Here is a 57,125-nt window from a genome sequence, read left to right as displayed (position 1 = left end):
CTGCGATGGCTGCGGAGTCTCCGACCGGTCCGGCGGAGGACGCTCCGTGGGAGCAGAACGCCGCCCGCCTCCGGCACGACCAGACCGCCGCCCGTCGCGGTCGCAGCCTCGCCCGGGCCCTCCTCGCCCTGCTCGCCGCGGCCGTCTGCGCGGCGATCACGGCGCTGCTGGCCCAGGCCTCCGTGAACACCGCGAAGGGGCAGCGACTGGACCAGCTGATCTTCTCCGGCGCGCAGGCCGATGACGGCGCCCTGACCCGGTACGCCGAGGTCGCGGTGGGGACGGTGAGCGTCCCGGTCATGGCCGTGCTGCTCGGCATCGCCCTCGTGCTGGTGCTCGTGCGGCGGGAGTTCTCCCTGCTGCTCCCGCTCGCCCTCCTGGTGGCCGGCGCGAACCTCACCACCCAGGTGCTCAAGCACCTGGTGGTGGTGCGCGACGTGCTGGGGCCGGGGATCGACATCACCCCGAACTCCTTCCCCTCGGGGCACACCACCCTCGCCGCCGCCTCCATGGTCGCCGTCGTGCTCGCCTCCGGACGCGCCAAGGTGCTGCTCGCGCCGATCGGTGCGCTGTGGGCCGCGGCGGCCGGGATCGGCACCCTCGTGGTGGGCTGGCACCGACCCAGCGATGCGATCGGCGCAATCGTGATCGTCGCCGCCTGGACCTTCCTGGTCCTCGCCCTGGATGCGCTGGGCAGCCGCCGTCGGTTCGCCCGGGCACAGGCCCTGGCCGGCACCGGCCGCGCCGTCGGCGCCTGGGCTCCCGGCGTCCGACGGACCCGCTGTCCCACGCCTCCGCGTACCGGGGCGGCGACCACGGCCGTGCCGTGCTGCTCGGTGTGGTGGGCCTCGGGGCGCTCGCGCTGGGCGCCGCCGGGATCGTCGGCCTGCAGCTGCCGCTGGACCTCCAGGACCCGGCACAGCAGAGCACGTCGTTCCTCGCCACGGCCGCGCTGATCGCCGGAGGCACGGCCTCCTGGATGGCGCTGGTGCTGATCCTGCGCACGCCGACATCACACAGGAGCCGTGCGGCTGAACGTGTACCGTGAGCAATCGTCGAGCGCTCACGCAGCGTCCGGCGGAACCCGGACCACGGCACACGGCCACGGCGGACGTCCCGCGACGACTCGCGGCGAGGAAGGACATATCAACGTGACTGGCGGACGCCATCTGGTCATCGTCGAGTCCCCGGCGAAAGCCCGGACCATCGGCCGATACCTGGGGGACGAGTACATCGTCCAAGCATCGGTGGGACACATCCGTGACATCCCGGTGCCGCGCGACCTGCCCACGGAGATGAAGAAGGGCCCCTACGGCAAGTTCGGGGTGGACGTCGAGGGCGACTTCGACCCCTACTACATCGTCAGCCCGGACAAGAAGAAGACGGTCGCGGACCTCAAGAAGGCCCTCAAGGACGCCGACACCCTCTACCTCGCCACGGATGAGGACCGGGAGGGCGAGGCGATCGCCTGGCACCTCCTGGAGACCCTCAAGCCCAAGAAATCCCTCCCTGTCAAGCGCATGGTGTTCCACGAGATCACCAAGGACGCGATCCTCGGCGCCCTGGAGAACACTCGCGAGATCGACACCGATCTGGTCGATGCGCAGGAGACCCGCCGCATCCTGGATCGTCTGGTCGGCTTCGAGCTGTCCCCCGTGCTGTGGCGCAAGATCAAGCCGTCCCTGTCGGCCGGCCGTGTGCAGTCCGTCGCCACCCGCCTGGTGGTCGAGCGCGAGCGGGAGCGCATGGCGTTCGTCGCCGCCGACTACTGGGACGTGACCGGCACCTTCGGCGCGGAGACCGAGCAGTTCACCGCGAAGATCGCCACGGTCGACGGCTCCCGGGTCGCCACCGGCAGCGACTTCGCCGACGACGGCACCCTGAAGCCCAAGGCGTCCTCCGCGACGGTCCTCACCGCGGAGACCACGACGGCACTGGTCGAGGCGCTCACCGATGCCCCGGCGACGGTCGCGAACCTCGAGTCCAAGCCGTACACCCGTCGGCCGGCGGCCCCCTTCACCACCTCCTCCCTGCAGCAGGAGGCCTCGCGCAAGCTGCGTCTCGGCGCACGCCAGTCCATGCGGGTGGCCCAGTCGCTGTACGAGAACGGCTACATCACCTACATGCGTACCGATTCGGTCACGCTCTCCGGTGAGGCCATCAAGGCGTCGCGCGGACAGGCGGCCGAGCTCTACGGCGCCCAGTACGTGCCGGACAAGCCGCGCTACTACCAGAACAAGTCCCAGGCCGCGCAGGAGGCGCACGAGGCGATCCGTCCCGCCGGCGACCGCTTCCGCACTCCGGCGGACGTGGCCGGTTCCCTCTCGGGCGACGAGTTCCGCCTGTACGAGCTGATCTGGAAGCGCACCGTCGCCTCGCAGATGGCCGACGCGAAGGGCACCACCTCCACGGTGGAACTCGCCCTGGAGCAGTCCGGCCGCACCGCGACCTTCCGCGCCGCCGGCACCGTGATCACCTTCCGCGGCTTCCTCGCCGCCTACGAGGAGGGCCGCGACGCCAGCCGGTACGGCAGCGACGAGGCCGCCGGCAGCGGCGACAAGCGCCTGCCGCAGATGGAGGAGGGCCAGACGCTCGACACCCGCGAGCTCACGCCCGACGGTCACTCCACGACTCCTCCCCCGCGTTACACCGAGGCGTCCCTGGTGCGGGCGCTCGAGGATCGCGGCATCGGCCGTCCCTCGACCTACGCGTCGACCGTCGCGACCGTGCAGGACCGCGGCTACGTGCTGCGCCGCGGCACCGCGCTGGTGCCCAGCTGGACCGCGTTCGCCGTGGTGCGCCTGCTCGAGGAGCACTTCGGACCCTTCATCGACTACGACTTCACCGCCCAGATGGAGCAGCAGCTGGACCGGATGGCCCAGGGCGAGCTGGGGCGTTCGGAGTACCTGAAGAACTTCTACCTCTCCGACGGGACCGACGGTCCGATCGGGCTGAAGCAGATGGTCGACCACCTGGGCGACATCGATGCCCGGGCGATCAACAGCATCGCCATCGGCGACGGGATCACGCTGCGCGTGGGCCGCTACGGCGCCTACGTCGAGCGTGCGGCGCGGGACGAGGACGGCGAGCTCATCGAGGGCGCCGATCCGCGGCGCGCCCCGGTCTCCGACGACATCGCGCCCGACGAGCTCACGGTCGAGAAGGCCGAGGAGATGCTCGAGCGGGCCAAGGACGACGGCCGAGTGCTGGGTACGGACCCGGAGTCCGGTCACGAGATCGTCGCCAAGGACGGCCGCTACGGGCCGTACGTCACCGAGGTGCTGCCGGCTCCGGAAGAGACCAGCGGCGGCAAGAAGGTCCCGAAGTCCAAGCAGCCCAAGCCCCGCACCGGCTCGCTGCTCAAGTCCATGGACCTCGCGACCGTCACCCTTGAGGACGCGCTGAAGCTGCTGAGCCTGCCGCGCGTGGTCGGCACCACCGAGGACGGCACCGAGATCACGGCCCAGAACGGTCGCTACGGGCCGTATATGAAGAAGGGCACCGACTCCCGCTCCCTGGAGACCGAGGAGCAGATCTTCTCGATCACCCTCGAGGAGGCGGAGAAGATCTACGCCCAGCCCAAGACCCGTGGTCGCGCCGCCGCCAAGCCCCCGCTGAAGGAGCTCGGCACGGACCCCACCAGCGAGAAGCCGATCGTGATCAAGGACGGCCGCTTCGGCCCGTACATCACCGACGGCGCCACCAACGTCTCGCTGCGCTCGACCGAGAAGGTCGAGGAGATCAGCGAGCAGATCGCGATCGAGAGGCTCGCGGAGAAGCGTGCCAAGGGTCCGGCGAAGAAGAAGCCGGCCGCCAAGCGCGCTCCCGCCAAGAAGAGCACCACCGCGAAGAAGTGACGACGGTCGGACCCTGACAGGGGGAACCGCCGCGAAAAGGGGCACGGACCATGAGGTCCGTGCCCCTCGTGCGTCGTGCCGACGGCGCCGGCGCACGCGGCGGGAGCGACGTCGACCCCGCCGCAACAGCCTCCCGTGGCGCAGCCACCAGCAGTTCCGGCTTACAGTGTGATCCAGAGCTCGTTGTTGACTCACGAAGGAGTGATCATGGATCGACGTCTCACTCGGCGTGCGGTCATGTCCGGTGCTGCGGCCACTGCCGCGATCGGGATGACAGGATGCCTGCAGAATCCCGACCCCGGTGGCGGCGCGGGTGGCGGCGGGGGCCAGAAGTATTCCGCCGGGGACTCCCCCGGCGACGGGTCGGTGAGCATCCTGGGTGCCTACGGCGGCCAGGAGCAGGAGGCCTTCATGGCCTCCCTCGAGGATTTCGAAGCCGATTCCGGGATCACCATCAACTACACCCCGGACAAGGACTTCGCCAACACCATCCAGCAGCGAGCGGGCGCCGGCGATCCGCCGGACATCGCACTGTTCCCCCAGCCCGGCGGGATGTTCGACCTCGCCGCGAAGGGGCTGATCACCCCGATCGACGTGTATCTGGACTACGACGAGCTGGCGTCGACGCTGATCCCCGGCTTCCTGGACTCGGCACGGTACGAGGGGCGCGTGTACGGCGCCCCGATGCGCATGGCCTGCAAATCCCTCATCTGGTATCCGAAGAAGGCGTACGAGAAGGGCGGTTACTCGACCGAGCCCGCCACGATGCAGGAGCTCACCGAGATCGCTGACCAGATCAAGGCCGACGGGATCACCCCGTGGAGCGATGGCTGGGACGACGGCCAGGCGACCGGCTGGGTGGGCACCGACTGGATCGAGGAGCTCATGCTGCGGGTCCACGGTCCGGTCGTCTACGACGACTGGACCAAGCACCGCATCCCCTTCAACGCGAAGGAGGTCGTGGAGGTCTTCGACATCGCCGGCGATCTGCTCAAGGGCGAGGGCAACGTGCTGGGAGGGACCGACTCGATCCTCAACACCCCGTTCTCCGAGGCTCCTCTGGCGCTGTTCGAGGATCCGCCCAAGGCGATGCTGGTGCGCCAGGGCAACTTCGTCACGGGCTTCTTCCCCGAGGATGTCCAGGCCAACATGGACGAGGAGGTCGGCGTCTACGCGATGCCGACCTGGGAGGGCGGCTTCGACGGCCAGCCGATCCTCGGCGGCGGCGATCTCGCCGCTCTGTTCACGCTGAACGACGACTCCGTGAAGGTCATGGAGTTCCTGACCTCGGACGCCTTCGGCGGGGAGTGGGCGGAGGCGGGCGGCTGGCTGAGCCCCCACCGCACCTTCGACCTGTCGCAGTATTCCGATTCGATCACCCGGCAGGTCGCCGAGATCGCCTCGAACGCCCAGGTGTTCCGGTACGACGGCTCGGACCTGATGCCGACGGCAGTCGGCGGCGGATCCTTCTGGACCGGGATGGTCCAGTGGTTGCAGGGCACGAAGACGGCGCAGGAGGTCTGCGACGACATCGAGGCCGGGTGGCCCAAGTGAGCACCGCGACCTCCACCCTGCAGGGGTCGAACGGTTCGGCGCCCCTGGAGCGGAACGAGCACAAGGGAGCTCCGGCCCGACCGGTGCGGGTGCTCATCGGTGCGATCGGCATGGCGCTGACGGCCTGGTTCGTGTGCAACGCGTTCCTCGCCTTCGCGTACTACCCGCAGTGGTTTCTGGGATCCGGAGCCCTCATCGGCGTGCTGGGCCTGGTCATCGGCATCGGCGGCTCGCTGCTGTTCTTCTACTTCCTGAACCTGTGCATCGAGGGCTTCCCCAGCCGGTTCGCCGAAGGGCTCATCCCCTATGCGTTCCTGCTGCCGGGGTTCAGCCTGATCGGCATCTTCCTGCTCTATCCCACCGTGCAGACGATCGTGTACTCCTTCGCGAACGACGATTCGACGGACTGGGTCGGGCTGGACAACTATCGGGCGATCTTCGGCAGCGGTGTCTTCTGGTCGTCGCTGTTGAACAACTTCCTGTGGATCCTCATCGTCCCGGTCATCTCCGTCGCGTTCGGCCTCGCCGTCGCGGTGCTCGCCGACAAGCTCTCCCCCACCGGGGAGAAGACGGCGAAGTCGTTCATCTTCCTGCCGATGGCGATCAGCTTCGTCGGCGCGGCGACCATCTGGGGCCTGGTGTACGCCTACAACTCGCCGGGCGAGGCGCAGACGGGACTGCTCAACGCGATCGTCACGGGCCTGGGCGGCGACCCGCAGCCCTGGTACCAGATCGACACGGCACGGTTGAACTCGATCCTGCTGATGGTGATCCTCATCTGGCTGCAGACGGGCTTCGCGATGGTGCTGCTGAGCTCCGCCATCAAGAGCGTCCCCGAGGACACCGTCGAGGCGGGCCGCGTGGACGGCGCCAGCGAGCTGCGCATCTTCTGGCAGATCATCTTCCCGCAGGTGAAGGTCACGCTCATCGCCGTGCTGATCACGGTGCTGATCCTGGTCCTGAAGGTCTTCGACATCATCTACGTGACGACCAACGGTCGCTACGACTCCGATGTCATCGCGAACCTCTTCTTCCGGAAGCTGTTCACGGACCAGCAGGCGGGGCAGGCCTCGGCGGTCGTCGTCGTGCTCCTCCTGCTGGTGGTGCCGATCCTCATCTACCAGGTCAAGAGCTTCAGGGACCAGGAGGCGAACCGATGAACGGGATCATGAAGGACGGGCGCAGGCGCTCGCTGCTCGCAACCATCACGATGCCTCTCCTGGCTCTGCTGTGGACGGTCCCCACGATCGGACTGCTGGTGACGAGCTTCCGCTCGCGGGAGGCCGCGGCCTCCACCGGGTGGTGGACGAGCCTCTGGGAGGGCGGCTGGACACTCGACAACTACGCCACGGTGCTCGGCGATCCGTCGATCTCCGGCTCGCTGGTCAACTCGATCGTGGTGGCGGTGCCGGCGACGGTGCTGCCGATCATGTTCGCGGCGTTCGCCGCCTACGCGTTCACGTTCATCGAGTTCCGGGGCAAGGACGTGCTGTTCATCGCGATCGTCGCGGTGATGGTGGTCCCGATCCAGGTGTCCTTCCAGCCGATGCTGGACCTGCTCGGCCCGCGCGGTCTCGGCATCAACGGCCAGTTCGTCGCGGTCTGGATGCTGCACACCGGTTTCGGCATGCCGCTGGCGGTCTACACGCTGCGCAACTACATGGCGACGCTCCCGAGCTCCGTCGTGGAGAGCGCGAAGATCGACGGCGCCTCGCACTTCCAGACGTTCTGGCGTCTGGTGGCGCCGATGGCCTCACCGGCGATCGCGGCGTTCGCCACCCTGCAGTTCCTATGGGTGTGGAACGACCTGCTCATCGCCAAGCTGTTCCTGGGCGGCGGGGGCAACAAGACGATCATCGTGAGCCTGCAGCAGATGCTGGGCACCCAGGGGCAGGGCGCCGAGCTCCTCACCGCAGGCGCCTTCATCTCGATGGTGATCCCGATGCTCGTGTTCTTCGGCCTCCAGAGGTTCCTGGTGCGCGGCATGACCGCGGGCTCCGTCAAGGGCTGAGGACATGGCCCGGACGGCTCCCCACGGATTCAGCCGAGGGCGGACCCTCCTCCACACCGGCCCCGACACCACCGCGGTGTCGGGGCCGCTCGGTAGATTGGACCCATGAACACGATCGAGGAGTCCCGGGCCGACGCCGCGCAGTCCCCCCTGGCACTGCCGACCACCACCGTCCCCGACCCGGCGGCAGCACCGGGCCTGCGCTGGGGCGTGGTCTCTCCGGGGCATATCGGCGACCAGTTCACGGCGACTGCGCATCGAGCGACGTCCTCGCGGGTGGTCTCCGTGGTCTCCCGGTCCCAGCAGCGCGCCGAGGAGTTCGCCGCGACGCACGGCATCGAGCAGGCCTTCGACTCCGTGGGCGCGATGCTCGCCGCGGGCGGGCTGGACGCCGTCTACATCGCCTCGCCGCACGCCCAGCACCACCAGCTGGCGCGCCCCGTGCTCGAGGCCGGCGTGCCCGTGCTGGTCGAGAAGGCCTTCACCCTCAACACCCCGCAGGCCCGTGATCTGCTGGACCTCGCCCGTGAGCGCGGAGTGTTCGCCATGGAGACGATGTGGGCCCGTTTCCTGCCGCAGTACGACGTGCTGCGCCAGGTGCTCGACTCCGGCATGCTCGGCGACATCATCGAGGTGGCCGCGGACCACGGCCAGTCCTTCCCCGCGGACCCGACCCATCGCATGTACGCTCCCGAGCTCGGCGGCGGCGCCCTGCTCGACCTCGGCGTCTACCCGATCTCCTTCGCCCAGATGGTGCTCGGGGACCTCTCCCACCTGGCGGTGCGCGGCTCGCTGACGGACACGGGGGTCGATGCGTACTTCGGTCTGCTCGCCACAGGGGCCGACGGCGGCCGGGCACGGCTGTCCTCGACGCTGCTGGCCCGCACCCCCACGGAGGCCGTGGTCAGCGGCACCCAGGGCTCGGCGCGGCTGTCCGGCGCGTTCTTCGCGCCCAGCACCCTGACCGTCACGCTGCTCGACGGCCGCACGGCGAGCGTCGAGCATCCCGGCGCCCCGGGGGACGGCATGGCCTACGAGATCGCCGAGGCGGCCCGCCGGATCACGGCCGGAGAGCTCGAATCACCGCTGATGAGCTGGGAGGATACGCTCAGTGTGATGGGGACGATGGATGCCGTGCGGTCCGAGCTCGGCGTGGTCTACCCCGGGGAGGAGGGGGCATGAGCATCCTGGACATGACCCGCGGCCTGCGCATCCCGCTGCCGCGCCGACCCAAGCGGGGAGTCTTCATCTCCTTCGAGGGAGGCGAGGCCGCCGGCAAGACCACGCAGATGCAGATGCTGCGCGATCATCTGGTCACCGAGCGCTCCGTCGCCGAGGACCTCATCCTCACCACGCGCGAACCGGGCGGCACCCCGCTCGGCCGGAGCATCCGTGGGCTCCTCCTGCACGGCGAGCACGTCGATCCCCGCGCCGAGGCGCTGCTCTACGCCGCGGACCGCGCCCATCACATCGAGACGCTCGTGCGCCCCCACCTGGCGCGCGGGGGCCTCGTGCTCGGCGACCGCTACTTCGACTCCTCGATCGCCTACCAGGGCGCCGGGCGGGAGCTCGAGGCCTCGGAGATCGAGTCGCTGTCGCTGTGGGCGACCAACGGTCTGATGCCCCATCGCACCATCCTGCTCGATGTACCGCCGGAGGCCCTGGGCCAGCGCCGTGCGGACGAGACCCACGACCGTCTCGAGCAGGCCGGAGGCGATTTCCACGCCACGGTGCGCCAGGAGTTCCTCGACCTCGCCGCTGCGGATCCGGAACGCTTCTCCGTCATCGACGGGACGCTCCCCCGCGAGGAGGTCCATGCTCAGGTGCTCGAGGCGGTCGCCGAGGTGCTGAGCATCTTCGATCCGACGTTCGAGCCCGCGCCGCCCACCAAGCACCGGGACGAGATGTGACGGCGAGCGACGCCACCTCCTCGAGCGCACCAACCGCGGCCGACATCGGGAACCCCATGAGCACCGCGGATCCCGCGAGCCCCGCCCACGGGGTGTGGGCCGACGTGGTCGGCCAGGACGCCGCCGTGCGCCAGTTCCGCCGTGCCGCCTCCCCCGAGGGTTCTCTCGCGCAGGCCTGGCTGATCACCGGACCGCCCGGATCGGGACGCTCGACGGCGGCCCGCGCCTTCGCCGCGACCCTCCAGTGCGAGACGGGCACCGGCTGCGGGCACTGCCATCCCTGCCGCACGGTCCTCGCGAACACCCACCCCGATGTCACCGTGGTCGCGACCGACAAGGTGTCGATCGCGAAGGAGGAGGTGCGCGGCCTGGTGATGACCGCGCAGCGAGCCCCGGCCACCGGGCGCCACCGGGTGCTCATCGTCGAGGACGCGGACCGCATGAGCGCCGGGACGTTCAACGTGCTGCTGAAGTCCATCGAGGAGCCCCCGCCCTCCACCGTGTGGATGCTGTGCGCTCCGTCCGCCGAGGACCTCGCCCCCACCATCAAGTCACGCTGCCGCCTGGTGTCGCTCTCGGTGCCATCCTCGGACGTGGTCGCCGAGCTGCTGCGGCGCCGCGACGGGATCGACGGGAACCTCGCAGTGCGCGCGGCGCGGGCAGCTCAGGGCCACATCGGCCTTGCCCTGCGCTACGCCACGCAGGAGGGCGCACTCGCAGCCAGAGAGGACTCGGCGCGCACCCTGCTGGACCTGCGCACCACGGGCGATGCGGTGCTCGCGGCCCAGGGCCTGGTGGATCGAGCCACGGCGGAGGCGAAGGCGCACGCCGACGCCGTCGCCACGGAGGAGAAGGAGCACTTCCTGCGTTCGGCCGGGATCGACGACGGGAAGGTGCCGCCGTCGCTCCGCTCCCAGGTGCGCCAGCTGGAGGAGGATGCGAAGCGTCGGCAGACGCGTCTGGTGCGCGACGTGCTGGATCGCTACCTGCTCGATGCCCACTCGGTGCTCCGCGACGTGCTGAGCCGTCAGCTCGGCACGGACAGCGAGCTCGTGAACGTCGAGGTGGCCGCGGAGATCGACCAGGCCGCATCCGGCGGCACCGGGAAGGCCACGCTGGAGCTCCTCGAGGCGATACAGGTGGCGCGTCAGCGGATCAGCGGCAATGTCCCGCCACTGCTGGCGATCGAGGCGCTGCTGGCCCGCATCGCGGTCTCCTAGGGTTCTCCCGCCGGGCAGGTGGCAGCCCCCGACGAGGCAGGCTGCCCACCTGCCGACGGGCAGTCGTCTCAGGAGTCGAAGAGAGTGTTCGGCTGGTCCTGACGATCATCGGCAGCCGGGGATTCCGGCGCGGCCGGGGCGTCGTCGTCCTCGGAATCGGCCTCGGGCACCTCATCCGCGGCCGGCTCGACGACGTCGACCGCCACGGCGAGCTCCTCGAGATCCGCGGGCTCAGCGGCATTCGCCAGCTCAGCGGCGTCCGCCGGCTCAGCAGCATCTGCAGGCTCAGCGGCACCCGTGGGCTCGGTGGCATCGGTGGCCTCGGCGGAGGCAGCCACCGAGTCGTCCGTCGACTCTTCGGCGTCGGCCGGCTTGACGACGTCCACCACGTCCACGGGTTCGATGGCAGGAACGGCGTCCTCGGACCCGGCCGCCTCGGCGGACTCTGCCGCGTTGTCGGGCTCGGCAGTCTTGCCGGGCTCACCAGCCGTGCTGGACTCGGCAGCCTGGCCGGGCTCAGCGGCCTTGTCAGACTCGGCAGCCTGGCCGGGTTCAGCGGCCTTGTCAGACTCGGCAGCCTTGGCGACGTCCGTGGTCCCGGCGGCCTCGGAGACCGCTGCCTCTGCCGGCTTCTCGGACGTCTCCGGGGACTGCGCAGCCGTATCGTTCGCCCTGTCCGCCGAGCTCTCGCCCTCGGAGCGCTTCTGGAAGTCGACCTCGAGCTCGTCGATCACGACGCCGCCGGAGCGCGGGATCTCGCGATCGCTCTCCTCCTGGCCGGTCTCGGAGTGCGCACCGCAGCCGAAGCCGAGATGGACCACGCGACCGTCGGCCGGGGACCACTCGTTGGTGCACACGCCGAACTCGCCACGCAGCGAGCCCGACAGCTGAGAGAGGAAGCCGCAGCTCATGCAGGTCGCCGAGACCGTGCCGCGGCGGCCGCGACCCGAGGTCTGGCGGGGGCCGAACTCGCCATCGATCCACCGCTCCGCGGCCTCTGCGCGGCCCTGCGGGGACAGCACGCGGGCGCGGCCGAGGCCGAGCTCCCACTGCGCGACGCGGTCGGCGTCCTCGTCGCCGGTGGCCTCGTAGCCCTCCTCGAGGCGCTCGTCCTGCTCCCGGAAGGGCAGCAGGTCATCGGCGCCGACGTCCTCGGGCTTGAGGCGCTCGGACCACGGCTCCCACTCGGGGGCGAGGATCGCGTCGTCGCCCGGGAGCAGCGCGGTCTCGGCGACCGTGGCGGCCTTCGCGCGGGAGGCACGGGAGACCACCACCACCCAGGACCAGCCGCGATACCCAGGCATGGTGCAGTCGAAGACATGGGTGACGAGCCGATCACCGGTGGCCTCGGCGCGCAGGTGCTCGCCGACCTGGCCGGGTTCGGTCACCTCGAGCAGCGCCTCGCGGGCGAGCTCGACGGCATCGGCGGCGATCGCGTCCAGGCGGGGCCGGGCGGCGCGGGGGCGACGGGTGGCGGTGGTCGGCTGAGTCATCGGTTCAGGCCTCGAAATTGTCGGCGACGGCACGGAGCACGGTGGAGATCTTCTGCGCGTGCCCGCGATCGGGATAGCGGCCCTGGCGCAGGCCGTTGGAGGCGTCGTCCAGCAGACGGATCAGGTCCTCGACCATGCCCGCCATCTCGTCGGGCTTGGGACGACGCGCGCGGCTGATCGACGGAGCGGGCTCCATCAGCTGCAGTGCGAGCACCTGGGGACCCCGACGGCCATCGACCATGTCGAAGTCGACCCGGGCGCCGGGCCGGAGCGCGGTGACGCCCTCGGGCAGGTTGGAGGCGTGCACGTACACACTCTGACCATCCTCGTCGTCGAGGATGAAGCCGAAGCCCTTCTCGGCGTCGTAGAACTTCACCTTGCCGCGTGGCACGTGGATCCCATTCCTTCTCTGCTGATGGTGGTCCCATGAGTCGGGGCCCCGGACTCTCACGGACCCATGGCGGGGCCATGCGCTTCCTGCAGCTCCGGGGCGCCGGAGACACTCCGGCAACGGTCCAGTCTAGCGCGCTGGCCTGCGCTCGTGGCGAGCCGATTTCGCGGCCGTGACCGTGGCCACCGTCTGCCCGGCCGCCTGTGTCCACTGCCCGCGATCAGCGTCGGCGCGAAGCCGGGATCTCGAGGGCCGGGGAGTCCGGCGGAACGGGGTCCAACCCGACCCCGACCAGCACCTGTTCGAGGATCATCGCGGTGAAACCCCAGACGAAGGCGTCCTCGGGGAGTTCGAACACGGGGCCGACGGCCTGACCGCCCAGCAGTCCGCGCCGCCGATGCGTCGGATCGGCGAGCGAGCCGCCCCCGGTCAGCGCCGCCCACACCACGCGCTCGACCTCGATCGGGTCCTGCACGCCGAGCGGAGGCGTCGTCGGCGACCAGCCGAGCACCGGGGTCACCTGCTGCGCCCGCCAGGGCATGGGGATCGGCTCGAAGGCTCCGAGCACCTGCACGCCTCGAGGGTCCAGGCCGGTCTCCTCCTGCGCCTCGCGCAGCGCGGTGTGCACGTCGTCCCGGTCCCCCGGGTCCGAGCCGCCGCCAGGCAGGGAGAACTGGCCGGGCTGGGAGCGCAGCGCGTGGCCCCGCTCCTCGAGCACCACCTGCGCATCGTCGAGCCCGGTCCCGGTGATCAGGATGAGCACTGCGCTGCGCCGCACTCGCTCAGGGGTCGGCGGGGTCCGCGGATCGGCGTTGCGGTGCACCAGCACATCGCCGTGCCGGGCGCGATCGGCGAGTCGCGTCAGGAAACCGGGCAGCGCAGGCCGCGGATCGGGCGTGGCCAGGGATGCCTCGTCGCGCATGCCGCCTCCCTCGGTCTCGTCGTCACGTCCATCCCTCATGCCCTCATGCTTACCCCACCCGCGCCGCCGGCGCGCGGACCGTCCTCACGCGATCCCGGCGCTGGGGCAGACGTCGACCAGCACGCAGTCCCCGCAGTGCGGCGACCTCGCCGTGCAGACGCGCCGTCCGTGCAGGATCAGGCGCAATCCCAGGATCGTGAGGTCCTCATCGGCGCTCCCGCTGCCGTCGGCCTCGACCCGGGCGACCACGTCGTCCTCCACCCCGCGGGGATCGGTCCGCTCGGTCCATCCCAGTCGGCGGGCGAGCCGGCCCACATGGGTGTCGACGGCCAGGAGCGAATGCCCGAACCACGCACCGCGCACCACGTGGGCGGTCTTCCGGCCCACGCCGGGGAGCTTCTCGAGGGCTTTCTGGTCATCGGGCACCTCGCCGCCGTGGTCGGTGACGAGTCCGCGGGCCAGTCCGATGATCCGACGCGCCCGGGTGGCTCCCATGCCCAACGGACGTACGATCTCCGTCACAGTGCCCTCGTCGGCTCCGGCGAGGGCGGCGGGGTCCGGCCAGGAGGCGAACAGTGCAGGGGTCACCTGGTTGACCCGGACGTCGGTGGTCTGCGCGGAGAGAACCGTCGCGACCAGCAGTTCGAAGGCATCGGAGTGGTCGAGCTCGGTGCGGGCATCGATGTGGAGATCGCGCAGCCGGGACGCCACGACGGCGGCATCCGCAGGGCCTGCGGAGTCGTTCGCGGCAGCACGGCGAGGGCTCACGGACATCATCAGAAACACTCCTCATCCTGCGTGTGACACATAACAATGGCCGGGGCGCGATAGTGTTTCCTCATCATGTGACAGCCACCACCGATGTTGGTGGCATCCGTCACAGACACGCACAGCTTGGTCCCGGCACTCGGGGCCCCACCATCAGGAGGTTCCGTGGACGAGAACATCGTACGGTCATCGCCGCTGTTCGCTGCGCTCGACGAGGACGGCAAGCAGGCCGTGCTGGCGTCGATGAAGCAGGAGGACTATCACCGCAGCGCGATCATCTTCCGCGAGGGCGATCCGGGCGATCGTCTCTTCATCATCGGCTCGGGCAAGGTCAAGGTCGGTCATGCCTCGGGCGACGGCCGCGAGAACCTGCTGGCCGTGCTCGGCCCGGGCGAGACGCTCGGCGAGCTGTCCCTGTTCGATCCGGCGCCGCGCAACGCGACGGCGACCGTGGTCGCCGAGTCGACGCTCTATTCGCTGTCCCAGCAGGACCTGTACCGGGTCCTCGCGCAGCGTCCCGAGGTCGGCCGTCACCTGCTCGCCTCGCTCGCGCGTCGCCTGCGCAAGACCAACGAGTCGCTCGCCGATCTCGTCTTCGCCGACGTTCCCGGCCGCGTGGCCAAGAACGTCCTCGATCTCGCGCAGCGCTTCGGTCGCCAGACCGATGACGGTGTGATGGTCGCCCACGGCCTCACCCAGGAGGAGCTCGCCCAGCTGGTCGGCGCCTCCCGCGAGACCGTGAACAAGGCGCTGGCGGACTTCGCCTCCCGCGGGTGGATCCGGCTCGAGGCACGCGCCGTCCTCATCTCGGACGTCGAGCGTCTGCGCCGCCGCGCCCGCTGACAGGTTCGTGCGGGGTCACCCCGACACGCTTCGCGAAAGCCCCCGGCCTGCACCTCAGGTGCCAGGTCGGGGGTTTTCGTCATGCTGGTCCGTCACGGCCGGGAGCCGACCCCTCGCGCAGTGGCCGCACGGGGCCCGCACACGGGGCGTGCGCGGAGAGAGAGCGTGCGCGGGGCGAGAGGGTGTGCACGGAGCAAGGGGGGCGTGCGCGGAGGGAGAGGGCGTGCGCCGAGCGAGGGAGCCCGGCTCAGTGCTCCTGGGCGAGGTAGTCGAGCGTGGCGCGCAGGTTCCAGCGGGCGGCCTGCTCGAGCTCCTCGGAGAGGTCGGCGCCGTACACCGAGCGCACCAGCCGCTCAAGGGTGAGCACGCCGGCGGTGCGGGCACGACGCACCTGCTCGATCCTCTCGTGGCGATGCGCGAGAGCGCCCTCGAGCGCTTCGAGCGCGGAGAGCGGATCCTCGTAGGCCGGTCCGTGGCCAGGATGGATCGACCCGATCCGGCCGTCCTCGGCCATCGCCCGCAGGATCGCGAGGGACTGCAGGTGCTCGGCGAGGTCGCCGCCGTCGTCGGGCACGATGACGGTCGAGGAGCCGCCCAGGAGCGTGTCCCCGCTGAGCAGGCGCCCGCCGTCCACGAGCACCCCGACGGAGTCGGAGGTGTGGCCCGGCAGGTGGATGACGTGGCCCACCACGCCGTGGTCCCCCTCGAGCGTCGACGGGAGCGGGCGCGACCCCGGCACGGCGGCCTGGTCGGCGGCCCAGAGCGGCACCTCGAGGCCGCTGCGGGCGGCGAGCTGGCGAGCCAGGGTCGCCGCGCCGGCGGTGTGGTCGAGGTGCCGATGGGTGACCAGCACGCCCATCGGGCGCACTCCCTCTCCACAGGTCACGAGCAGCTCGGCGAGATGCTCGGGGTCCCTGGGGCCGGGGTCGATCACCCAGATCTGGTCCTCGTCGCGCAGCACGTAGCTGACGGTCCCGGTGAGGGTCATGGGCCCGGGGTTGTTCGCGGGGACGGTGAGCAGCTCGACCGCGCCCGCCTCCGGGTCCCGCAGGGCATCGTCCTCGGTCATGGTGTCTCGTTCAGGCTGTCGGCGCGGCGGCCGGTGCGGTCGCCGCAGCGGCCTGGGCGGCCGATGCGAGCTCCACGTGCAGGTCCAGCTCGACCGGGGAATCCAGCGGGAGCACGGCGACGCCGACGGCGCTGCGGGCGTGCTGGCCGATATCGCCGAAGATCGAGCCCAGCAGTTCGCTGGCCCCGTTGATCACGGCGGGCTGCGCCGTGAACTGCGGGTCGGAGGCGACGTAGCCGGTGACCTTGACGACGCGCACCACCTGGTCGAGATCGCCGACCAGGGCCTCGATGGCGGCGAGGGCGTTGAGGCAGCAGATCGCAGCGAGCTCGGCGGCCCTCTCCGGAGTGACCTCGGCGCCCACCTTGCCCGTCGCGGGCAGGGACCCCTCGACGAAGGGCAGCTGGCCGGAGGTGTGGACGGCCGAGCCGACCGCGACGGCCGGGACATAGGCGGCGACCGGTGCGGCGACGACGGGCAGGGTCAGGCCCAGCTCATCCAGACGTGCCCGGATGCGGGATCCGGTGCCCGCAGGGGCTGCGGCCCCGGCGCGCTCAGCGGAGCCGGGAGTCTCGGAAGGCGACGTGGTCACGAGCTCAGCCCTCGGTCAGGGGCCGCTTGAGGTAGGCGACCAGGTTCTCCGGATTCGGTCCGGGGACGACCTGAACCAGCTCCCAGCCCTCCTCGCCGTAGTTGTCGAGGATCTGCTTGGTCGCGTGGATCAGCAGCGGAACGGTCAGGTACTCCCAGCGGGTGATAGTGCTCATGGCCCGAAGCCTACCGGCCGGACCCGCCAACGGGGCTGGCCGACCGTCCGGCTCAGCTGCCCACGGCCTCCTGCGAGGCGCGGCGCAGCACCGCGGACCAGTCGCTCACGTCGGGGTTGCGCCGCAGCAGGCGCCGACGTTCCCGCTCTGTCATGCCGCCCCACACCCCGAAGTCGACCTTGTTGTCCAGCGCGTCGGCGAGGCACTCGGTCCTCACCGGGCACGCACCGCAGGCCACCTTCACGGTGTGCTGCTCAGCCCCCTGGACGAAGAACCCGTCCGGGTCCATGCCCACGCATGCGCCTCGTGTCGCCCAGCTCGAATCCTCGGTGGTCGGAATCGCCCCGATGGTCATGTGCATCCTCTTTCCGAATCTTCGTTGACCCGATTTCTTCGACCACTGTAAGGAGACGCATGCCACAGCGCAAAATCCGACTCCACTCCGTGACCTGCCTGTGACGTGATAAGGGCCTTCGCGCCCCACCGCTGGGGCGGAATCGTGAAGATTCCTCGACGCGGGCCTCGGTTCATGGCTCGCCGTCCGTCGCCCCCGTACTGTTGGAGCATGGCCCGCACTCCGTCCAGCTCCGCTTCCGGACGCTCCCTCCCCGTCGCCCTGGCGCAGACCCTGTACCTGCTGCTGGGAATGCTCGCTGTCTCCGTCCTGGCCGGGGTGCTCCTGGCCGCGTTCTTCCTGCCGGCGGTCTCCGCCTCCTCGAAGGTCGCCGAGGACGGCGTCGCCCTGTTCGAGTCCTATCCGACGGAGCTCGAGGTCGAGCCCCTCAACGAGGCCAGCCGCATCGAGGCGGCCGATGGCTCGCTGCTGGCGACGTTCTACACCGAGAACCGCATCATGGTGCCGCTGGAAGAGATCTCCCCGTACATGCAGCAGGCCGTGATCTCGGTCGAGGACCGCCGCTTCTACGAGCACGGCGGCGTCGACGCCAAGGGCATGATCCGTGCCTTCGCCTCCAACGCGGGCGGCAGCGCCACCCAGGGCGGCTCCACCCTCACGCAGCAGTACGTGAAGAACGCCCTGCTGATGGACGCCGTGCAGCGTGGCGACAAGGAAGCGATCGACGAGGCCACCGCGCAGACGTACAGCCGCAAGGCGCGCGAGGCGAAGCTGGCGATCTCGCTCGAGAAGCAGTGGAGCAAGGACGAGATCCTCAACGCGTACCTCAACGTCGCGCAGTTCGGGCCCTCGCAGTACGGCGTCGAGACCGGAGCGCGCCACTACTTCTCGAAGAGCGCGAAGGACCTCAACCCCGGCGAGGCGGCGCTCCTGGCGGGCGTCACCAACGGGCCCAACCAGTACGACCCCGTCTCCCACCCCGAAGCCGGTCAGAAGCGCCGCAACGAGGTGCTCGCCGACATGAAGCGCGAGGGCCACATCTCGCAGGAGGAGTACGACGAGTACACCGACCAGCCCGTCGAGGACATGCTCTCGATCACGAACACGCGGGCCGGCTGCGCCGACGCGGGCGACAGCGGCTTCTTCTGCGACTACGTCACCCGGTCGCTGCTGAACGACCCCGAGTTCGCCCCCTCCTACGAGGAGCGGCGCAAGCTCCTGTACGGCGGCGGTCTCACGATCAAGACCACCCTGGACCCGGAGATGCAGAAGACGGCGACCGACATTCTGCAGCGCAAGGTCCCCGGCGACTCCTCGAACGGCTTCGGCCACTCGATCGTGAGCGTCGAGCCGGGCACCGGCAACATCCTCACGATGGCCGAGAACCGCGTGTTCAACCCCTATGAGGAGGTCGGCGCGGGCGAGACCGCGATCAACTACAACGTGCCGCAGGCCCTCGGCGGATCCAACGGCTTCCCCGTCGGCTCGACGTTCAAGCCCTTCGTGCTCCAGGAATGGCTCAAGAGCGGCCACAGCATCGATGACCGCGTCAGCACCAAGCGCGAGGCGATGTCGAACTTCCCCGCGCGCTGCCTGTCTCGTGGCGCCTGGCGGGAGAGCCCCGGGTACAACCCGGACAACGCCGTCTCCGTGGACATCGCTCCGATGGAGTCCGTCCTGAACGGCACCAAGTTCTCCATCAACACCGCCTACGCGAACATGGCGCGCCAGATCGACCTGTGCGACATCGCCGACGGCGCCCGCGACATCGGTGTGGTGCCCGGCAAGTACAACCCCTTCGACCCGGCCACCTACGACATGGACATCGCCGACATGTACGGCACCACGCTGGCTCCGTCGGCCGTGGTGCTGGGGCAGCTGCAGGTCTCCGCGCTCGACATGGCCGGCGCGTACGCGACCTGGGCCGCCGGCGGCACATACTGCAAGCCGCAGGCGATCACCGAGGTCACCGACCGCAACGGCGACGCGATGGGGATCTCGGGCGCCGACTGCCATCAGGCCGTCGAGAAGAAGGTCGCCGACACGATGGCCTGGACGCTCGAGCAGGACCTCGAGGACCCGAAGGCCACCGGCAAGGGGAAGATCATCCCCGGCCACCCTGCAGGCGGCAAGACCGGCACTTCGAACAAGCAGTACCACACCTGGTATGTCGGCTTCACCCGGCAGGTGTCCACCGCCGTGTGGTTCGGCCACCCCCAGGGCGACAAGCGCCCGGGCGGCTTCGACGTCGACGGGACGATGCTCCGCACCGGCCACGTCTGGGGCAACACGATCTCCCTGCCCACGTGGCAGGAGTACATGACCGAGGTGCACAAGGATCTGCCCAGCGAGTCCTTCCCGGACGCTCCGCCGGAGACCAAGACGGAGGCGAACGACGCAGTGGAGAAGGGCAAGGTCCCCGACGTGAACGGCAAGGTCATGTCCGAGGCCACGGCATCGGTCGAGGCCGCCGGGTACAAGACCGAGGTGCGCGAGGAGAGCTCCGACTCGGTCGGCGAGGGCTACGCGATCGGCACGGACCCCGAGCCCGGGGCGGATCTGCCCGAGGGTCAGACGGTCGTCATCCGCCAGTCCACCGGGAAGGGCTGAGATGCGGCCACTGGCCGCCGCCGCGGGAGCCGTGGGCCTGGCCGGCCTCGGCGCCGCCGCGGCAGCGCACGTCTGGTCCCACCGGGTCGAGATCCACCGGTACACGCTGCGCGAGCACGAACTGCGCATCCTGCCGCCGGGGGCACGCACGATCCGCCTGCTGCACATCAGCGACATCCACCTGATGCCCGATCAGCACCGCAAGCTCGCGTTCCTGCGGCACCTCGCCTCGCTGCGGCCGCACCTGGTGATCGACACCGGCGACAACATCGCCTCGGCGGCGTCCGTGCCGGTGCTCGCCGACGCCCTCGACCCGCTCCTGCAGAGACCCGGGGCGTACGTGATGGGATCCAACGACATGTTCGCCCCGGGGCCGAAGAACCCGGCACGGTACCTGCTGCCGGATCCGCGCCCCGAGGGGATGACCGAGCCCCGCGACCCGGACCTGCCCACGCAGGAGCTGGCCCGACGGCTCTCGGCACATGGCTGGAAGGACCTCACCAACACCCGGGCGTGCATCGAGCTGGGCGGCCTCGAAGTGCGCCTGGCCGGCGTCGACGACCCCCACCTCGAGCGCGACGAGATGCCCGCCCGGCCGGCCCCTGAACCCTCTGCCCCCGATCACGGCAATGTGCTCCGCCTGGGGGTCGCGCACGCCCCGTACCGCCGGGTGCTGGATGCCTTCGCGGCCGACGGCGCAGATCTCATCCTGGCCGGTCACACCCATGGCGGCCAGCTGCGGCTGCCCGGCGTCGGGGCCCTCGTGACCAACTGCGATCTGCCGCGCCAGCAGGCGCGAGGACTGTCCAGCTGGCAGGGAGTGCCGCTGCATGTGAGTGCGGGGTTGGGCGCGAGCCCCTACTCGAACTACCGCTTCCTCACCCCTCCGGAGGCGACCTTGCTCACGTTGCGTGCCTCGCGGCCCGATACGGGGCGCTGACCCCCTCCGACGCCTGCTAAAGTTGCTCTCCGGTGCACCGCTTCGGTGGCGCACCACCGGGGTGTGGCGCAGCTTGGTAGCGCGCCTCGTTCGGGACGAGGAGGTCGCAGGTTCAAATCCTGTCACCCCGACCGGTTGCTCAGGGCCGCGAGAACGTCGAGAGACGCGATCGTGGCCCTGAGTCGTTCCCGGGCGTCGTTCTCAAGCGTCGCTCCCAGGCGTCGCTCCCAGGCGTCGACCTCAAGCGTCGCTCCCGAGCCTCGCCGCCGTCACTCACGGGCCGCGCCTCGCCTCGCGCCCCCTGCCCCGCCGCACACCGTTCACACCGTTCACACGTTCACACCGTCGTGAATAACAATCGTGTAACTACCATATGAATTGTCCGATTTCACGGGCAACACGGTGAAAATCGGCGATTTTAGGTAAATTCTTGGCAAAGGTGTCGGTCTCCCTGGGTAAACCCCCCTGTGGGCTGGATTCCACCTGGACATACAGTGGCCAATGGTGCCGCCTTGACCTGGGGTGCCGTCCATGTCGCCGCCTCCCCGTCACCGGCATGGACCCTTCCTCCGCTTCCCTGGGTGACGGGCGCAGACCCTTCGCGCGCGACGCGTCCGGTCTTCTGCGAGGCGACGGAGAAAGTGAATACCGCTGATGTTCCGCACCACTCCCCGAGGCACACACCGGGCAGCCGGCCGTGCCGTGATCGACTACCGGGGCCTCGCCGCTCCGGTCGGTCGAGGCGTGGGGGCCGTCGCCGTCATCGGCGCCGTCTCGGCCACCGCCGCTCTCACGGGCACAGCCACCGCCACCGCGAAGGGTCCGTCGGCCTCCGCCGTCGGCACCGTGCGCGGCGCCGCCCCGGCCGTCGCCCCGGCAGCCTCCTCCCAGTACACCAGCGTGAAGCTGCGCCTCGGAGCACGCGGCAGTGCCGTGTCCTACCTCCAGGGTCGGCTGAACGCCCACGGCGCCTCGCTCAAGGTCGACGGGGTCTTCGGCTCCGCCACCCTGCGAGCGGTCAAGAATCGGCAGTCGTCAGCGCGCATCGGCGTGGACGGCGTCGTCGGTCCGAAGACCTGGAACGCCCTCAGCGGCAGCTCGTCCTCGGGCGGCTCGTCGTCCTCGCAGCCCAAGCTGCGGCAGGGATCGCGCGGCACGGCCGTGCGCACCTTGCAGTCCCAGCTCAACGCCCGCGGTGCCTCCATCGCGGTCGACGGCTCCTTCGGCCCCGCCACCAACTCCGCCGTCCGTGCGCTCCAGCGCGCTGCGGGCATCGGCGTGGATGGTGTCGTCGGCCCGAAGACCTGGAACGCGCTGTACGGGAACGCCACCATCGGTGGCAGCTCCGGCGGAGCGTCCTCCGGGACCTCCGTGAACGGCCAGGCGATCATCAACGCGGCACGCAGCCAGACCGGCGTCCGGTACACGTGGGGCGGCAGCTCGCCCTCCACCGGGTTCGACTGCTCCGGCCTCGTGCACTACGCGTACGGCCAGGCGGGCATGAACCTGCCGCGCAAGACGGCCAAGGGATACACCTTCGGCGGGAAGATCATCTCCCAGTCGCAGGCGCAGCCCGGCGATCTCGTGGCGTTCACCGCGAACAACTACGGGCACATCGGGATCTACGTCGGCAACGGCCGGATCATCGATGCCTCCGGTTCGCGCCAGCAGGTCGTCGAGCGTTCCATCTGGAACTCGCCGCACGTCTTCGTCACCTACCGCTGATCTGCTGATCAGCGTCTGAGGAAGACGCCCACCAGCCACGACGGCCTGCTCGACGCATCAGCGTCAACGGGAAGGAGCAGGGCGGAGTGAGGGAGCCCGGTCGGCACTGCCGACCGGGCTCCCGTGCGTCCGGGCCACTACGAGCCCGCCAGCCCGCGCGACCGGGTCTCGGCGACGCACGCCGCGTGGCAAACTGGGATCTGCACATCGACGTCCAGGTCCTAGGAGAAGCTGATGCCCGATCCGATCGCGCTCGTCCCGTACCCGCAGTCCGTGATCTGGTCCGAGGGGACATGGCAGACCACCGCACCGTGGGACGAGCTCTCCGTCGGTCTCACCGAGGATCTGGGCCGCACCGAGTACGCCCTGTCGATCTCTCCCGAAGGCGCGAACCTCACTGCCGGCAGCGAAGCCGCCCTCGCGGACGGCCGCAACACCTTCGCGCAGATCGTCACCGGCGCCGGGGACTCGATCCCCTGCGTGACCATCAGCGACTTCCCGAAGAACGCCTGGCGCGGCATGCACGTGGACGTCTCCCGCCACTTCCTCGCCGTGGCCGAGATCGAGACCTTGATCGACGCGATGGCGCTGCACCGCCTGAACATCCTCCACCTGCACCTCACCGATGATCAGGGCTGGCGCGTGGAGATCAAGGGCTACCCGAAGCTCACCGAGGTGGGCGCCTGGCGCGATCAGACCCTCGTGGGCCACATGAGCGGCGACGAGGACGCCTGGGAGTTCGACGGCACCCCGCACGGCGGCTTCTACACCCAGGAGGAGCTGCGCGGGCTCGTGGAGTACGCGCGCCGTCGCGGCATCATGATCGTGCCCGAGGTGGATCTGCCCGGCCACATGCAGGCCGCGATCGCCGCCTACCCCAATCTCGGGAACTTCCCCGAGCAGCAGGTCGGGGTGCGCGAGGTCTGGGGCATCTCGGATCACGTGCTCGGCGTGGACGACGCGGCCTTCGACTTCCTCCGCGACGTGCTCACCCAGATCGCCGACATCTTCCCCGCGCCGTACGTCCACATCGGCGGGGACGAGTGCCCGCGCGTGGAATGGGAGCGCTCCTCCGCGGCGCGCGCCCGCATGAACGAGTGGGGGCTGACCCGGGTCTCCGAGATCCAGGGCCGCTTCACCCAGTTCGCGGCCGACGTGCTGGCCGAGTCCGGCAAGCGGATCGTCGCCTGGGACGAGGTGCTCGAGAGCCATCTGCCCGATGACACCGTGGTCATGAACTGGCGCGGCGCCGACGGTCTGAAGACCTCCACGGAGCGCGGCTTCCAGACCATCATCGCCAGCAGCGAGCACACCTACTTCGACTTCTACCAGGCCGATCCGAAGGGCGAGCCGCTCGCGATCGGCGGCCTGACCACCGTCAAGGACGTCTACACGGCGGACTTCACCCCCAAGAAGCTCGGCGAGGAGCAGGAGCGGCTGCTGATCGGCCTGCAGGGCCAGCTGTGGTCCGAATACCTGCCCGATGCGGCTCAGCTGCAGTACATGGCGTTCCCGCGCATGTGCGCCCTGGCAGAGCGCGCCTGGGGCTCGCCCGAGCAGAGCTGGGAGGAGTTCGAGGAGCGGCTGCGGGCCCATCTGCCGCGCCTGGATGCCTTCGGCATCCGGTACCGCCCGCTGGACTGACCATGACGGTCCCGCCCTCGTCCCATCGCGACGCCCATCCCTACGGGCGATCGTCCGACGATGTGCGCCGCCGCGAGCTGCGGGTGCGGCGCACCCGTCGGCTGCGCGCGGTGCAGCTGGCGATCTTCTCGCTGCTCGTGATCGTGCTGATCGGGGTGGGCGTCTACGCGGTGGGCGAGTTCCGCAGGCCCAGCGCCGAGCAGGGCGTGATCGCCCAGAAGTCGTTCGGCGAGGAGGAAGCCGAGGTCACCTGCCCGGATCCCGGCGCCGTCCCGCTACCGCCCGGGGACGTCACCGTCACCGTGCTCAACGGCACCAGCCGCGGGGGCCTCGCCGGGGAGGTCACCGAGCAGCTCGGCTCGAGAGGTTTCACGATGGGCGACGCGGGCAATACGAAGAAGGCTGATTCCGCGGTCACCATCGTGTACGGGCCCGACGGGTATCTCGCCGCGCAGTCCGTGCGCACACAGGTGCCCGACGCCGCGCTGCGGCTGGACGACCGCGAGGGCGCCGAGGTGGATCTCCTGCTCGGCAACGGCTTCTCCGAGCTCGCGCCGGAGGACGACGCGGCCGCCGCGCTCGAGGACGCCGTCGAGATGCCCGAGGGCTGCCCCACCGAGTGATCGGGGCGCGGGCCTGCAGGCGCGGGCCGCACGGAGTGAACGGCGCACGAGCCGGCGCATGGGGCCCCACGGAGTGATCGGGGCGCGAGCCTGCGGACGGGGCCCTCGGAGTGATCGAAGCGCAAGCCTGCGGGCGGGGCCGCACGAGGCCTCCCGCTCAGTTCTCCCAGTCGCGCTTGTCGGCTTCCATCTGCACGCCGATCCACAGGGCGAGGCCGCCGCCGAAGAGCAGCAGCAGCACGATGGTCCCGAAGACCAGGAACGTCGCCGGCGCCGACGGCATCAGACCCGCCAGCAGGGTGTTGATTCCGGCGGACTGGTTCCCTGTCTCCGCAGCGCCGGTGAGGCTCGGATCCACCTCGACGGCGAGCTTGGCGGAGGTGGGGGTGCCGGCGCTGTCCAGCACGTCGTAGGTGATCGGGGTGGTGCGGCCCACGAAGTCGTCCTCCGGGGTGAAGGTCACCGAACCGTTCGCGCTGACCGTATAGGTGCCCTCCTCGGGCACCACCAGCCGCTTGCCGCGCCCGTCCTCCAGCTCGGTGAGGTTGGTGGCCTCGAGCGAGCCGATCTCGAGCGTGCTCGGGGTGAGGGGGCGGGAGCCGCTGCCCGCGGTGTCGTTGGCCAGCACGTCGATCGTGAGCGAGGTCTGCGGGGCGGTGCGCTGCTCGTCGTCGCGCATCGTGGCGATCACCGGTGAGAAGACGGCCTCGAAGGTCGCCGAGACGGGGTTGTCGGCGAAGACGCCCCGGGCGGTGACTCCCACCGGTGAGGCGGTGCCGGTGAACTCCTCCTCGGGGGTCATCGTCACCGTGCGGTCCTCGATGTCGATGCTCCAGGTGCCCTCGCCGTCCACGCGCACCTGGGTGGCGTCGTGGGAGAGCTCGGCGCCCTCGGGGAGCGCGTCCTGGTCGAAGCGCAGGGAGTCCGAGCGCACGTCGCGGTTGCCGAGCGTCAGATCGAACTGCAGTGCGGTTCCGGGGGCCGAGGCCGCGCTGCGGTCCGCGAGGATCGGGTAGGCGGTGCTCAGCAGAGCAGTCGCCGACTCCGCGCCCTTGCCGTCGCCGCCCACGATGCCCATCGGCGCGGTCACATGCACGTCCTCGCTCTCGGGGCTGAACCGCACGCTGGCGCTCTCGCGGTCCAGGCTCCAGGTCCCCTGCTGCGGGACCACCACCTGGGTGCCGTCGTCGGACGTCGTCACGCCGGTGTCCCCCGCCGGTGGGGTCAGGCGCAGGGTGGCGGGGTCCACGTGCTGCTGCCCCTCGCCCACGGCGAAGACGATGTCCTCGCCGAACGGCGCGGAGCGGTCGAGGTCGGAGATGATCGGGACGGTCAGCACCACCTCGGCGGCGCTGACCACCCCGCCCTCGGCATCCTCCGCGACCAGGCGCACCGGGTCCAGCTGCCGCCCCAGCGCGGTGCCGGCGGGGGTGTGGGTGAGGGTGGTGCCGTCGGCCGAGAGCTGCCAGACGCCCTGCTCCGGGACCGTCGCCCGGCTGCCGTCCTCGGTCACGGTGGAGCCGGCGGGGAGCCCGGCGAGCTCGAGCCGCACGGAGCCGTCGGTGGGAAGGGAGTCGTCCAGCGGGATCTTCTCGACGTCTCCGGCCGATCCGCGCAGCGAGATCTCCTCGAGCTCGACGACCTCCGGGGTGAAGGTCGCCGGCTGCGAGCGGGTGCCGGAATCGCCCTCGACGGTGAGCGCGATCGGGGTGGCCGGTCCCTCCGTGCCGGGCAGCGGGGTGAAGACGAGGGCGTCGCTGATCAGGGTCCAGGTCCCCTCCCCCGCCACGCCGATGCTGCGGGAGTCGTCGGAGACCTCCATCAGCTGACGCTCGGCCTCGTCGAGGTCCTCCGGCACGGCGAGCTGGGCGGATTCGAGGTCGACCTCCGCCTCGAGGTCGTCCTCCAGCAGCGCGGTCAGCGGCACCCGCGTCACGGCTCCGGGGATCATCGTCACCGTGGTGGTCTCGGCGGGGAAGTCGAACGGGCCGTCCTCCCCGAGCGCGGCGGCCGGGAGCGTCAGCGAGGCGGCGAAGGCGGTGGCGGCGCACAGTGCGGCACCGCGCGCGACGGCCCTGCGCAGGCGCGCGCGCCACAGGGGACGCGGCATCGTCTCGGGCACCGGATCAGCGTAGCAAGGGGGCGGGGTCACTCCTCGACCGGGACGAACTCCACCGGGGCGACGGAGGAGTACCGGTCCTGCCGGATCGAGACCACGCCGACGCCGCCGATGAACGGGGCCAGCGCCTGCGGGTTCTTGCCCGGGTTGGCCAGGATCACCTGGAAGCCGAAGTGGCGGAAGGACTCCATCGCTGCGGTGATGAACTTGCCGGCGCCCTTGGAGAAGGCCTCGTCGATGATGATCGGGGCGTAGCGCGGCACCTCGTGGCCGGTGCCGGCCAGCTGGTAGCGCAGCGCTGCAGCGAGGCAGAACGTGGCCAGGCGCTCGTTCTGGCCGCCCGAGAGCGGACCGCCGGATTCGTGGGCATGGACCACGGTGCCCTCGGTGTCGACCTCCTCCGCATGGAAGTGCACGTGCCGGCGCACATCGAGGATCACGCGGGAGATCTGGTCGTCCCGGGTGCGGGCGGCGCCGATCATGTCCATCAGGTGGCGCAGCGAGAGGAAGCGCTCCTCGGCGAGGTCCCGGTCGCGGCTGATGTCGTTCAGCGCGGTGTCCGCGACCGCATCCTCCAGCGCCCGCTTGAACTCATCCAGTGCGGTGAGGTGCACCGGGCGCATCGACAGCTGCAGGAACCGGCCGGAGTGGAACTCGACCTGGGTCAGCAGCGCGTTGATGCGCTGCAGCCGCTTGCGGATCTCGGCGGGCTCGCGGGCGATCGCGGTGGCGAGCGCCTGCACGTCGCCCAGGGTGTTGCCGGTGAAGAACTCGAAGAAGCGGTCCTCGACCTCGGGCAGCTTCTCCTCCTCGATCCGCTGCAGGATCGCGAGGTAGTCGTCGGCCGCTTCGAGCGTCGCTGCGGTGTCCCCCGCCTGGGCGGGCCAGCGGCGGGAGAACTCGCGCATCGCGGTGCGCATGTCCTCCTCGGCGCGGGAGGTGCGGCGGGTCAGCGCCATCAGCTCGGCGTCCAGGGTCGCCGAGGCGTCCTTGGTGACCTGGTCGATGTTGCCGATCACGAGGCTGGGGGCGATCGCGGTGAAGCGTTCGGCGAGCTCGGCCTCGACCTCGGGGGCCAGGGACGATTCGGCCACGCGCTCCTTCGCCTCGACCAGCCGCTCCTCGGCGCGCTCGGTCTGCTCCCCGAGCTTGCCGGCGGAGCGCACCACCTCCAGCAGCTCCTCCTCGGAGGCGGCGATGGAGCTCTCGACGTCGTCGATCTGGCGGGCCAGCTCGCTGAGCGCGGCGGAGCCGTCCTCCGCGGCGCGCACCATGTCCCGCAGGTTGGCGACGCGTCGGGCGACCGACGCGGCATCGATGTCGTCCCAGGTGACCTGGCTGATCGACTGCAGCGCGTAGAGGCGCTCGCGGCGCTGCTCGCGCTCGGACTCGACGTCCTTGCGGCGGGCCTGCGCCTCGAACAGCTCCTGCTCGGCGCGGGTGCGCTCGGCCTCGAACACGGACCGCTTGGCGCGGTTGTCGAAGCCCAGCACCCACTGGGAACGGTCGTTGATCTGGCGGTCGGCGTTCTTCTCGTGCCGGGTGGCGGAGTGCTTGATCTGGCCCGAGCGCAGCACGGCCCGGTTCAGGCGCGTGAACTCCTCGAGGGTGTCCGCGCAGGTGTAGTCCATGCGCGAGGCGATCTCGTGGCTCAGCCACACGTGGAACTCGCCGTCCTTGACGTCGAGCTTCGCGGCCAGCGAGCGGTCGTCGATGTTCTTCGCGGGGCGGCGCAGATCGGTGTTGACGCGGTTGTAGGAGATGCGCCGACGCAGCTTGGTGCGGTCGATCACCGCGGCCACCTCGCGGTAGACCCGATCGGGCACGAGGATCGAGCGGGCCAGGCCCCGCAGCGCCTGCTCAGCGGCCGCGGTCCATTCCTCCTGGCCCTCGCGCACCTGCAGCAGCTCGGCGGCGAAGGGCAGCTCGGTGGGGGCGATGCCCACCTCGGAGGCGATGTGATCGCGCAGGGCGATGTCCTCGGAGTGCAGGTTCGAGGCGCGCGTGGTGAGGGACTTCAGCTCCTCGCGGGTGCGGGCCAGGGTCGCGGTGAGCTCGCGGACGGTCGCCTCGGCCTCCCAGCGGGCCGAATCGGCGCCCTTCTCCTCGGTCTCGAGCGTCTCGCGGAGCTCCTCGACCTCGCGCTGGAGGGCGAGGAACATGTCCTCACCGGCCGGGGTGCGCAGTTCGACGGTGGCCAGCTGGGAGGCGAACTCGGTGCCGCGCTCGCGGCGGCGGTCCCGCTCCACCTCGAGGCCGGCGATCTGCTGCTTCCAGTCGTCGATCTCGCCGCCGCCGGCGCGCTTGCGCTGCTCCTTGAGCTGGCCCAGATCCGCACGCGCCTCGTTGACGTCCTGCGTGAGGCGGCGCTGCTGGGCACCGAGGCGGTCGCGCTCGAGCTGGAGGCGGCCGGTCTCCTCCCCCAGCAGGCGCACCAGGTGCTGGGCGGCGTACACGTCGATGTCCGCCCGACGGTCCACGAGCTCTCCGCCGCGCTCGCGCATCGCGGTCCAGTCCTCGTGGTTGCCGCGCAGGCCGCGCAGCAGGTCCCGCTGCTCACGGGCGGTGACCAGCGCCTCGTACACCTCCGAGAGGTTCTGGAAGTTCGCGAGCGCCTGGTCGGCGAGCTCGAAGGTGCGCGGCGCATCGAGCATGTAGTCGCGCAGGAGGGCGTTGACGTCGCCGAGCTCCTTGGCGGACTGGATCTTGTGCAGCAGCCCCAGGGCCTTCTCGTCGGGGATGCCCAGCAGCTGGCTGAAGGCGGCGCGGTACTCGCGGAACTGGCGGAAGGTCTCGGTGCCGGGGTGGGCGGCCTCGAGCGCCTTGCCCTCGATCTGGCTGGAGACGAACTGGCGCAGGTCCGTGACGTCCAGGGGCTTGCGGGCGATGACGTACAGGCTCTTCACGTCGGAGTCGGCGCTGTGGCCGGCGTGGAGCAGGAGCAGGCGGGAGAGCTGGATGGTGCCGCCCATCCCGTCGCCGTAGCGCAGCGTGAGCACCGACAGCGTGGTCTTGTCGCGCAGCACCTCCTGGCTGAACTCCCCGGTGGCCTGGTCGTAGTGCATCGCCCAGGCGCCGCGCACGTAGCTGGCCACGGTGCGGCGGTACTTCGAGCGGGCCGGGCCCGCATCGGAGGCGGCGGCGTTGAACTGCAGCGTGCGCGGCGGGGTCAACAGTGCGCTGATGGCGTCCAGCAGCGTGGACTTCCCGGTGCCGGGCCCGCCGGTGAGGAAGAAGCCCTTGGGCGAGATCGTCAGGTCATGGGTGCCGTGGAAGGTTCCCCAGTTGGAGATCTGCACAGCGACCAGGCGCCACTGACCCGGATGCGGATGCTCGGGGTCGGTGCCCACCTGGTCGGTGGGCGCGTCGGTCTCGGGCATGCCCGGGAGATCGAGGGTCTCGGCTGCGGAATTCACTCCTGCAGGGTACCGAGTTCCACGGGCCTGCGTGGTGCCGACGCCGGCGCCGAGCGCTCCCACGGCGCGGGATACGGCAGGTAGCTGTTCAGGAACGCGCTCAGCTCGCGCCGGATGTCGTCCGTCGCCGCGCCTTCCTCCTGGTTCAGGCAGAAGGTGTCGTAGCGGCGCAGCGAGTCCAGGGCGTCGAGCCGCTGCCCCAGTCCGGGTGCCGCGAGATCGACGTACAGGTAGTTGGGCTGGGCGGGGACGGCCCGGCCCTGGGCATAGGCGTACCAGTGGTGCAGCGACGAGGCGAGGGAGAGGTCGGTCGGCGAGCGGAACAGGGCGCTGCGGGTGCGGGCCACCGCTTCGGGGTTCTCCCGTTCGATCTGCTCGCCGATGCTGCGCAGCTGCGGATGCACGGTGTGACGGATCTTCGTGCGCACTGCGAGGCCGAAGCGGGAGGCCAGCAGGTCGCGACCGTTCTTGGCCGCCGCCATGATGGGCAGGTCCCCGCCGGTCACGGGGCCGGGGTCGATCGGCAGGTCCGAGGGGAAGAACTTCGCGATGCCCTCGGCGGCGAAGAAGTCGCTCGGGTAGGCGATGCGCCCGAACAGCACGTCGTCGTTGAGATAGAGGTAGTGCTCGGCGAGGCCCGGGATGCGGTGCAGCGCGGATTCGATCGCGTGGGAGTTGAAGCGGCTGCCGCCCAGCAGGTCGCGGTGGTCCACGATCCGGATCCGGGGGTCCTCCCGCATCAGCCACGACGGCACCTGCTGGTCCGTGACGATGTAGATGCGTCGCACCCAGTTCACGTAGCGGTGCACCGACCGCAGCGAGAACCGCAGCTCGTCGGAGTTCAGGAAGCGACTCGCATCGACGGCGGAGTCATGGCGCGCAGGCAGGCCCTCGCCGCGCGCGTGCAGTGCCGCGTCACGGCGCTCCCGCCAGGCCGGATCGGATCCGTCCACCCAGGTGTAGACCAGGTCGATCGGCACGGCCGGCTCCGGGGCGCAGGGCCGACGGGCATCGCCCCTCAGGCTCTGCTCGGACAGTGCCGCCCAGTCCTCGGCGGGCACGTGGCGCAGCGCGCCCTGGGAACGGCCGACGTAACGGCCCTGCTCGCGCTCCAGCACGTCGATCATCACGTCGAGGCCCGCAATGGGCTCGAAGGGTCGGTCTGCGACGGCCAGGTGCGGGCGGGCGATGATCTGCTGGTCGCGGGGCTCCTCGCGGATCTCCCAGTGGGCGGGGAGGCCGCCGAGCCGGCGACGCGCCGCCGTGATCTCGTCGGCGCGCACGGCCAGCCGCCACGGCCGGCGTTCGACGGGCGCGGTGAGGATCGGCTGGTACGGGGCGAGCGCCTGGAGCACCGTCTCGAGGCTCTGCTCACGTTCGGCATGCAGATCGGGGGCCTCGAGGGAGCGGGCCTGCTGGAGTCGCGGTCGCAGTCCGGTCCAGACGTTTCCGGGGTCCGCCGCAGGCAGGAGGGCGCGACCCGACAGGCTCAGCCGACGGGCCGCATCTCCCCTGTGCAGTTTCGCTGCGATACGCCGGGTCGTGCTCACGCAGCGCAGTCTACGGTCCGCGGGAGGCGGGCCCGCCACAGGGTGCCTCGTGTTCCGGGCCAGTTCACGTTGCTATAGTCCGAGTTCCGCACGCTCCGGACGGTCTCGCTCCTGGCGATCTCCTGTGCGCGGCACCAGCATCCGGCTCGCTGCATCCTCCTCGGGATCGCGCGCGAGCCCCGTTCCAGCACTCGAGGGAGGGCCGTCATCGCATGAGCTCCGGCCCCCATGCCCCCACGCTCACCCTGGCGACCTTCTCCGCCGGTGAGCGCGCGTCGCTCTGGGAGCAGGCGTTCCCGGTCGCGGCCTGGCGCGCGGTGCTCGGTGCGGGCACGGTGACCGTCCACGTGAACTCCGGCTCCGGCAGCACTGACGCCACTGACGCCACTGACGGTGAGGGCAGCGTTGGCAGCACGGGCAGTGCTGATGGTGCGGCGCTCGTGCTCATGGGATCCCGTGACGGTCGACGCGAAGCGCTCCGCCCGCTCACCGCCGGCTCCCACGAGATCTGCCTCGCCCGTGAGGAGCACGACTGGCTGTGGATCGACGGCGACGTGCGCACCGTGATCTGGACGGCCGAACGGTCCGTCGAGCTCGCGCCCGTCACGGTCGTGATGCCCACCTTCCGCCGCGAGGAGGACGCGGTCGCGCAGGCGGGACGCTTCGCGCGGATGGAGTGCGTGCACCAGGTGATCGTGGTGGATCAGGGCGGTTCCCTCGCCGAGCATCCCGGTTTCCTCGCACTCCAGGAATCCGCCCCCGGTGTGCGCCTGATCTCCCAGCCCAATCTCGGAGGGTCCGGCGGCTACGCCCGCGGGATGCTCTGCTCCCAGGAGTTCCCGGAGGACTCCGTGCTGCTGTCCGACGACGACGCCGTGATCAGCGAGGAGTCGCTGCTGCGGATGGCCACATATCAGGCCCTCGCCGCGCAGCCCACGATCCTCGGCACTCCACTGTTCTCCGCCCAGGAGCCGCTGCGCCTGATCGCCCTGTCCGAGGCGGTGCGCGCGAACGACTTCCAATGGCATGCCGCCGACGGTGTGCGCGCCCCGGTCGACCTCACCGGCACGTCCCCGGAGGACTGGGACTTCCTGCGTCCCCGTGGGGAGGCGAACTACACCGGTTGGTGGGCGACCCTGTTCCCGCCCGGCACCGTCGCAGAACTGGGCCTGCCCGCCCCGTTCTTCCTGAAGTGGGACGACGCCGAGTACGGGCTGCGTGCCACCCGGCGCGGCTACCGTCATGTGGTGCTGCCGGGCACCAGCGTGCACCATCCGCCGTGGGACGCCTATCGCACCCAGATGTCGTGGACCTCGCGCGTCCTGCACCGCAATCGCCTGGCCACCGCGGCCGCCTACAGCTCGCGCCGGGGCGTGATCCTCTCCTCGCTGGTGCACCAGTGCAAGCACATCCTCTCCGGCCATCACCTCACCGCTGCCCTGTGGGACGACGGCATCGAGGGCTTCCTCGCAGGCCCGTCGGCCTGGCTGGGTCATGACCTCGAGCGGGCCCGGGCCGAGGGTCAGGAGATCGTCACCCGGTGGCACGAGGACCATCCCGTCGCCGCCTCCGAGCTGCCGCCCGCGCGCCGCGCCCCGCTGCCCTTCGTGCCCGCTGTGCTGCGGGCCGCGCTCCGCCTGGTGACCCCGGACCGCGCCCCGCGCGTGGTCGTCGAGGTCACCGCCGAGGAGCTGCACTGGCACACCACCATGGGCGCCGATGCGTTCGTGGTCACCGGCGCGGGCGTCCCGGACGGCACAGCGCATCTCGTGCAGGGGTCCACCGCGCGCAGTCTGCTCCTGGGCACGCTGCGCCGTCATCTGCGCATGGCGCTGCGCTGGTCCTCGCTGCACCGCCGCTATGAGCGCGACCTGCCGCGCGCCACGACGGAGCAGGCCTGGTCCGCGCTGTTCGACCGCGCCGGTTCGCCGCCCGAAGCGGAAGGGGGCCGGTGATGCAGCCGCGGGAGAACACGCTGAACCGTCGGATCCGCAGCGCCGGCGGCAAGTTCCTGCGCCGTTTCGGGATGCTTCCCGGCGGCATGCCGGACGGCCTCGGGGACGACGAGTCGCTGCGCGGGACCACGCTCTCGGGCGACGTGATCCTGTACTTCCCGGACACCGCGGACAGCCTCTACCAGCTGCGCGGCTGGTACGGGCCGCTGCGCGAGCTGCACCGCGCCCAGGGCCTCACCATCATCTGCATGGACTCCCGCGTCGCCGCGACGATCCGCGGGGAGATCGACGTGCCGGTGGTGACGGTCGCGCAGGATGCGACGCTCGATGCGCTCATCAGCAACAGCGGCACGAAACTGATCCTGTACGTGAACTACAACCCGCTCAACATGGCACCGCTGCGGGCGCGCTCGGCCCTGCACGTCTCGCTGCTGCACGGCGATTCCGACAAGGGCGTCTCCGTCTCCAATCAGGTCAAGGCCTACGACTACTCCTTCGTGGCCGGGCAGGCGGCGATCGATCGCTTCGCCCGTTACACCTCGCTGTTCGATGCCGCGTCGCGCTGCATCGCGGTGGGCCGGCCCGCGCTGGACACCGACCGGGCGCAGGTCAGCTCCTCCTCACAGCGCGGTGACCAGCCCGTGGTGCTGTACGCGCCGACCTGGGAGGGCGGGCAGGCGAGCGTCGCCTACAGCTCGCTGCGCACCCACGCCGATCCGATGCTGCGCTCGCTGCTCGCGGCCGGATATCGGGTGATCTATCGCCCCCATCCGCTCACGGGCGTGCGCGTGCCGGAGTTCGGGGAAGCGGATCGCGCCGTGCGGGATCTGCTAGAAGGCGGCTGGCACACGATCTCCGACAACCGGCCCCTGCAGCTGGACTTCGTCGAGTCCGATCTGCTGATCTGCGATGTCTCCGCTGTCGCGAACGACTGGTTGGCCACCGGCAAGCCGGCGATCGTGACGCGCTCGGCGGGGCTCGAGGCGCAGGATGCGGCCACGCGGATGCTCGAGGTGCTGCCGCGCCTGGACGCGTCGGACGCCGAGACGGCTGCGGAGCTGGTGGCCGAGCAGCTCGAGGTGGATCCTCACCGCGAGGAGCGTCGGCTGCTCACCGAGTACTACCTGGGCGACACCACGCCCGGTGCCTCGCTCGAGCGGTTCCTGGCCGCCTGCCGCGATCTCAGCGCCCAGCGCGACGCGCTGTGGTCGCGGATCGAGGGGTCCGACGGCATGGGCCACCTGCCCCGCGTGGACTGAGCCTCCGCACCGAGTCGCAGGCTCGGCGTGCTCAGTGCTCGGGCCGACCCGTGCGCCAATAGCCCATGAACGAGACCTGCTTGCGGTCCAGGCCGAGCTCGCTGACCAGGTGTCGGCGCAGGGACTTGATCACTCCGGCCTCGCCGGCCAGCCACGCGTAGAAGGCGCCGTGACCGGTGGAGGTCTCCCAGAGGATCGAGGAGTCCACGTCGACGTCCTCGAGCTCCGCGACAGGGCTCTCGTCGCCGTCGGGGCATTCGGCGTGGAACGCCTGGGCGTCCTCGCTCATCAGGCGCTTCACCTCGGCGCTCAGCAGCTCGCCGTGCGGGCGGCCCTCGCGAGGTAGCCAGCGCACCTGCACGCCGGAACGCGTGAGCAGGTGCTGCTCGTCGGACGCATCAGGGATCTCCACCAGCGCATGGCCGGTGATCGACGCGGGCAGCGACTCCAGGATCGAGCCGATCGCGGGCAGGGCGGTCTCGTCGCCCACCAGCAGCACGGTGCGGGCCGTGCCGGGACGGAACTCGATGCCGCCGTAGTCCGGGCCGACGAGGTGCTTGTTCGGGCCCAGCATGGAGACCGTGTCGCCGACCTCGGCGCCGTGGGCCCAGTGCGCGGCGACCCCGCTGCCGAAGGCCTGCTCGGGCTCGAGGTGGAGCACGAAGTCGACGTCGATCTCCGGGTGCTCGCTGACGTTGCCGGGGTGCCCTGCGGCGCGGAAGTCCCGCACCGTGTAGGTGCGCATCCAGCCGCGGTCGCGGGGATCGATCTGCAGCCACTGGCGGTACCACTCGGCGAAGAACGTGGGGTCCGCCATCGCTCCGGGGCGCACGCCGGCGAAGTGGTCCGCGCTCGCCTCGGGGCCGGGGATGACCATCTTGATGCGCATGTCCAGCGGATGGGAGTTGGTGCCGAAATGCACCAGGTCAGGACTGGTGAAGGTGAAGCGCACCAGGGTGGATCCCAGCGGCTTGCGCGCGGCGACGGTGAGGTCGAAGGCGAGCATCGAGCTGTTCTCGAGGGCGGGCAGCTGCTCGGAGACGGATGCTGCCGGGTCGGTGATCAGTGTGGTCATGGCGTCCTCCTCGGAGGCGTCGTGGTGTGCGTTCCCGCGCCCGTGCGGCAGCACCATGGGGGTGCCCGTGAGGGAGTCGGGAACGATGCGGGCGTCGAGGGCGAAGACGTCGTGCACCATCTGCGCGGTGATCACGTCGCGGGGAGGTCCCTCGGTGTGGATGCGGCCGTCCTTCACGGCGATCAGGTGATCGGCGTAGCGGGCCGCGAGGTTGAGGTCGTGCAGGACGATGCCGATGGTGGTGCCGCGCTCGCGGTTGAGGTCGCGCACCACGTCGAGCACGTCGAGCTGGTGGGTGAGGTCGAGGAACGTGGTGGGCTCGTCCAGCAGCAGCACGTCGGTCTGCTGGGCGAGGGCCATCGCGATCCAGACCCGTTGGCGCTGGCCGCCGGAGAGCTCGGCCACCGGTCGGTCCTGCAGGGGGACGGTGCTGGTGGCCTCCAGCGCCTCCTGCACGGCGCGCTCGTCGTCGTCGCGCCATTGCGGGAACAGTCCCTGGTGGGGGAAGCGGCCGCGGGCGATGAGTTCGCGCACGGTGACTCCGTCGGGAGCGAGCGGGGACTGCGGCAGCAGCCCGAGGCGGCGGGCGAGGTCCTTGCCGCCGAAGGCCTGCAGCTCCTTGCCGTCGAGGACCACGGACCCGCCGCGGGGCGTCATCAGGCGCGAGAGGCCACGCAGCACCGTGGATTTCCCGCAGCCGTTGGCGCCGACGATGATCGTGATGAGCCCCTCGGGGAGCGTCAGATCAAGATCGCGGACGACCTCGTGACGGTCGTAGGCCAGGTGCAGATTGCGAGCCTCGATCAGTGCCATCAGCAGGTCACCTTCCGGTCGCAGGGGTCGAGTGGTCCATCGGCCTCAGCAGGCCGGCAGCGCCACCGACGAGACGCCCTCGCCGCGCCGGGCCGAGAACGGCCCTGCGCACTGCGATTAGGCATGCCTGACCTTATTCCGCAAGCCGCTCGGCGCGCAATTGCCGTCCACCGTCGCGGTCCGACCGGGCGCGCATCACTGCACGCCGCAGGCTCGCAGGCCTCGCCTCGGTGACACAGATCATTCCGTCGCCCGGGCGCCCCGCCCGGTCCGATGCTCCGCCGTCCGCGGGCACACAGATCCGCGCGGACGGCGTGCGCGCTGGCCGACAGACTCTGCGCAGAGCCCGGTCCCCCAGCGCACAGCGCCGCGCCACTCCCTCCGGGACAGCTGGCTGGATCTTTTCACCATCGATCCGAGCGGGCTCCGGGGCCGGCTCGACGAGGCAACACGCTCAACACGCTCAGCTCTCCGCGCGCCGCACATTTGTCGGGGCGTGGCATCGTAGGGTGACCGCAGAGGGTCTCTCCCGTAGCGACCCGGTGAACTCGACGGATGCGGTCACTGCAGGTGTGGCTCCACGTCACCCGGCAGCGCCGCCGACCCGCACGAAGGAACGTCTATATGTACTCACTCATCCTCCTCAATGGCGGAATAGGCAGTCGCACGGGTGCAAGTCAGCCCAAGCAGCTCCTGAAGCTCCGCGGAATCCCGATCCTCGTCTACGCGCTCGTCAGCGCCGACCGCGTCGAGAAGATCTCCCAGATCGTGGTGAACTACCCGCCCGAGTGGCGTGAGCAGATCGAAGAGGTCCTCCAGGCCTACGCGATCTCGACTCCCGTCACACTGGTCGAGGCCGGCCACTCGCGCCATGCCTCGGTGGCCGCGATGCTGCCGCACTGCACCAACGACGACGTGATCATCCACGAGTCCGCTCGCCCCCTGGTGCGCGAGAGCGACTTCCGCGGACTGATCGAGTCCAAGCACAAGAACGTCTCGCTGATGTCCGAGATCTCCTTCACGGTGGCTCCGGTGGACCCGGAGACCTCCGAGGTGACCGGTTCGCTGGACCGCGCGCGGCTGCGCAACGTCCAGCTCCCCCAGAAGTTCTCCAAGGCCGATCTCGAGGCGTCCCACGAGCGCGCAGTGCGCGAGGACATCGAGTTCACCGAGGACGCCACCCTCGTGGCAGACAGCGGCTTCCCCGTCCACTTCATCGACGGGTCGGACGAGAACTTCAAGGTCACCACGAACACGGATCTCAAGATGGCAGGGTTCCTCCTGCGCCCGGAGGAGGACGACAATGAGTAAGACCGCACTCGTGACCGGAGCGTCGCGTGGCATCGGCCTCGAGACCACCCGCCGGTTCATCCTCAACCACGACGACATCACCACCGTGGTCATGTTCGCCCGTGATTCGGAGGACTTCGACACCAACGTCGCGGAGCTCGAGAAGGAGCTGCCGATCGGCCGCAAGCTCGTGCCGTACAAGGTCGACGTGGGTGACCGCGCCGCGCTGAAGAAGGCCGTGAAGCGCGCCTATGACGAGGTCGGCAACATCGACATCCTCGTCAACAACGCCGGCTACACCAATCCGGTGCCGCTCCAGCAGGTCAAGATGGCCGACTTCGAGAAGACGATGGAGGTGAACGTCTACGCGCCGTTCACGATCATCAAGGCGCTGCTGAACCGCGGCAACACGTTCGATCTCATCGTCAACATCGCTTCGACCGCCGGCATCAACGGCCGGTCCGGCTGGCTGACCTACTCGGCCTCCAAGGCCGCAGTGATCAACATGAGCCAGGTGATGCGCGAGGAGCTGTCGATCTACGGCACCCGCGTGGTGTGCCTCTCCCCCGGCCGCACCGCGACCGCTCTGCGCAAGACCCTCGCACCTGACGAGGATCCGACGACGATCATGCAGCCCGAGCACGTCGCTCAGGTGATCAGCACGCTGTCGTCCTCCGTCGGCAAGTTCATCGACTCGGAGAACATCGTCGTGCGGCAATGAGCCTCCTGCTCTGAGCACGACCTCGCGCTGATCTCTCGGCGCATGACGAGGGCGTGGCACCGATCCAGGATCGGTGCCACGCCCTCGGTCTATGTGCGGCATGCAGGGACGTGCAGAGAGTCGCCTGTGCGCGTCCTGCGGCGACGAAGGCCGCCGACGAGTCAGCTCTTGGCCTTGGCCGCCTTCTTGGACTCCGCCACGAACTGCTTGTACCGGCCGCAGACCTCTTCGGGGTCACCATCCATCACGAGCTTGCCCTCGTGGACCCACAGCACACGGCTGCACATGTTCTGGATGGTGCCGAGCGAGTGGGGCTGCCGTGCTCATTCCCACGTCGCCCACCCCGTCTCGAGCGCGACCACTCAGCTGCGCCGTGATTGGATAGGACTCCGATCTGCAGTTACGGAGGCACCCCAATGCAGAGCTCCAGGCCCCTACTGCCGGAGATGCCGATATTCGGCCTCCTTGGCGCGCTCCCCGAGTCATTCGCCGGCGTCATCTCCGCCACGCTCCGACGCTACTCGGCGTTCAGCGAGATGACGGATCGCCGCTTCACGATTCTCACGAAATCCAAGAGCACTCGACCGGCCGAGATCGAAGGGCTTCTGCATTCCCAGAACCGGCTGGACCGCCGGATTGCCGTTCGCAACGTCTGGACAGATCTCCAGAGCTGGAACGACTCAGACCTGCACGCGCTTGCCCCGAGAGAGTCCTCCAAGACCGACGGGCAGGAAGAGATCGCGGAAGACCTCCGCCTCGCGTCGGGCAGGATCGTCCTGGACGAGCGCCAACGGATCGATGCGAAGGGGCGTGTCCTGCAGTCGACCAGGTACCGCCCCGACGGAAGCATCGCCGTCATCGACCGTCTCGACGTCAAGAACATCGGGCAGGTGGGTGGCCGGAGGCTCACCGTCTTCGACCGTGGGGGCTCCCCTCTCCATACCTGGAAGTCCGCGACAGGGCTGTACCACGCGTGGTTTGACGTCTACATGGGCGACCGCGACTGCCTGCTGGTCAACGACTCCTCGGAGTTCGGAGGCGTGGTCAGCTCCTACCGCCGCGACAACGTCACGACCGTGCAGGTTCTGCATAGCGACTATCCCGAACGCATCGGGCGTAGAGAGCTTTCCGCCGGTCGGTTCACCACTGTGACCCGGCTGGACTGGTTCGATCTCGTCGCGGTGCTCACCGAGACTCAGGAAGCCGACCTGCAAGTGCGGGGCCTGATCAGAAGCGGTCATCGGAAGAACATCGCGCATGCTCCGAATATCGTCGACACCCCAGAGGTGCAGGAGCTCAGGACACGAACACCGACTCGAGGGATATACGTCGGGCGGCTCGCCACGGAGAAGCGGGTGGACCATTCGATTCGTGCGATGGCCGCGGCTCGCACCCCGTCGCTCCCCCTCGAACTGGACGTCTATGGCGACGGTCCGCTCCGCAAGGAGCTTGACCAGCTCGCGAAGGGCCTCGGTGTTGCCCAGCAGGTCCGATTCCACGGGCATGACAGACAGGCTCGGGAGAAGTATTTCGACGCTTCGTTCTCCGTGCTGAGCAGCCGGAGCGAGTCCTTTCCTCTTGCGCTTCTGGAGAGCATGGCTCGAGGCTGCATCCCTATCGCCTATGACATCGCATTCGGGCCTTCCACGATCATCACGCACGGAGTCAACGGCATTCTCGTCCCGAAGGGCGACGTGGCGGCTCTCGCAGAGGCGATCACCTTCGTCACGACCCGAGACGAGGACGAGCTTCTGAAGCTTCGACGCGCAGCGATCGCCAGGGCCCAGGATTTCGGCGTGCCCGCAGCCACCAGGCACTGGGGAGAGCTGCTGCACTACGCCGTGGAGCGCAAGAGATCCTCCGTCACAGACGTCGAGGGGACCGTCTCCGCCGTTGTCACTGCGGCCGAGTGGGACAGTCTGTCGACGCTACGCCTCACCTGCGAAGTCGAAACGACGCGCGATGCCCCTCCAGAGGATGTCCTCCTCTGCTGGATCGGTCGGAATTCCCAGTCCTACGGGCGAATCTCCCCGGCAGAAGACGCCGACGCCTCGTCGACCACCTATGTCTTCAACCTCCCAGTCAAGGATTTGGATCTGCGACCGGGCGATGCGTGCGACATCTACGTCGACAGCTTCATCGGATCGAATTCCACGCGGACCCGATTGAAGCACGAAAGCCATACACTCCCCGGTACGGCGCAGCACATAAGGCCGTATTCCACGACTTACGGGAACCTCACCATCGCTGTGGACGGCGCCGAGTAGATCGGATCACAAATTGACCCGTCGCTCATGGCGAGCGGACCTATCTGCCCAGGATTCAGCAATCTGGGCTGGTTCCCGGTCCCGTTGCTCCCCGGATCAATTCCCGAATCGATGCCGTCTTCCTCCCCATCCGAATCGGGCTCATGGTCGTGTTCCGATTCGGATTCCGGGGTCTCGAGAGCGGTTCACGCCTATAGCCCTCGGCGATGAGGCGCGATTCGAGTCCGAGCTCTTCGCGCGCGGTCTCGAGGAATGAGTATTCGTAGTCGTGGGAGCCGCCCAATCGTGCCTTTGGGGGCCACCGATCGTGCCGGCGGGGGCCAGTAGCCGTCGCTGCGGGGGCCACTGGCTCCCACTGGCATCGGGTCACTGATTCATGGCGGCATGCTCGCGCATGTTCTTGGTGCCGGTGTCGATCCAGATGGCGTTGTGGACGATCCGGTCCATGATCGCATCGGCGCGGACTCCCGAGCCGAGCCGGGGATGCCAGTCTTTCTTCGCATACTGAGTGCAGAACACCGTCGAGCCGGTGTCATGGCGGCGTTCGAGCAGTTCCAGAAGCATGGCGCGCATGTCATCATCGGGATGGTCCAGCAGCCATTCATCGATCACTAGCAGCGTGAACGCGGCGTACTTCCGCAGGAACTTCGTGTGGCCTTGGGGTTTGTCCTTCGCCAGGGCCCAGGCTTCCGCGAGGTCGGGCCTGCGGATGTAGTGCGCCCGGATCCTATGCAAGCAGGCCTGCTTCGCTAGCGCGCATCCGAGGAACGACTTCCCGGAGCCGGTGAAGCCCTGGAAGACGACGTTCTGCTGGCGTTAGATGAACGAGCAGGAGGCGAGCTGCGCGATCGTGTTCCGGTCCAGGCCGCGTTCCTCGACCAGGTGCAGGCGACGCAGGTCGGCGTTCGGGTAGCGCAGTCCGGCTCTGCGGATGAGGCCCTCGACCTTGGTGTGGTTGAACGTGGAGTGGGCCTCGTCCACGACCAGCTGGATCCGGTCCTCGAACGACAGCCCCAGCACCTGGACCTCGTCCTGGGCCTCGATGGCCTCCAACAGCGCGGTCGCACCCTTCTCGCGCAGCTTCCACTTGGTCTCGATATCGATCCCGGTCACTTCGCACCTCCTCCGGCGTAGTAGTCCGCTCCCCGCACGAAACCGCCGACTTCAGCGGGTTCCTCAAGGGGTGGACGGAGGCTGGCGGTCTTGTCCTGCCCGGTCGCCAGGAGTGGTTCCAGATGCGCGTAACGAGGAGACCTGACCCGTCCTGCCAGGGCAAGGGCGCAGGCGGCTTCGACCCTGGTCGAGGAGAAGCGGCGCGAGAGCCGCAGCACGGCCAGCGCCGGATCCAGGCCCTGCTCGATGATGGGGACGGACTCGAAGATCCGCTCGATCACCACCACTGTGGCCGGGCCGATCCGCTCGGCCCAGCTCCTCACTCGCATGGCGTCCCAGGGCTGGTAGCGGTCCCCGGCGGGCAGGTCCGCGTCATGGGTGCTGTACTGGTTCCTCACCGTGTCCGAGAGCAGGAGATGGCTGCTCAGCCGCTGGGAGCCCTGGTAGCTCTCCAGCGTCCAAGCCGTGATCCGCAGATCCACCTTGGCACCGATCTGCGCGAACGGCGCCGAGTAGAAGTTCCGCGCGAACGCCACGTGCCCGTTGCGGCCCACTCGTCTGCCGTAGTGCCATGTCGAGATCTCGTAGGGCACCGCCGGCAACGAGGTCAACAGCGGCTTCTCCTCGGCGTCGAACACGCTCAGCCGGGAGCCGGGGCGCTTCTGGAACGGCTCCGAGTTATAGGCCTCCATCCGCTGACCGATGGCGGCGGCGAGTTCGGGCAGCGTCGTGAACTGCTGATCCCGCAGCCCGGCGATGGCCCAGGTCGCCACGTGCGCGACAGTATTCTCCACACTCGCCTTGTCCTTCGGCTTCCGCACCCTCCCCGGCAGCACCGCCGCCGAATAGTGCGTCGCCATCTCGCGATACGCGTCGTTCAGGACGATCTCGCCCTCGCGGGGATGCTTGATCACGCCGGTCTTGAGGTTGTCCGGCACGATCCTCGGCACCGATCCGCCCAGCGCCTCGAACATCGCCACGTGGGCTCGCAGCCAGGAAGACTGCTTCATATCCAGCGTCGGCCAGCAGAACGCATAGCGGGAGAAGGGCAGACAGGCGACGAACAAGAACACCGGCGCCTTCGCGCCGGTCATCGCATCGAACAGCTCCATCGTGGGGCCGGACTAGTCGACCTCCACGCTCTGGCCCGCCTTGGGCCCCACCCTCGAGGCGGCGCCCATGACCAGGACATGTCGCCGGTAGGTGCGGCAGAACCGGTCATACCCCATCACCGGATCCCCGGCCGCCGCCGCATCCACGTACTCGCCGTGCAGGAGCTTCAACGTCACCCCGACACGGGCCATCTCCCGATGAACCCGCTCCCAGTCCGGCTGCGCGAACACGCTCTCGTGCCCACCCCCGGCCTGGGAACAACTTCGCGTAGACCTGCTCGTCCTCGAGCTCGACCACCCCATCCCAGCCGATCCCCGCTGCCTCCGCAGCGTCCAGCACCGCGGCGATGCTCTTGCGCGACATGCCTTGCGAGGCCGCGATCGCCCAGCCCGACAAGCCGTCCGCGCGCAACTGCAGAATCAGCTTCGCTCTGATCTTCCGTACCATTTCTGATCGCTGCTTCCGCCGCGTGCCCAATACACGAGGCGGAAGGAGCGTAAGCAGGGTGGCCCCCGAGCACACCATCACTGGCCCCCACGTCCACTACCGGACGAAGAGCGGGCTGGCCCCGGACCCGCTACCGATTGACCCCACCGAGGCGAATATCCACGAGGAATCGGTCTGCATTCCCGTCGCGGGGGATCTCCAAGGTATTACTCGGCGTACTTCAAACGGGTCGCCCGGCAGCAAACCGGACCAAGCATGTCACCAAAGGCGCTCGAGAGATTTGGAGCCTCTCCTTCCCTGATGATGCGGACGACTGGGGCGAGATCTGCGGCGACGCCACCGTCGCCGCAGCGATGCTCGACCGGCGCCTTCACCGCTCCGTCGTCGCCACCCTCGAACGCGCGTCCTATCGGCTCCGCCACCACGCCACCGCCGCCGAAGATATCCGCCGCGCCACCATCGGCATCAACCTCGGCTAACCTCGCCCCGCGACCTGGGGACATCATCGAGCAACTCTGAGGAAAACCGATGAGCGCCATCACCTTCTGCGCAAGTGCAGCGGTGACGGGACCCGGTGGCGGGTCAGCTCTTCGCCTTCGCCTTCTTCTTGGAGTCCGCCACGAACTCCTTGTAGCGCCCGCAGACCTCCTCAGGATCCCCGTCCATGACGAGCTTGCCCTCGTGGACCCACAGCACGCGCGAGCACATGTTCTGGATCGTGCCGAGTGAATGGCTGACCAGGAACACGGTACCGGCGGATTCACGCACGGAGTCCATCTTCGCCTTGCTCTTGGCCCGGAAGGCGGCATCGCCCGTGGCAAGCGCTTCGTCGATCATGAGGATGTCCGGAACAGCTGAGGCGGAGATGGCGAAGCGCAGACGCGCGCCCATGCCGGAGGAGTAGGCCTTCATCGGCAGGTTCACGAACTCGCCGAGATCGGCGAAGTCCACGATCTCCTGATAGCGCTCTTCGACCTGTTTGGTGGTCAGGCCGAGCGCGAGCGCGCCGATCATGATGTTGCGCTCGCCCGTGAGGTCCTTCATGAGCACGGCGTTCACCCCCAGCAAGGAGGGGCTGCTGGCCACGTGCACTGTGCCTGAGGCCGGCGGGATGAGCCCGGCGATCGCACGCAGCAGCGTGGACTTGCCCGATCCGTTCACACCGATGATCCCGATGGACTCACCATGCTTGGCAGCAAAGGTGATGCCGCGAACGGCCTTGACCTCGCGCACCGGGGGCTGGCTGGCACCGCGGCGCAGCAGCTTCTGCAGGGGGCCCTGCTTGCCGCCCGGACCGTGGCCCACCTTCTTCGCGCCGAAGACGCGGTAGGTGACGTGCAGATCGTTGACGAGCAAGGAGAGTTGGTCGGAGGGGGTCGCGACAACAGGGCCGCCCTCGAGATCCCCCGGATCGATCTCGAAATCGACTTCTTCGGCTTCAGTCACGTCCGTACCTCTCCTCTCCGCGCCAGAACACCAGGAAGCCGGCGACAGCGAAGACGACAGCCCAGCCGATGCCGAGCAACCACATGAACAGCGACTGCGGGTACGCGGGCTCGTTAAGCAGACAGGAGCGAACCAGGTACAGATACACGGCGACGGGCTGGTACTGCGCGATCCAGCCCCAACTGAACTGCCCGAGGTAGCGATCGATCGAGAAGATCACGCCGGAGGCGTACATCAGTACACGCATCACGTGTGGGATGAGGTTGTCGAGGTCCGGCGTGATCGCCACCCAGCGCGCAACGAGGAACGCGCAGCCAGTCGAGAAGATCCAGAGCAGGCCGATCGCGGGAATTGTCAGCAGCCAGTACCAGTCGATGGTGACCTTACCGGCGAAGGGCAGGAAGCCGGAGACGTACGAAATGAGGGCCATGACCGCTACGGCCGGCCCGAGGATGGCGAGCTCGGAGAGCACCCCGGCGATCGGCAGCACGGCACGCGGGAACTTCACCGATCGCACCAGGTTCAGGTTCTTGTTGATCGAGTGCGCACCGGCCATGACGGAGCGCTCGAAGAAGCGGAACATGAACACGCCGCAAACGATGAACGCGATTGTGTTCTCGATGCCGGCGCGACCCACCTGAAGGATGAACCCGAAGATGACCACGTAGACCGCGGCGTTCATCATCGGCGAGAAGAGCGTCCACAGCTGCCCGAGGTAGGTGTTCTGGTTCTCGGCGTAGGCCTTGGATAGCGCCATCACCTTGATGAAGGAGCGACGCGCCCACAGGTCCTTTATGTACGCACCCAGGTGCGGGCGCACGCCGATCGGCTCGAGCCCGTTCTCCCAAGCAGCGGAGTCCACCTCTGCCTGGTCGAAGGTGCGCTCAAGCGGCGGCGGCACCAGGGGTTCCTCGCCACGCACTTCCTCGCCAACGGTCAAGGCCTTGCTCCAATCTCGCCGAGAGCTGTTCCGCCGCGTCCGCAGAAACCTCGGGCTGTCGATCATGATAGCTACGAGACGTTCACGAAGATGACATGTCGTGCGCATCCCCACGACGGCGTCCTCTGATGTGGTGCGGGCGACAACACACTGGGGCGTGACCGCAACATGACCTCAGAGCGTACGGGACGGGATGGTCTGCCAAGCGCCACCCCGCCCTCGTCCATCGTTACGGGCATGCACGCCAGCCAGCGAAGCCGGGGCGATGCAACCTGCTAGTCAGAGAACTGTCAGTGGGAGGGCCTGATCTCAGATTGGGCTTACCCTCCTGATGTTGACGCCTGAGATAGCGGGTCGTGCTGACCTGCGGGAGGGTTGTCGTCGTGAGCAAGCGGAAGAGGTACACGCCGGAGTACCGCCGAGCGACAGCAGCTTTGGTGATGGATACGGACCGGCCGATCGCGCATGTGGCCGAGGAGATCGACGTGTTGGCGCAACTACTGGGCCGCCGGGTCCAGCAAGAACGCGAGCGCCGGGGCCCGACTCCGGACCCGGAGGCGCCATTGGCAGCCGAGGAGCGGGAAGAGCTGAAGCGTCTGCGACGGCGGGTCCATGAGCTGGAGACGGACAATGAGTTCCTGGGAACGGCAGCCGCCTTCTTCGCGTCGAAGCCACCTCGGAGGAACGGCTCGAGCTGATGGACGCGGAGAAGGCGAACTTCGAGATCACCCGCATGGCACGGCTTCTGGGCGTGACTCGGCAGGGTTACTACGCCTGGCAGCGCCGTCGCCAGCACGGCCCCGAGCCGAGGGCTCAGCGGCGGGCGGTGATTGACCAAACCGTGCGTGAGCAGTTCCAGGCCTCTGACGATGTCTACGGGCCCCGCGGATCACACACGAGCTCGCTGCCAAGGGCGTGGTGGTCGACTGGCACACGGTCGCAGCGTCCATGCGTCGTCGGGGGCTGGAGGGCCTCAGTCCGAGCATGTTCACTTCGGTGACGACGATCCAAGATCATGCTGCCCGAGGCTTCACGGACCATGCCCACCGGCGCAGGGATCAAGGACGCCTCGATGCCATCTGGATCCGCGCCATCATGTATCTGCCCACCGGCGAGGGCTGGTCTACCTCGCTGCGGTCCGTGACAGGCCCTCCCGGCGCGTGCTGGGATGGGCAATGGACGAGCGTCAGGACGCCGGTCTCGTCGACCAGGCGCTGCGCATGGCCCACACCTTGCGAGTCCTTCCCGATAGCCTGGTGTTTCACGCTAATCGGGCTCTTCAGAGTTGAGTGTGGGCGCGCCGGTAGTTCGGGGTAGCTGGGGATAGACGTCGAGGTCCTCGATGATGAGCGGACTCTTACCTCTGCTCGCACCAAGGACCTCGACAATGCACAACCATAGTTGCGTATGCCCCGATGCGCTCGATCGCTGCGACCGATGCGACCTTCTCCTCGACTTCCCCAGCCTCCATCTCGTGGCGGTCACCAAGATCCGGGCGGGACTGGTGCTCGAGGTCGAGTCCTGCGACCCGGTCACCGGCTGCCCGGAATGTGGTGTCGTCGCGACTGGCCACGGCCGGATCACGGTCGAGGTGATCGATGCTCCCTGGGCGGGACGGCCGGTGCGGATCCGGTGGCGCAAGCGCCGCTGGATCTGCCGCGAGGACCTCTGCGCGGTGGTCTCGTTCGTGGAACAGGATCCCGAGGTCTGCGCGCCGTGGGGCCTGCTCTCGACCCGTGCGATCCGGTGGGCGATCGGCCTGCTCCGCTACGAAGGCGTGACGATCCAGGGCTTGGCCAGGCAGCTCGGCACGACGTGGAACACGGTCTGGTCCCAGGTCCAGCCTCTCCTGGCGCGGGCCGCGAACGACCCGGCCCGGTTCAAGAACGTGCAGGTCCTGGGCGTGGATGAGCACATCTGGCATCACCGCCATCCCGCCGGCGCGGTCCGAAGGAGCTCACCGGGATGGTGGACCTGACTCACGGACCGCACCCCACGGCGAGGCTGTTGGACCTGGTCCCGGGCAGATCCGGGAAGGCCTACCGCGACTGGCTGCAGGGGCGAGGCAAGACGTTTCGTGAGGGGATCCGGATCGCGACACTGGACCCGTTCCAGGGATACAAGAACGCGATCGATGACCAGCTCGAGGACGCCACCTGCGTGCTGGACGCGTTCCATATCGTCAAGCTCGGCAGTGCCGCGGTCGATGACGTTCGCCGCCGGATCCAGCAGGAGACCCTTGGCCACCGCGGCCGCAAGGGCGACCCTCTGTTCGGGATCCGCCACGTCCTCCGAGCAGGACGTGAACGTCTCACCATGCGCCAGCAGACACGGCTGGAGACCGCGTTCGCCGCCGATCCCACGCACGTCGCGGTCGAGGTCGCCTACCACTGCGCCCAGGACCTTCGAGACGTGTTCCACCAGTCCACGCCCGCGCAGGGACGCCGACTCGCACAGCGGCTCATCGACACGCTGCCGAGCTGCCCGATCCCCGAGATCGCGCGACTGGGGAAGACCCTGCGCCGCTGGAAGACCGCGTTCCTTGCCTACTTCGACACTAGCGGCGCGAGCAACGGCGGGACCGAGGCCGTCAACGGGATCATCGAACTCGGTCGGCGGATCGCCCGCGGGTTCCGGAACTTCGAGCACTACCGACTCCGAATGCTCCTCATCGCCGGCGGACTCGACGCCTCACCCCACACTCAACTCTGAAGAGCCGCTAATCGCGGCACCCAGGACTGATTGAATCCGCCCAGTACACGTCAAAGACACTGTTCGAGACCTGCGAGGAGTTGGGGGATCCGCCAGTCATTGGGACGGACCGGGGTGTGCTGGGATAACGCGATGGCCGAGTCGTTCTAGACCACGCTGAAGACCGAGTTCTACGACCGGCGCTCTTGGTCAACCCGGGCCGAAGCTCGTCGCGAGGTCGCTCGCTGGATCGAGATCGTCTTCAACCGTCGCCGGCTGCACTCCAGCCTCGACTACACCAGCCCGGTCGCGTTCGAGAACGCCATCAAACGCGACCGGCCGAGATCGAAGAACATGCAGATCACGCTCAAGCAGCTTGATCAACCGTCAACGACTTGCGGGCAGGCCCATGAATATCAACTTTCGTGGCGGCCGCACGGGGGGAGCTGTCGGCGATCTAGTCGTCAGACTCGGGGTCCATCTCGTCAAGGTCGGGATCATCATCCACGCTAATGGAGGCAGGGTTGTACGCTTCAGCCACAAGATGCGGGTCCAGACCGAGCTCTTCGCGAGCAACCTCTAGAAAGCGGTCCGCGTAGTTCTCGCGCGGGATGTCCCCGAGGTAGTACTCGGCAAAGTGAAGGCGCGTCTCACGGTGGCTATCTCTACCGAGCATGTCATCCAAAAGCACATCAAGATCTCTGGCCTCGCCGTCGCCTACCACGAGGACGTACGCCGCGCGCGCCATCGGGAAGCTCTCGACAAACGCCTCTGCATCGTGCCGGGGAGAAGTCATCGCGAACGGCTTCTCTGAGTGGAGGTAATCACCTACCACGCTCGAAACATCAGCAATCATCGCATCGGACAAGTTGTAGCAGTCGGTCACCGACATGTCGCGCTCGGCGGTGCGTCCGTATTTATGCTCACGTCCGCTCTCCAGGGCGTCGACCTTGAGCATCTCGCAAATCGCTCTCCGCGCCGCCGCATGCTCCGGCGACCGGTTGGTATACGGATGCGGTCGGAAGACCACGGTGCATCCTCGCCTCAACAACGCCTCAACGACTTGGACTCCCGCGTCAAGGGACGAGTAGTTCGCCTCAGCCTGGTACCCCTTCCAGGTAGGCGCGTAAAGCACCGTTGGCTCCTCCAGAGATGCAACGCCATCCTTGCCGGCCTCGGCAACCTCGACGTCCTCCACCTGAGGTCGGCCAACAATCCGGAACATCTCCTTAGGCATGGGGATGCCGAACTTCTCGAAGCGATCGATAGCCGCCTGTCCTGCGACGAAGTCGAAGTCGTACATGCGAATCACAGGGTTTGTGCTCGGTGCCTTATCGGACTCGCCATGAAGGAGCTGAATATGAGTCAGGCTCCGGTGGAAGACCATGTGCATGTTGCGGATCGCGTTGTTGACATAGAAGACACCCCTCACAGATGGGACAAGGATGTCATCCAGGTCAGAGATGCTTCGGCGCAGGATCACCGGGCGATCGGTGAGGCGCGCAACTTCGCGGAAGTTCGCGATCGTTCGCACCACAACGGCATACGGGACACCGATCCGCTCCAGGTACGGCAGCCACATCTTCACCTGGAAGGTCGAGCCCGCAGGGGCATGCCAGTACAGGTAGAAGACCGGCGCGACCTCTTCAAGCGCTTGCGGCACCTCGCGCTGAAAATGGTGTCGCTGCTTCACCCGACGCACTACATCGAGGCTGGCACAGATGAACAGGACGATCTGCAGGACAAGGAGGGCTACTGCAAGCGAAGGGAACAACAACCCGGCTGCTGGACCAAGCGCTAGCGCGGCGATCTCCACAAGGGTGACCACGTACAGCCAGCCGTAGCGGAACCGAGCCTTGTTGCTCGTCACGCGGTTGGGAAAATTCGCTGCATACGGGACGGCGAGCGACACAGTCCTCCGCAGCGGCACCTCAAGCACGATCAGGATGGCCCCCGGCAGGAATATCGCCATCAGCGCTGGGCTCGCGTCCACCGCTAGAAGGTAGTTCAGGCCTCCGCCGAAGAGCAGCAGCAACCGAGCGCTCTGGTACCTCGAGACGAGTCCGACGCCCTTGGGTCGACGCTTCAGCGCCTTGCGCTGCCTGTAGACGATCAGCAACAGGGAGACGAGCAGCCCTATGGTGCCCACGACGCCACCGCCGGTGATGGCGACGAGTCCTACAGCGAGAACCGCGCACGTGCTGAGCAATGCAGGCCATACGCCGATCAGGCCGAGGACCTTCTTGGTCGAGAATCTCTTCACGCGTCCCCGTTCCTAACATTGATCCGGTCTCTCACATTCCGCGCGCTCTGAATTGCCGGCTTCTGAGGCGGAGGCACTGTACGGCGCCTAGTCGGTGATCCACGCTCGACCCCGTGTGGCAGTTTGAACGGGCGCGGTCTCATCCGACCTGCCATCGTAGCGATGCAGGTCGCTCCCCATCACCAAGCCAGCGGTCTTGCGTGGCACGAGTCAGTAACGTTTCTCTCCCTGGAACACCTGGGGTCGGACCCTCCGTCGGTTCATGGCCCACGGGAAGCTGCCTCTTGCCCCACGGCTGTAGCACCCTCGTTCCGCGATGCCGCCCCTCCAGACTTCGAACCCCGCGAGAGTGACCCGTAACCCTTGCGTCTGTTATTGGACGAACGGAGGCGCCGACGACCGCAGCAACCTGACCAATAGCGCTGCTGCAGCCTCACGGACCAAAACGAGCTCTAACGGGCAGGAGCGTGACCATCAACCCATGCCTCGTGCCGCCAAGATTATCTCAACGCTGGATTTAAAAGGCTCTGATCACCCTCTACGCCCCCGCTATCGCATACTAATCGACAGCCGTGACGTGCGCGACGCTACCTATGGGCCCCACGTCTTGCATAGCCATAAGGTTCGCGACGACGGCATTACCGTCACTGTCCACGGACCCTCGCGCATCAGATTTCGCTGATTTCCAGCTCTTCGCGAGCTACGTGCACGAACCGGTCAGCGTAATTCTCACGAGGTATATCGCCGAGATAGTAAGTCGCCCACTGTAGTCTTTCCTCGCGGCGGGAGTCCGTACCGATTAGCTCATCTAAGACCGGGTGAAGATTAAGCACTTCTTCCCCCTCCGCGACGAGCACGTAGGCTGCGCGCGCCATTGGGAACTCTTCGACGAACTCGGTAGCAGCGGTACGAGGCGAGACCATAGCGAGCGGTTTGCCTGAGTGAAGAAAGTCGCCGACCACCGCAGACACATCCGAGATCATCGCGTCTGAGGCGTTGAAGCAGTCAACCACGTTCATTTCCTCTTCCGCCACGGCGCCATAGAGATGTTCCCGTCCTGTGGCGATGGCATCAGCCTCAAGTATCCGCCGAATGACACGGCAAGCTGCACTCAACTCGGGATCACGGGAGCAGTACGGATGAGGTCGGAATACAACACGGCAGCGACGATCTAGCAGTCCCCTCACAATCGCAGAGCCTGCCATCAATGACGAATAGTTCGAATCTGCCTGGTAGCCCCGCCATGTCGGGGCGTATAACACGGCGGGAGTCTCGAGCTCGGCGATTGGTCCCCGCTCTGGGCCCACCGTCTCAACCTGGGGACGGCCCACGATACGGAAGATATCCGGATGCATCGAGACGCCGAACTTCTCGAACCGGTCGATAGCAGCCTGTCCAGCCACAAAGTCCCTGTCATATATACGAATAATCGGGGTAGCACTGGAAGCCTTGTCGGACTCTCCGTGCAGGAGCTGGATATGCTTCAGTTGCGAGTACCGCACCATGTGGTTGTTGCGCATCGCGTTGTTCACATAGAACACGCCCCGCGCGGAGGGGATGATCAACGCGTCGAGGTCCGCTAGAGAGCGGCGCAGTAGCACGGGATGCTTTGTGGCCGCCTCGAGCTGCCGGAAGTTCGGCACCGTACGCACCACGAGCACGAAGGGCACTCCGAGACGCTCGAGGTACGGTAGCCACATCGTGACCTGGAATGCGGAACGCGGCGGAGCGTGCCAGTACAGGTAGAAGACCGGGCCCATCTCCGCGAGACGCTCACTCAGTGTGGACTGGAAGCCGCGCCGCGCTTGAATCCGCTTCCCGGAATCCAGGAAAGCCAGTAGAGCAAGCATGATCGAGATGACCGAGAGCACCACGGCTGCAGCGAGCAGCGGGGTTGCAGCTAGACCGCTGAGGATCAGGGTAAGGAGAGCCAGCAGATTGAGCGGAAAGATCCATCCATAAGGGAAGGCTGCTCTGTTTCGGGCCGCGAGGTCTGGAAAGTTAGCGGCGTAAGGGACAGCAACCCCGTTGGCGGACCGGAGAATGGGCTCGATAGCGAGAGCGACGACGGTGACCACACAGGCAACCTTCTCGATGGCGTCGAACTCGTCGGTGAGGACGAGCTGCGCTCCCGCTGCGGCGATCAGGATGAAGCGAGCCGTGAGGTACCGGCTGAGGCCGCCTACGCCTTTAGGCACCTGCAACACAGTGCGACGCTGACGCCACAAGATGATCATGAGGGGAACGAGAGGAGCCATCAGAGCCCAGCGAGCGGCTCCCGTGCTCACCACCGTCACGGACGCGAGAACAGCAAGAGTGTTCACTAACGCAGGCCAGAGGGACATCATGTCCATCGCCCTACCAATGCTGATCGCCTTCACAGTACGAGACCTCTTGCTGCTTGAGACGGCGGGAAACTTCTGCGGTGTCACCATGCGGCGACCCCTGTTAGCGGCGCGGATGCGCTCGCTGCGTTAGGCGGCTCAGCGCCTCAGCGCCCTCAGCGCCTCAGCAAGAATTTCGGACGGCGTATTCCGAGCCTGCGTGCGAGCGCACGACCAGCGTGCGCACCGGTATCGACCAGGCGCCGTGAGCTGATCTGCGCTTGGGATATCCGAGGGGCCTCACCGGAGAATGGGGTCGCCTCCGGGACCGAGAGAACGACAGAGCCCTGGGGGCTAGCGAGCCTGATGCTTCTGAAACCGGCGGGGACGTCGACTGCGACCAGGCCATCCTCCAGAAAGGCTACAGCCGCGTCCGCACCGGGCCTCTTCGGAGATTGCTCCTTTTGTAACGTGATCTGAAGCGAATTCGCGGCGCCGGTTCGCAGTAATGCCATCCGGTTCCCGGAACCGGTATCCAGTGCCCCGGCGACGACCGCGTGCGGACCCGTACGCGCGAGAAGGGTGTACCCGACGTCAAGAGAGACGTTCCCGTATCCCTTGGTGAAGTATGCGACGCCCGTCTCCGTGCGAGCGTCGGCGCTGACAAGCGACCTCCGCTCATCCGTGACGCCCTCGGAACGATTCCTGCCGAGTCGATTTTCCAGCTCATTACTGCCGAACCGCTGAACGATGCAGAGGTCCCAAACCCCGTCGATCAGTTCGCTCGTATCCAGGTCGATATGGAATCGCAAGCCTGGCGCGCCATCAACGGTCGCTGGTTGCACTGTGTGCACAGGATAGTCAATGGACTGCTCAGAGTCCCGGAGTCTCACCCGCAGAACGACGCTGTCAGGAGCCACCGACGCGTCGCGGACGTAGGCACTCGCGTCGAGGTTGACCGTCCTGCCCTCGGTCGCGATGCCCTCGAGCCTTGCAACTCCCACTACCTTGACATCGCGGAGCACCTCGATGCCGATGTTCTGGGCCAGCTCCTGCGGCAGGTCGAGCCGGAAACCCCCGTCATCGTGGGCGAGGCGGGGCTTGCCGCCGTCCTTCTCCCACTGGATCAGCGCACGAAGCTCTTCGATCCGGCCGGCCAGCGCAAGTCGTGCCTTCACCCGCTCCAGGGAACCGAGATGAGCGGCCACGGCGTCGTTGAAGTGCGGGCCGACGACCCTCTGCATCTCGCAGACGATGCGCTCCTGCTCGTGCTCGTCGACGTCCAGGAACCGAGGAAGGAGCGTCTTGCGCATCGCGCCGTGGACCGGTCGATGGAGCACTCCGTCACGGAGTTCACCGGGTTCGGACCATTTGATGATCACATCGACCAGGGCCGTGAGCAGATCTGAGTACTCCGTGGCGGTACGAGGGCGAGACGTGACGTTCTTGCCATCGTCGCGCTTGCGGATCATGACGAACGGGCGGTCGGCTCGTACGCTGATCTTCTTGGCCACCAGATAGCACGCGGCGGTGAATGGCTGATCAGAACCGATCCGCAGATGAGTCGGGTTGTGTGCGCCGGTCTTCGTCACGAGATCGGTCCGGAAGAGCTTGATCGCCGTCAGAGAGTTGAAGAGCCGATCCTTGACGAGATGCGCATCCGGCTTCGTCGCCTTGAACATGGATCCCGGTGCGTGGCGGCCGTTGATGCCCGCCATCTTGGCCAGCACGATGTCCGAATCGTGCTCTTCCGCGTAGGCCGCGAGGTCGCCGAGAGCGTTCTCGGTGAGCACGTCGTCGGAACCCACCACGAAGAAGTACTTGCCGGTGACCGCAGCGATGCCCTTGTTGCAGGGGTCAGCCGGTCCGCCGGAGTTCGGCTGGTTGAGCAGTCGGTAGTTGGGATGCTTCTCCGCGTAGTCGGCGAGCACCTTCTCGGAACCGTCGGTGGATCCGTCGTTGACCAGGATGACCTCGAGCTGGTTCTCGTCCAGGCCCTGCTGCTCGATCGCGTCGAGGGTCTCGATGAGATACGGCATCGAGTTGTAGACCGGGATCACGAGCGAGACGAGCGGACTGTCGGCAGTCTTCTGGTTCTGGTTCACGGGTAGCTCTCCTCTGGCCCTGCGTGCTCGACCGCGATGGCGAGCCCCGCGGGCATGCCTCAGGCGGGTCACAGAACGGTAACCTCCCGACGCCGCTTACTCAACTGCAGCGTGAGCTCGGCATCAGCATGCCCTGACCATCCGGTCGGCACGCTCGCCGCATGCCGCGCTCAGACGTCGTCGGAACCCGCAGCGGGAGTCGGCGACTCGTCGTCGTCCTGAGTCTCGTCGGCCGGATCCTCGAGCCCGCCCACGCCGGCCTCCCGGTACAGCGCGATGAACTCGCGGGCGGTGTCCGGGCCGATCATGAGCCGCAGCACCGGGGAGACCTCGTAGTCGTCGCCCTGCTCGTCCAGCAGGCCCGCACGCTGGATCTTGGCGATCGACGCACGCACCTCCTTGGCGAAACCGGCCTCGTCGGTGGAGGTGGTGCGGCGGTAGGCGGCCAGCGCCTGCTGGACCTCCGCCTCGGAGACCACGGTGCGCTGGCCGCGGGAGGACTGGGTGAGCAGCATTTGGCGCAGGACCAGCAGGAGCACCGAGTCCAGACGGTTCAGACCGGTCAGGCGGCGCAGCAGTTTCGGGGCGTCGGCGTCGGCCTCGCTCTGGCGCACGAAGGCGACCTGGGCGTCGTCGTCCACCACCAGCTCGAGGAAGATATCGGCCAGCCGGGTCTCGATCGCCGCCCGGTCGCGCAGGAGCTGCGCGTAGCGGGCGGGGTCCCGCCGGCCGTCGAGGAACGGGCCCTGCATGAGGTGCACGAGCACCCGTCGGGACTCGTCCACGAGCGCGGAGCCGGGCAGGGACGGCGACTCCTCGCCGGGGTCCGGGGCGTCGTCGGCTGCGGTGCGGAACGCTGAGCTGGTCACAGGGACTCACCTTACCGGCGACCCCGCGGCGCCGGCGATATCACGGACGTGAACGGGGCCATAACGAGACCCATGGAGGTGAACTTCGTGCGTTCGGGCGGCAGATCTGGTGCAATCGTGTCGAGAGCAGGATTCCCTCCGCTCGATCGAGCGGAGGAGCCGATAGCAAGGAGCCGACGATGAACGACCTCCCCATCTCATTGCCCGTCCTCATCGGAATCATCGTGGTAGTGCTCGTCCTCCTGGTCATTCTGATCGTGGTGGGCGCGCAGTCCTCGAAGCGCCGCAAGGCCCAGCAGCAGGAAGAAGACCGTCGGCGCGCCGCCGAGCTCCGGCAGGAAGCACAGGAGAAGGACAGAGCCGTCCAGGAGCGCGATCTGACGGCGAAGGAGTCCGAGCTCGAAGCCGACCGTGCCCGTCTGGACGCGGACAAGAAGGCCAAGGCGGCAGAGCAGGAACAGGTGGCCGCCGAGCGTCGCCGCCAGGAGGCCGATCAGCAGCGTGCGTCGGTCGAGCAGGAGCGTGGCTCCGTGGATGACCAGCTCGCCGAGGCGGATCGGCTCGATCCCGATACCCCCGCCGATGGCAGCCGGGCCGCGGCCGGTGGCGCCGCAGCAGGCGGCGCAGTGGCCGGTGGCACCGCTGCC

The 57,125-nt window shown here is 68.4% G+C and carries 43 protein-coding genes, 1 tRNA gene and 4 pseudogenes; 26 read left to right on the top strand and 22 right to left on the bottom strand.

Annotation, left to right across the window (positions count from 1 at the left end; translation table 11 throughout):
- The 8 genes from CIK81_RS15430 to CIK81_RS15395 form a co-directional block, all read left to right on the top strand.
- Positions 1–956: phosphatase PAP2 family protein (locus tag CIK81_RS15430; protein WP_241964209.1), on the top strand; the 956-nt coding region annotated here is incomplete at its 5' end.
- Positions 957–1,151: 195 nt separating this feature from the next.
- Positions 1,152–3,857 carry a type I DNA topoisomerase gene (gene topA / locus CIK81_RS15425; protein ID WP_114306005.1) on the top strand — a complete coding sequence of 902 codons (2,706 nt, stop codon included), beginning with the start codon at positions 1,152–1,154 and terminating at the stop codon, positions 3,855–3,857.
- Between the two features lie 207 nt (positions 3,858–4,064).
- Positions 4,065–5,411 (top strand): ABC transporter substrate-binding protein, encoded by a 1,347-nt coding sequence (locus tag CIK81_RS15420; protein WP_114306006.1) that lies wholly within the window; start codon positions 4,065–4,067, stop codon positions 5,409–5,411.
- Entirely contained in the window at positions 5,408–6,571 is a 1,164-nt protein-coding gene (locus CIK81_RS15415; protein ID WP_346218062.1) for a sugar ABC transporter permease, read from the top strand. Before CIK81_RS15420 ends, CIK81_RS15415 begins: the two co-directional genes overlap by 4 nt.
- Positions 6,568–7,422 carry a carbohydrate ABC transporter permease gene (locus tag CIK81_RS15410; protein ID WP_114306007.1) on the top strand — a complete coding sequence of 285 codons (855 nt, stop codon included), beginning with the start codon at positions 6,568–6,570 and terminating at the stop codon, positions 7,420–7,422. Before CIK81_RS15415 ends, CIK81_RS15410 begins: the two co-directional genes overlap by 4 nt.
- Before the next feature lie 105 nt (positions 7,423–7,527).
- The gene (locus CIK81_RS15405; RefSeq protein WP_114355866.1) at positions 7,528–8,604 is read left to right on the top strand and encodes a Gfo/Idh/MocA family protein; all 1,077 of its coding nucleotides are present in this window, start codon (positions 7,528–7,530) and stop codon (positions 8,602–8,604) included.
- On the top strand, positions 8,601–9,332 hold the full coding sequence (gene tmk / locus CIK81_RS15400; RefSeq protein WP_096196301.1) for a dTMP kinase: 732 nt from the start codon (positions 8,601–8,603) through the stop codon (positions 9,330–9,332). The genes CIK81_RS15405 and tmk overlap by 4 nt, the downstream gene beginning before the upstream one ends.
- Positions 9,333–9,388: 56 nt before the next feature.
- Positions 9,389–10,552: a DNA polymerase III subunit delta' gene (locus tag CIK81_RS15395; RefSeq protein ID WP_158542067.1), complete on the top strand. Its 1,164-nt coding sequence runs from the start codon at positions 9,389–9,391 to the stop codon at positions 10,550–10,552.
- Between the two features lie 68 nt (positions 10,553–10,620).
- Here the strand turns inward: CIK81_RS15395 and CIK81_RS18775 are convergent, their stop codons facing one another.
- The 4 genes from CIK81_RS18775 to nth form a co-directional block, all read right to left on the bottom strand.
- Complete coding sequence (locus CIK81_RS18775; RefSeq protein ID WP_275937294.1) at positions 10,621–12,045, bottom strand: DUF3027 domain-containing protein; 1,425 nt, start codon at positions 12,043–12,045, stop codon at positions 10,621–10,623.
- Positions 12,046–12,049: 4 nt separating this feature from the next.
- Positions 12,050–12,436, bottom strand: a complete 387-nt coding sequence (locus tag CIK81_RS15385; RefSeq protein ID WP_096165300.1) for a cold-shock protein — start codon at positions 12,434–12,436, stop codon at positions 12,050–12,052.
- A gap of 220 nt (positions 12,437–12,656) precedes the next feature.
- The gene (locus CIK81_RS15380; RefSeq protein WP_241964208.1) at positions 12,657–13,397 is read right to left on the bottom strand and encodes a CoA pyrophosphatase; all 741 of its coding nucleotides are present in this window, start codon (positions 13,395–13,397) and stop codon (positions 12,657–12,659) included.
- Between the two features lie 45 nt (positions 13,398–13,442).
- Positions 13,443–14,135: an endonuclease III gene (gene nth / locus CIK81_RS15375; protein ID WP_096165302.1), complete on the bottom strand. Its 693-nt coding sequence runs from the start codon at positions 14,133–14,135 to the stop codon at positions 13,443–13,445.
- A gap of 156 nt (positions 14,136–14,291) precedes the next feature.
- Here nth and CIK81_RS15370 point away from each other — a divergent pair, with 156 nt between their 5' ends.
- Positions 14,292–14,969, top strand: coding sequence for a Crp/Fnr family transcriptional regulator (locus CIK81_RS15370; RefSeq protein WP_076808401.1), 678 nt, complete (start codon positions 14,292–14,294; stop codon positions 14,967–14,969).
- A gap of 247 nt (positions 14,970–15,216) precedes the next feature.
- On the opposite strand, the gene CIK81_RS15365 is transcribed toward CIK81_RS15370, so the two are convergent.
- The 4 genes from CIK81_RS15365 to CIK81_RS15350 all read right to left on the bottom strand — a co-directional run bounded on the left by CIK81_RS15365 (position 15,217) and on the right by CIK81_RS15350 (position 17,160).
- Complete coding sequence (locus CIK81_RS15365) at positions 15,217–16,038, bottom strand: MBL fold metallo-hydrolase (RefSeq protein WP_096165304.1); 822 nt, start codon at positions 16,036–16,038, stop codon at positions 15,217–15,219.
- Between the two features lie 10 nt (positions 16,039–16,048).
- Positions 16,049–16,552 (bottom strand): RidA family protein, encoded by a 504-nt coding sequence (locus tag CIK81_RS15360; protein WP_158542069.1) that lies wholly within the window; start codon positions 16,550–16,552, stop codon positions 16,049–16,051.
- A gap of 82 nt (positions 16,553–16,634) precedes the next feature.
- The gene (locus tag CIK81_RS15355; RefSeq protein ID WP_176485609.1) at positions 16,635–16,796 is read right to left on the bottom strand and encodes a DUF4177 domain-containing protein; all 162 of its coding nucleotides are present in this window, start codon (positions 16,794–16,796) and stop codon (positions 16,635–16,637) included.
- A 61-nt stretch (positions 16,797–16,857) separates the two neighbouring features.
- Entirely contained in the window at positions 16,858–17,160 is a 303-nt protein-coding gene (locus tag CIK81_RS15350; RefSeq protein WP_096165309.1) for a WhiB family transcriptional regulator, read from the bottom strand.
- 210 nt (positions 17,161–17,370) lie between these two features.
- Between CIK81_RS15350 and CIK81_RS15345 the strand changes: the two genes are divergently transcribed.
- The 6 genes from CIK81_RS15345 to CIK81_RS15320 all read left to right on the top strand — a co-directional run bounded on the left by CIK81_RS15345 (position 17,371) and on the right by CIK81_RS15320 (position 24,702).
- Positions 17,371–19,770: a transglycosylase domain-containing protein gene (locus tag CIK81_RS15345; RefSeq protein ID WP_158542066.1), complete on the top strand. Its 2,400-nt coding sequence runs from the start codon at positions 17,371–17,373 to the stop codon at positions 19,768–19,770.
- 1 nt (position 19,771) lies between these two features.
- Positions 19,772–20,710, top strand: coding sequence for a metallophosphoesterase (locus tag CIK81_RS15340; RefSeq protein WP_114355865.1), 939 nt, complete (start codon positions 19,772–19,774; stop codon positions 20,708–20,710).
- Positions 20,711–20,767: 57 nt separating this feature from the next.
- A tRNA-Pro gene (locus tag CIK81_RS15335) sits at positions 20,768–20,841 on the top strand.
- A gap of 523 nt (positions 20,842–21,364) precedes the next feature.
- Positions 21,365–22,435, top strand: a complete 1,071-nt coding sequence (locus CIK81_RS15330) for a peptidoglycan-binding protein (protein ID WP_114355864.1) — start codon at positions 21,365–21,367, stop codon at positions 22,433–22,435.
- Positions 22,436–22,669: 234 nt separating this feature from the next.
- On the top strand, positions 22,670–24,079 hold the full coding sequence (locus CIK81_RS15325) for a beta-N-acetylhexosaminidase (protein WP_096165316.1): 1,410 nt from the start codon (positions 22,670–22,672) through the stop codon (positions 24,077–24,079).
- A gap of 2 nt (positions 24,080–24,081) precedes the next feature.
- On the top strand, positions 24,082–24,702 hold the full coding sequence (locus CIK81_RS15320) for a LytR C-terminal domain-containing protein (RefSeq protein WP_096165318.1): 621 nt from the start codon (positions 24,082–24,084) through the stop codon (positions 24,700–24,702).
- A gap of 157 nt (positions 24,703–24,859) precedes the next feature.
- Here the strand turns inward: CIK81_RS15320 and CIK81_RS15315 are convergent, their stop codons facing one another.
- The 3 genes from CIK81_RS15315 to CIK81_RS15305 are packed head-to-tail and all read right to left on the bottom strand — an operon-like array spanning position 24,860 to position 31,787.
- Positions 24,860–26,824, bottom strand: a complete 1,965-nt coding sequence (locus CIK81_RS15315; RefSeq protein WP_241964207.1) for an Ig-like domain-containing protein — start codon at positions 26,822–26,824, stop codon at positions 24,860–24,862.
- 26 nt (positions 26,825–26,850) lie between these two features.
- Positions 26,851–30,237 (bottom strand): ATP-binding protein, encoded by a 3,387-nt coding sequence (locus CIK81_RS15310; protein WP_158542065.1) that lies wholly within the window; start codon positions 30,235–30,237, stop codon positions 26,851–26,853.
- Complete coding sequence (locus CIK81_RS15305) at positions 30,234–31,787, bottom strand: stealth family protein (protein WP_114355863.1); 1,554 nt, start codon at positions 31,785–31,787, stop codon at positions 30,234–30,236. Before CIK81_RS15305 ends, CIK81_RS15310 begins: the two co-directional genes overlap by 4 nt.
- Before the next feature lie 212 nt (positions 31,788–31,999).
- Here CIK81_RS15305 and CIK81_RS15300 point away from each other — a divergent pair, with 212 nt between their 5' ends.
- Both CIK81_RS15300 and CIK81_RS15295 read left to right on the top strand, forming a co-directional pair.
- Complete coding sequence (locus CIK81_RS15300; protein WP_114307549.1) at positions 32,000–33,742, top strand: glycosyltransferase; 1,743 nt, start codon at positions 32,000–32,002, stop codon at positions 33,740–33,742.
- Entirely contained in the window at positions 33,742–35,001 is a 1,260-nt protein-coding gene (locus CIK81_RS15295; protein WP_114307548.1) for a CDP-glycerol glycerophosphotransferase family protein, read from the top strand. Before CIK81_RS15300 ends, CIK81_RS15295 begins: the two co-directional genes overlap by 1 nt.
- Positions 35,002–35,032: 31 nt before the next feature.
- On the opposite strand, the gene CIK81_RS15290 is transcribed toward CIK81_RS15295, so the two are convergent.
- Positions 35,033–36,889 (bottom strand): SIP domain-containing protein, encoded by a 1,857-nt coding sequence (locus CIK81_RS15290; protein ID WP_114307547.1) that lies wholly within the window; start codon positions 36,887–36,889, stop codon positions 35,033–35,035.
- 624 nt (positions 36,890–37,513) lie between these two features.
- On the opposite strand from CIK81_RS15290, the gene CIK81_RS15285 reads away from it, so the two are divergent.
- Positions 37,514–38,200, top strand: coding sequence for a 2-C-methyl-D-erythritol 4-phosphate cytidylyltransferase (locus CIK81_RS15285; RefSeq protein WP_096165325.1), 687 nt, complete (start codon positions 37,514–37,516; stop codon positions 38,198–38,200).
- Entirely contained in the window at positions 38,193–38,900 is a 708-nt protein-coding gene (locus tag CIK81_RS15280) for an SDR family NAD(P)-dependent oxidoreductase (protein WP_096165327.1), read from the top strand. The genes CIK81_RS15285 and CIK81_RS15280 overlap by 8 nt, the downstream gene beginning before the upstream one ends.
- Positions 38,901–39,061: 161 nt before the next feature.
- Here CIK81_RS15280 and CIK81_RS18740 read toward each other — a convergent pair whose 3' ends face one another.
- Positions 39,062–39,187: a hypothetical protein gene (locus CIK81_RS18740; protein ID WP_255411086.1), complete on the bottom strand. Its 126-nt coding sequence runs from the start codon at positions 39,185–39,187 to the stop codon at positions 39,062–39,064.
- A gap of 129 nt (positions 39,188–39,316) precedes the next feature.
- On the opposite strand from CIK81_RS18740, the gene CIK81_RS15270 reads away from it, so the two are divergent.
- On the top strand, positions 39,317–41,167 hold the full coding sequence (locus CIK81_RS15270; protein ID WP_114355862.1) for a glycosyltransferase: 1,851 nt from the start codon (positions 39,317–39,319) through the stop codon (positions 41,165–41,167).
- A 366-nt stretch (positions 41,168–41,533) separates the two neighbouring features.
- Here CIK81_RS15270 and CIK81_RS18770 read toward each other — a convergent pair.
- The 3 genes and pseudogenes from CIK81_RS18770 to istA all read right to left on the bottom strand — a co-directional run.
- Positions 41,534–41,971, bottom strand: a pseudogene (locus CIK81_RS18770) (ATP-binding protein); the annotation flags it as partial.
- A 12-nt stretch (positions 41,972–41,983) separates the two neighbouring features.
- Entirely contained in the window at positions 41,984–42,280 is a 297-nt protein-coding gene (locus CIK81_RS18765; protein ID WP_275937293.1) for a hypothetical protein, read from the bottom strand.
- Positions 42,277–43,840 (bottom strand): annotated as a pseudogene (istA, locus tag CIK81_RS15260) (IS21 family transposase). Before istA ends, CIK81_RS18765 begins: the two are co-directional and overlap by 4 nt.
- Before the next feature lie 353 nt (positions 43,841–44,193).
- Between istA and CIK81_RS18610 the strand changes: the two are divergent.
- Complete coding sequence (locus CIK81_RS18610; protein ID WP_275937292.1) at positions 44,194–44,319, top strand: hypothetical protein; 126 nt, start codon at positions 44,194–44,196, stop codon at positions 44,317–44,319.
- 103 nt (positions 44,320–44,422) lie between these two features.
- Here CIK81_RS18610 and CIK81_RS15250 read toward each other — a convergent pair whose 3' ends face one another.
- A complete protein-coding gene (locus tag CIK81_RS15250; RefSeq protein ID WP_114355861.1) occupies positions 44,423–45,286 on the bottom strand; it encodes an ABC transporter ATP-binding protein in 864 nt (287 codons plus the stop codon).
- Positions 45,279–46,292, bottom strand: a complete 1,014-nt coding sequence (locus CIK81_RS15245; protein WP_241964206.1) for an ABC transporter permease — start codon at positions 46,290–46,292, stop codon at positions 45,279–45,281. The genes CIK81_RS15250 and CIK81_RS15245 overlap by 8 nt, the downstream gene beginning before the upstream one ends.
- Positions 46,293–46,609: 317 nt before the next feature.
- Here CIK81_RS15245 and CIK81_RS15240 point away from each other — a divergent pair, with 317 nt between their 5' ends.
- The 4 genes and pseudogenes from CIK81_RS15240 to CIK81_RS18605 all read left to right on the top strand — a co-directional run.
- Positions 46,610–46,924: a transposase gene (locus CIK81_RS15240; protein ID WP_158542063.1), complete on the top strand. Its 315-nt coding sequence runs from the start codon at positions 46,610–46,612 to the stop codon at positions 46,922–46,924.
- A 776-nt stretch (positions 46,925–47,700) separates the two neighbouring features.
- On the top strand, positions 47,701–48,204 hold the full coding sequence (locus tag CIK81_RS18850; protein WP_346218061.1) for a transposase family protein: 504 nt from the start codon (positions 47,701–47,703) through the stop codon (positions 48,202–48,204).
- Complete coding sequence (locus tag CIK81_RS18845) at positions 48,192–48,938, top strand: ISL3 family transposase (RefSeq protein WP_346218060.1); 747 nt, start codon at positions 48,192–48,194, stop codon at positions 48,936–48,938. Before CIK81_RS18850 ends, CIK81_RS18845 begins: the two co-directional genes overlap by 13 nt.
- Positions 48,939–48,976: 38 nt before the next feature.
- Positions 48,977–49,247, top strand: a pseudogene (locus CIK81_RS18605) (integrase core domain-containing protein); the annotation flags it as partial.
- A gap of 127 nt (positions 49,248–49,374) precedes the next feature.
- Here the strand turns inward: CIK81_RS18605 and CIK81_RS15225 are convergent.
- The 4 genes from CIK81_RS15225 to CIK81_RS15210 all read right to left on the bottom strand — a co-directional run bounded on the left by CIK81_RS15225 (position 49,375) and on the right by CIK81_RS15210 (position 56,478).
- The gene (locus CIK81_RS15225; RefSeq protein ID WP_114355858.1) at positions 49,375–51,180 is read right to left on the bottom strand and encodes a CDP-glycerol glycerophosphotransferase family protein; all 1,806 of its coding nucleotides are present in this window, start codon (positions 51,178–51,180) and stop codon (positions 49,375–49,377) included.
- A gap of 668 nt (positions 51,181–51,848) precedes the next feature.
- On the bottom strand, positions 51,849–53,417 hold the full coding sequence (locus tag CIK81_RS15220) for a CDP-glycerol glycerophosphotransferase family protein (RefSeq protein ID WP_241964205.1): 1,569 nt from the start codon (positions 53,415–53,417) through the stop codon (positions 51,849–51,851).
- A gap of 263 nt (positions 53,418–53,680) precedes the next feature.
- Positions 53,681–55,609: a glycosyltransferase family 2 protein gene (locus CIK81_RS15215; protein ID WP_158542062.1), complete on the bottom strand. Its 1,929-nt coding sequence runs from the start codon at positions 55,607–55,609 to the stop codon at positions 53,681–53,683.
- Between the two features lie 170 nt (positions 55,610–55,779).
- The gene (locus tag CIK81_RS15210) at positions 55,780–56,478 is read right to left on the bottom strand and encodes a DUF4194 domain-containing protein (RefSeq protein WP_096165337.1); all 699 of its coding nucleotides are present in this window, start codon (positions 56,476–56,478) and stop codon (positions 55,780–55,782) included.
- Positions 56,479–56,657: 179 nt separating this feature from the next.
- Between CIK81_RS15210 and CIK81_RS15205 the strand changes: the two are divergent.
- Positions 56,658–57,125 (top strand): annotated as a pseudogene (locus CIK81_RS15205) (hypothetical protein); the annotation flags it as partial.

The sequence above is a fragment of the Brachybacterium sp. JB7 genome, assembly GCF_003335205.1.
Lineage (GTDB): Bacteria > Actinomycetota > Actinomycetes > Actinomycetales > Dermabacteraceae > Brachybacterium > Brachybacterium alimentarium.
Note: the sequence above shows the minus strand (reverse complement) of the source record. Positions and strands in the feature narration are given on the sequence as shown.

What these genes read in the sequence shown, in the direction of transcription:
- CIK81_RS15330 (WP_114355864.1), top strand. Translation starts at nt 21,365, where the DNA reads ATGTTCCGCACCACTCCCCGAGGCACACACCGGGCAGCCGGCCGTGCC.
- CIK81_RS15295 (WP_114307548.1), top strand. Translation starts at nt 33,742, where the DNA reads ATGCAGCCGCGGGAGAACACGCTGAACCGTCGGATCCGCAGCGCCGGC.
- CIK81_RS15290 (WP_114307547.1), bottom strand. Translation starts at nt 36,889, where the DNA reads ATGGCACTGATCGAGGCTCGCAATCTGCACCTGGCCTACGACCGTCAC.
- CIK81_RS15300 (WP_114307549.1), top strand. Translation starts at nt 32,000, where the DNA reads ATGAGCTCCGGCCCCCATGCCCCCACGCTCACCCTGGCGACCTTCTCC.
- CIK81_RS18845 (WP_346218060.1), top strand. Translation starts at nt 48,192, where the DNA reads ATGGTGGACCTGACTCACGGACCGCACCCCACGGCGAGGCTGTTGGAC.
- CIK81_RS15285 (WP_096165325.1), top strand. Translation starts at nt 37,514, where the DNA reads ATGTACTCACTCATCCTCCTCAATGGCGGAATAGGCAGTCGCACGGGT.
- CIK81_RS15405 (WP_114355866.1), top strand. Translation starts at nt 7,528, where the DNA reads ATGAACACGATCGAGGAGTCCCGGGCCGACGCCGCGCAGTCCCCCCTG.
- CIK81_RS15350 (WP_096165309.1), bottom strand. Translation starts at nt 17,160, where the DNA reads ATGACCATCGGGGCGATTCCGACCACCGAGGATTCGAGCTGGGCGACA.
- CIK81_RS15245 (WP_241964206.1), bottom strand. Translation starts at nt 46,292, where the DNA reads ATGATCGACAGCCCGAGGTTTCTGCGGACGCGGCGGAACAGCTCTCGG.
- CIK81_RS18775 (WP_275937294.1), bottom strand. Translation starts at nt 12,045, where the DNA reads ATGACTCAGCCGACCACCGCCACCCGTCGCCCCCGCGCCGCCCGGCCC.
- CIK81_RS15325 (WP_096165316.1), top strand. Translation starts at nt 22,670, where the DNA reads ATGCCCGATCCGATCGCGCTCGTCCCGTACCCGCAGTCCGTGATCTGG.
- CIK81_RS15420 (WP_114306006.1), top strand. Translation starts at nt 4,065, where the DNA reads ATGGATCGACGTCTCACTCGGCGTGCGGTCATGTCCGGTGCTGCGGCC.
- CIK81_RS15365 (WP_096165304.1), bottom strand. Translation starts at nt 16,038, where the DNA reads ATGACCGAGGACGATGCCCTGCGGGACCCGGAGGCGGGCGCGGTCGAG.
- nth (WP_096165302.1), bottom strand. Translation starts at nt 14,135, where the DNA reads ATGATGTCCGTGAGCCCTCGCCGTGCTGCCGCGAACGACTCCGCAGGC.
- CIK81_RS15395 (WP_158542067.1), top strand. Translation starts at nt 9,389, where the DNA reads ATGAGCACCGCGGATCCCGCGAGCCCCGCCCACGGGGTGTGGGCCGAC.
- CIK81_RS15380 (WP_241964208.1), bottom strand. Translation starts at nt 13,397, where the DNA reads ATGAGGGATGGACGTGACGACGAGACCGAGGGAGGCGGCATGCGCGAC.
- CIK81_RS15280 (WP_096165327.1), top strand. Translation starts at nt 38,193, where the DNA reads ATGAGTAAGACCGCACTCGTGACCGGAGCGTCGCGTGGCATCGGCCTC.
- CIK81_RS15270 (WP_114355862.1), top strand. Translation starts at nt 39,317, where the DNA reads ATGCAGAGCTCCAGGCCCCTACTGCCGGAGATGCCGATATTCGGCCTC.
- CIK81_RS15410 (WP_114306007.1), top strand. Translation starts at nt 6,568, where the DNA reads ATGAACGGGATCATGAAGGACGGGCGCAGGCGCTCGCTGCTCGCAACC.
- CIK81_RS15220 (WP_241964205.1), bottom strand. Translation starts at nt 53,417, where the DNA reads ATGATCATCTTGTGGCGTCAGCGTCGCACTGTGTTGCAGGTGCCTAAA.
- CIK81_RS15340 (WP_114355865.1), top strand. Translation starts at nt 19,772, where the DNA reads ATGCGGCCACTGGCCGCCGCCGCGGGAGCCGTGGGCCTGGCCGGCCTC.
- CIK81_RS15320 (WP_096165318.1), top strand. Translation starts at nt 24,082, where the DNA reads ATGACGGTCCCGCCCTCGTCCCATCGCGACGCCCATCCCTACGGGCGA.
- tmk (WP_096196301.1), top strand. Translation starts at nt 8,601, where the DNA reads ATGAGCATCCTGGACATGACCCGCGGCCTGCGCATCCCGCTGCCGCGC.
- CIK81_RS18610 (WP_275937292.1), top strand. Translation starts at nt 44,194, where the DNA reads ATGCTCGACCGGCGCCTTCACCGCTCCGTCGTCGCCACCCTCGAACGC.
- CIK81_RS15345 (WP_158542066.1), top strand. Translation starts at nt 17,371, where the DNA reads ATGGCCCGCACTCCGTCCAGCTCCGCTTCCGGACGCTCCCTCCCCGTC.
- CIK81_RS18740 (WP_255411086.1), bottom strand. Translation starts at nt 39,187, where the DNA reads ATGTGCAGCCGTGTGCTGTGGGTCCACGAGGGCAAGCTCGTGATGGAT.